The 46134-nt window shown below is 66.8% G+C and carries 45 protein-coding genes and 2 pseudogenes; 35 read left to right on the forward strand and 12 right to left on the reverse strand.

All coding sequences use genetic code 11. The annotated features are described in order from the left end of the window. Positions 1 to 15: 15 nt before the first annotated feature. Positions 16 to 78 carry a hypothetical protein gene (locus QZZ29_RS04360; RefSeq protein WP_291381742.1) on the forward strand — a complete coding sequence of 21 codons (63 nt, stop codon included), beginning with the start codon at positions 16 to 18 and terminating at the stop codon, positions 76 to 78. 642 nt (positions 79 to 720) lie between these two features. After that, positions 721 to 1545: pseudogene (locus tag QZZ29_RS04365) on the forward strand (transposase). A 145-nt stretch (positions 1546 to 1690) separates the two neighbouring features. On the opposite strand, the gene QZZ29_RS04370 reads toward QZZ29_RS04365, so the two are convergent. The 4 genes from QZZ29_RS04370 to QZZ29_RS04385 form a co-directional block, all read right to left on the reverse strand. Further along, complete coding sequence (locus tag QZZ29_RS04370; protein WP_291381689.1) at positions 1691 to 3454, reverse strand: cell wall-binding repeat-containing protein; 1764 nt, start codon at positions 3452 to 3454, stop codon at positions 1691 to 1693. After that, on the reverse strand, positions 3451 to 3681 hold the full coding sequence (locus tag QZZ29_RS04375; protein WP_291381691.1) for a hypothetical protein: 231 nt from the start codon (positions 3679 to 3681) through the stop codon (positions 3451 to 3453). Before QZZ29_RS04375 ends, QZZ29_RS04370 begins: the two co-directional genes overlap by 4 nt. A 421-nt stretch (positions 3682 to 4102) precedes the next feature. After that, positions 4103 to 4678, reverse strand: a complete 576-nt coding sequence (gene dcd / locus QZZ29_RS04380; RefSeq protein ID WP_291381693.1) for a dCTP deaminase — start codon at positions 4676 to 4678, stop codon at positions 4103 to 4105. 32 nt (positions 4679 to 4710) lie between these two features. Continuing rightward, the gene (locus QZZ29_RS04385) at positions 4711 to 5016 is read right to left on the reverse strand and encodes a PLD nuclease N-terminal domain-containing protein (RefSeq protein WP_291381694.1); all 306 of its coding nucleotides are present in this window, start codon (positions 5014 to 5016) and stop codon (positions 4711 to 4713) included. A gap of 137 nt (positions 5017 to 5153) precedes the next feature. Between QZZ29_RS04385 and QZZ29_RS04390 the strand changes: the two genes are divergently transcribed. Then, positions 5154 to 7661: a glycosyl transferase gene (locus tag QZZ29_RS04390; protein WP_291381695.1), complete on the forward strand. Its 2508-nt coding sequence runs from the start codon at positions 5154 to 5156 to the stop codon at positions 7659 to 7661. 221 nt (positions 7662 to 7882) lie between these two features. Further along, positions 7883 to 9295, forward strand: coding sequence for a Fic family protein (locus QZZ29_RS04395; RefSeq protein WP_291381696.1), 1413 nt, complete (start codon positions 7883 to 7885; stop codon positions 9293 to 9295). Between the two features lie 55 nt (positions 9296 to 9350). Here the strand turns inward: QZZ29_RS04395 and QZZ29_RS04400 are convergent, their stop codons facing one another. Further along, positions 9351 to 10280: a DUF4349 domain-containing protein gene (locus QZZ29_RS04400; RefSeq protein ID WP_291381698.1), complete on the reverse strand. Its 930-nt coding sequence runs from the start codon at positions 10278 to 10280 to the stop codon at positions 9351 to 9353. 94 nt (positions 10281 to 10374) lie between these two features. Between QZZ29_RS04400 and QZZ29_RS04405 the strand changes: the two genes are divergently transcribed. The 4 genes and pseudogenes from QZZ29_RS04405 to QZZ29_RS04420 all read left to right on the forward strand — a co-directional run bounded on the left by QZZ29_RS04405 (position 10375) and on the right by QZZ29_RS04420 (position 12997). Beyond that, on the forward strand, positions 10375 to 11007 hold the full coding sequence (locus tag QZZ29_RS04405; protein ID WP_291381700.1) for a phosphoribosyltransferase family protein: 633 nt from the start codon (positions 10375 to 10377) through the stop codon (positions 11005 to 11007). Positions 11008 to 11063: 56 nt separating this feature from the next. Continuing rightward, positions 11064 to 11705 (forward strand): FMN-binding negative transcriptional regulator, encoded by a 642-nt coding sequence (locus tag QZZ29_RS04410; RefSeq protein WP_291381701.1) that lies wholly within the window; start codon positions 11064 to 11066, stop codon positions 11703 to 11705. 44 nt (positions 11706 to 11749) lie between these two features. After that, a pseudogene (locus QZZ29_RS12750) lies at positions 11750 to 11929 on the forward strand (hypothetical protein); the annotation flags it as partial. Between the two features lie 294 nt (positions 11930 to 12223). Continuing rightward, positions 12224 to 12997: an ATP-binding protein gene (locus tag QZZ29_RS04420; protein ID WP_291381703.1), complete on the forward strand. Its 774-nt coding sequence runs from the start codon at positions 12224 to 12226 to the stop codon at positions 12995 to 12997. Between the two features lie 88 nt (positions 12998 to 13085). On the opposite strand, the gene QZZ29_RS04425 is transcribed toward QZZ29_RS04420, so the two are convergent. Then, positions 13086 to 13748: a TrkA family potassium uptake protein gene (locus QZZ29_RS04425; RefSeq protein ID WP_291381704.1), complete on the reverse strand. Its 663-nt coding sequence runs from the start codon at positions 13746 to 13748 to the stop codon at positions 13086 to 13088. Then, on the reverse strand, positions 13741 to 15114 hold the full coding sequence (locus QZZ29_RS04430; protein ID WP_291381705.1) for a potassium transporter TrkG: 1374 nt from the start codon (positions 15112 to 15114) through the stop codon (positions 13741 to 13743). The genes QZZ29_RS04425 and QZZ29_RS04430 overlap by 8 nt, the downstream gene beginning before the upstream one ends. A gap of 190 nt (positions 15115 to 15304) precedes the next feature. On the opposite strand from QZZ29_RS04430, the gene QZZ29_RS04435 reads away from it, so the two are divergent. Together QZZ29_RS04435 and QZZ29_RS04440 are read left to right on the forward strand one after the other, a co-directional pair. Next, positions 15305 to 15535 (forward strand): helix-turn-helix domain-containing protein, encoded by a 231-nt coding sequence (locus tag QZZ29_RS04435; RefSeq protein WP_291381706.1) that lies wholly within the window; start codon positions 15305 to 15307, stop codon positions 15533 to 15535. A gap of 65 nt (positions 15536 to 15600) precedes the next feature. Next, complete coding sequence (locus tag QZZ29_RS04440) at positions 15601 to 15699, forward strand: AURKAIP1/COX24 domain-containing protein (RefSeq protein ID WP_005504750.1); 99 nt, start codon at positions 15601 to 15603, stop codon at positions 15697 to 15699. A gap of 104 nt (positions 15700 to 15803) precedes the next feature. Here QZZ29_RS04440 and QZZ29_RS04445 read toward each other — a convergent pair whose 3' ends face one another. Next, positions 15804 to 16649 (reverse strand): HAD-IB family hydrolase, encoded by an 846-nt coding sequence (locus QZZ29_RS04445; protein ID WP_291381707.1) that lies wholly within the window; start codon positions 16647 to 16649, stop codon positions 15804 to 15806. 137 nt (positions 16650 to 16786) lie between these two features. Between QZZ29_RS04445 and QZZ29_RS04450 the strand changes: the two genes are divergently transcribed. Genes QZZ29_RS04450 through QZZ29_RS04485 form a run of 8 tightly spaced genes read left to right on the forward strand, consistent with a single transcriptional unit; the run spans position 16787 to position 23165 of the window. Beyond that, entirely contained in the window at positions 16787 to 17065 is a 279-nt protein-coding gene (locus QZZ29_RS04450; RefSeq protein ID WP_291381708.1) for a glutaredoxin family protein, read from the forward strand. Positions 17066 to 17069: 4 nt separating this feature from the next. Continuing rightward, positions 17070 to 17690: a histidine phosphatase family protein gene (locus QZZ29_RS04455; RefSeq protein WP_291381709.1), complete on the forward strand. Its 621-nt coding sequence runs from the start codon at positions 17070 to 17072 to the stop codon at positions 17688 to 17690. Next, positions 17687 to 18289, forward strand: coding sequence for a TlpA disulfide reductase family protein (locus tag QZZ29_RS04460; RefSeq protein WP_291381710.1), 603 nt, complete (start codon positions 17687 to 17689; stop codon positions 18287 to 18289). Before QZZ29_RS04455 ends, QZZ29_RS04460 begins: the two co-directional genes overlap by 4 nt. Then, positions 18286 to 19047: a cytochrome c biogenesis protein CcdA gene (locus QZZ29_RS04465; protein WP_366479034.1), complete on the forward strand. Its 762-nt coding sequence runs from the start codon at positions 18286 to 18288 to the stop codon at positions 19045 to 19047. Before QZZ29_RS04460 ends, QZZ29_RS04465 begins: the two co-directional genes overlap by 4 nt. After that, on the forward strand, positions 19044 to 20705 hold the full coding sequence (locus QZZ29_RS04470) for a cytochrome c biogenesis protein ResB (protein WP_291381711.1): 1662 nt from the start codon (positions 19044 to 19046) through the stop codon (positions 20703 to 20705). The genes QZZ29_RS04465 and QZZ29_RS04470 overlap by 4 nt, the downstream gene beginning before the upstream one ends. A gap of 2 nt (positions 20706 to 20707) precedes the next feature. Continuing rightward, entirely contained in the window at positions 20708 to 21718 is a 1011-nt protein-coding gene (gene ccsB / locus QZZ29_RS04475) for a c-type cytochrome biogenesis protein CcsB (RefSeq protein ID WP_291381712.1), read from the forward strand. A gap of 45 nt (positions 21719 to 21763) precedes the next feature. Continuing rightward, positions 21764 to 22903, forward strand: coding sequence for a glycosyltransferase family 4 protein (locus tag QZZ29_RS04480; RefSeq protein WP_291381713.1), 1140 nt, complete (start codon positions 21764 to 21766; stop codon positions 22901 to 22903). A gap of 10 nt (positions 22904 to 22913) precedes the next feature. Next, a complete protein-coding gene (locus QZZ29_RS04485) occupies positions 22914 to 23165 on the forward strand; it encodes a DUF4229 domain-containing protein (protein WP_291381714.1) in 252 nt (83 codons plus the stop codon). A gap of 28 nt (positions 23166 to 23193) precedes the next feature. On the opposite strand, the gene QZZ29_RS04490 is transcribed toward QZZ29_RS04485, so the two are convergent. Both QZZ29_RS04490 and QZZ29_RS04495 read right to left on the reverse strand, forming a co-directional pair. After that, entirely contained in the window at positions 23194 to 24066 is an 873-nt protein-coding gene (locus QZZ29_RS04490) for a 1,4-dihydroxy-2-naphthoate polyprenyltransferase (RefSeq protein WP_291381715.1), read from the reverse strand. After that, the gene (locus QZZ29_RS04495; protein ID WP_291381716.1) at positions 24063 to 25106 is read right to left on the reverse strand and encodes an AMP-binding protein; all 1044 of its coding nucleotides are present in this window, start codon (positions 25104 to 25106) and stop codon (positions 24063 to 24065) included. Before QZZ29_RS04495 ends, QZZ29_RS04490 begins: the two co-directional genes overlap by 4 nt. A gap of 33 nt (positions 25107 to 25139) precedes the next feature. On the opposite strand from QZZ29_RS04495, the gene QZZ29_RS04500 reads away from it, so the two are divergent. Next, a complete protein-coding gene (locus QZZ29_RS04500; RefSeq protein WP_291381717.1) occupies positions 25140 to 26207 on the forward strand; it encodes a DUF3048 domain-containing protein in 1068 nt (355 codons plus the stop codon). A 21-nt stretch (positions 26208 to 26228) separates the two neighbouring features. On the opposite strand, the gene QZZ29_RS04505 is transcribed toward QZZ29_RS04500, so the two are convergent. After that, positions 26229 to 27158, reverse strand: a complete 930-nt coding sequence (locus tag QZZ29_RS04505) for a 1,4-dihydroxy-2-naphthoyl-CoA synthase (RefSeq protein WP_291381718.1) — start codon at positions 27156 to 27158, stop codon at positions 26229 to 26231. Between the two features lie 327 nt (positions 27159 to 27485). Between QZZ29_RS04505 and QZZ29_RS04510 the strand changes: the two genes are divergently transcribed. From QZZ29_RS04510 to QZZ29_RS04520, 3 genes are all read left to right on the forward strand, one after another. Continuing rightward, the gene (locus QZZ29_RS04510; protein WP_291381719.1) at positions 27486 to 28397 is read left to right on the forward strand and encodes an o-succinylbenzoate synthase; all 912 of its coding nucleotides are present in this window, start codon (positions 27486 to 27488) and stop codon (positions 28395 to 28397) included. After that, a complete protein-coding gene (gene menD / locus QZZ29_RS04515) occupies positions 28394 to 30046 on the forward strand; it encodes a 2-succinyl-5-enolpyruvyl-6-hydroxy-3-cyclohexene-1-carboxylic-acid synthase (RefSeq protein WP_291381720.1) in 1653 nt (550 codons plus the stop codon). Before QZZ29_RS04510 ends, menD begins: the two co-directional genes overlap by 4 nt. Positions 30047 to 30178: 132 nt before the next feature. Further along, positions 30179 to 30994, forward strand: coding sequence for a PDZ domain-containing protein (locus QZZ29_RS04520; protein ID WP_291381721.1), 816 nt, complete (start codon positions 30179 to 30181; stop codon positions 30992 to 30994). A 22-nt stretch (positions 30995 to 31016) separates the two neighbouring features. On the opposite strand, the gene QZZ29_RS04525 is transcribed toward QZZ29_RS04520, so the two are convergent. Continuing rightward, on the reverse strand, positions 31017 to 32273 hold the full coding sequence (locus tag QZZ29_RS04525) for an isochorismate synthase (protein WP_291381723.1): 1257 nt from the start codon (positions 32271 to 32273) through the stop codon (positions 31017 to 31019). Positions 32274 to 32326: 53 nt separating this feature from the next. Here QZZ29_RS04525 and QZZ29_RS04530 point away from each other — a divergent pair, with 53 nt between their 5' ends. The 13 genes from QZZ29_RS04530 to nuoL all read left to right on the forward strand — a co-directional run. After that, the gene (locus QZZ29_RS04530; protein WP_291381724.1) at positions 32327 to 33601 is read left to right on the forward strand and encodes a geranylgeranyl reductase family protein; all 1275 of its coding nucleotides are present in this window, start codon (positions 32327 to 32329) and stop codon (positions 33599 to 33601) included. A gap of 16 nt (positions 33602 to 33617) precedes the next feature. After that, positions 33618 to 33980, forward strand: a complete 363-nt coding sequence (locus QZZ29_RS04535; RefSeq protein WP_366479043.1) for an NADH-quinone oxidoreductase subunit A — start codon at positions 33618 to 33620, stop codon at positions 33978 to 33980. A 7-nt stretch (positions 33981 to 33987) separates the two neighbouring features. Then, positions 33988 to 34539, forward strand: a complete 552-nt coding sequence (locus QZZ29_RS04540) for an NADH-quinone oxidoreductase subunit B (protein WP_291381727.1) — start codon at positions 33988 to 33990, stop codon at positions 34537 to 34539. Positions 34540 to 34568: 29 nt separating this feature from the next. Next, positions 34569 to 35237 (forward strand): NADH-quinone oxidoreductase subunit C, encoded by a 669-nt coding sequence (locus tag QZZ29_RS04545; RefSeq protein ID WP_291381744.1) that lies wholly within the window; start codon positions 34569 to 34571, stop codon positions 35235 to 35237. A 9-nt stretch (positions 35238 to 35246) separates the two neighbouring features. Beyond that, positions 35247 to 36599, forward strand: a complete 1353-nt coding sequence (locus QZZ29_RS04550; protein WP_291381729.1) for an NADH-quinone oxidoreductase subunit D — start codon at positions 35247 to 35249, stop codon at positions 36597 to 36599. Beyond that, on the forward strand, positions 36596 to 37252 hold the full coding sequence (gene nuoE / locus QZZ29_RS04555; RefSeq protein WP_366479040.1) for an NADH-quinone oxidoreductase subunit NuoE: 657 nt from the start codon (positions 36596 to 36598) through the stop codon (positions 37250 to 37252). Before QZZ29_RS04550 ends, nuoE begins: the two co-directional genes overlap by 4 nt. Next, a complete protein-coding gene (nuoF, locus tag QZZ29_RS04560) occupies positions 37249 to 38568 on the forward strand; it encodes an NADH-quinone oxidoreductase subunit NuoF (RefSeq protein ID WP_291381731.1) in 1320 nt (439 codons plus the stop codon). Before nuoE ends, nuoF begins: the two co-directional genes overlap by 4 nt. After that, on the forward strand, positions 38565 to 41081 hold the full coding sequence (locus QZZ29_RS04565) for an NADH-quinone oxidoreductase subunit G (RefSeq protein WP_291381733.1): 2517 nt from the start codon (positions 38565 to 38567) through the stop codon (positions 41079 to 41081). Before nuoF ends, QZZ29_RS04565 begins: the two co-directional genes overlap by 4 nt. Next, positions 41078 to 42490, forward strand: a complete 1413-nt coding sequence (gene nuoH, locus QZZ29_RS04570) for an NADH-quinone oxidoreductase subunit NuoH (RefSeq protein WP_291381735.1) — start codon at positions 41078 to 41080, stop codon at positions 42488 to 42490. The genes QZZ29_RS04565 and nuoH overlap by 4 nt, the downstream gene beginning before the upstream one ends. Positions 42491 to 42560: 70 nt before the next feature. Beyond that, the gene (gene nuoI, locus QZZ29_RS04575; RefSeq protein ID WP_291381745.1) at positions 42561 to 43220 is read left to right on the forward strand and encodes an NADH-quinone oxidoreductase subunit NuoI; all 660 of its coding nucleotides are present in this window, start codon (positions 42561 to 42563) and stop codon (positions 43218 to 43220) included. Continuing rightward, positions 43217 to 43966, forward strand: coding sequence for an NADH-quinone oxidoreductase subunit J (locus QZZ29_RS04580; RefSeq protein WP_291381736.1), 750 nt, complete (start codon positions 43217 to 43219; stop codon positions 43964 to 43966). The genes nuoI and QZZ29_RS04580 overlap by 4 nt, the downstream gene beginning before the upstream one ends. After that, entirely contained in the window at positions 43963 to 44262 is a 300-nt protein-coding gene (gene nuoK, locus QZZ29_RS04585; RefSeq protein WP_291381738.1) for an NADH-quinone oxidoreductase subunit NuoK, read from the forward strand. The genes QZZ29_RS04580 and nuoK overlap by 4 nt, the downstream gene beginning before the upstream one ends. A gap of 2 nt (positions 44263 to 44264) precedes the next feature. Next, positions 44265 to 46134, forward strand: a 1870-nt coding sequence (gene nuoL / locus QZZ29_RS04590; RefSeq protein ID WP_291381740.1) for an NADH-quinone oxidoreductase subunit L, incomplete at its 3' end; no start/stop codon positions are given.

Genomic DNA, 46134 nt, shown 5'->3' on the forward strand with positions numbered 1-46134 from the left:
GGTCTCATCGACCAGTTGGAGTTTGAGGGTTTCACGACTGCGCAGGCTACGTATGGCGTCGACCAAGTGGGCCTCTAAGTAGACGAGCGCAACCCCGGGTCCAACGTTGCAAAGCGTAGGTATTTCGTCGTCTTGCTGCCGCACAGATGACGGTCTCCATGACTCCACCAAGGCTACTGAGTCTGAGCATCGGGGACCGAAACGACTTGGTAGGACTGCGCTGCGGAGCGTGGCTGGCCGCATGGGCGCTCCGGCTAGCCACTTGGGGCCCTCTTCGGCACGACGGTAATGTGGGCACAGATATCTGGTGTGCCGTCGAAGTGGGGGAGTGAGATGGAAAACAACTGCAGCGGGCAAGGCTGATCCCAGTCGGCGGCACGGGCGCGGGCAACGAACGCAAGCAACGTGCGACGTCGGCGCTGTTGGCGGTGGTGTCGATAGTGCGGCCATTCTCCAACGCATTACTCGGACCACTTGGTGCTAGCAAGGCTGCGGCGGCTCATGTCGATGCGTTCATCGAACCGCCCTTCAAGAACGGCATCAAGACTGACGTGAGGCCCGACGGGCTGATCCGAGTCACCTATGGGCGCCAAACGCCGTTTACGGCGTTGGTCGAGGTCAAGACTGGTACCAACATTGGGCTGACCCCGTGATTTAGGTCCAGTTGTTGTGAGAGTCGTCTTGCAGCTCGCGGGTGCGGGTATGAAGACTGGTCTGATCATGACGAATAGAAGGAAGCGACACACGCCCGAGCAGGTCGTACGCAAGCTCAATCAGGCTGATCGGATGCTGGCTGACGGTGCCGAGGTCGCGGCGGTGTGCCGCGAGTTGGGTGTGTCCGAGCAGACGTACTACCGGTGGCGTAACCAGTACGGCGGGCTCAAGGCCGACGATGCGAAACGCCTCAAGGAGCTTGAGAAGCAGAACGGCACCCTCAAGCGCCTGCTGGCCGAAGCGGAGTTGGAGAAGGCGGCGCTGAAGGAGTTTGGCTCGAGGGAAACTTCTAGGCCCGAATCAGGCGCCGCGCCGCTGTCGCTCACTTGATGAGAGGACATTGCAGGTGAGTGAACGGATGGCGTGCCGTCTGGCCGGGCTGAGTAGATCTGCGTACCGTCGCACGCTCAAGGGCGACACCGTGGCCGATCCTGACCGAGCACTACGGGACTGGCTTTGCGCCTATGCGAAGAAGTGGGCTTGTCACACTTCCAGTTCGACGTCGACGAGCGGGGTCGGGCTATCAAGATCGCCTCCATCGTGGACGAGCACACCCGTGAGTGCATTGGTGGGCTCGTAGAACGCTCCATCACGGCTGACCGTCTCACCAACCACCTCGACGACCTCGTCGCCATCCACGGCGCACCAGCTGTCCTCAACATCAACAGCTTCTACTCGCTGTTACACGCCCAAGTCGTGATCAGTGACTGGAAGATCGAATACAACACCGTGCGACGCCACTCGGCCCTGGGCTACCTGACCCCCGCCGACTATGCTCGCCACTGCACCCACAAAATGGAAACCGACGACTCACACAACGACCGGACCTAACAACGGGGGCGGCCCAAGGCCTACGATCGGTGACCCTTCACCGTGAAGCGGTTCCCCCGCGTCCGTGACATTTCGTCAGCCTCGGAAAGCAGGGGCACGTGACCACTCGACTTCCAGTCGTGAAGCGCGGGCTACGCGCACACCACTATCTGCATAGTGCTGCGGTGGAGACGCTCATGGGGAGCACGCCGGTTCCCCCAAGAAGTGTCGCCTCAACCGGGCCGAAACGAGCGACGTCATCCGCGATGGAGGCCGGAACGCAGTCTCCGCGCACGATGTACAGAGGTGATCCCCCAATGCTGGCACGTACTGCGCCAGTGAGCGCGTCAGGGTAGTCGCCACCGTAGGCGAGATAGACACGACTCGCGGTGGGGAACGCATCGGTGTTGATAGCGGCGCTCGTGGCGTAGCGGTCGCTGCCTCCCAATCGCCGCACTTCGGTGACTCCCGGAATTGCTGCGAGAGCGGTCTGGATACCCTTGGAGACTGCGCCGGTACCCCCAGCGATCACGATGGTGGTCGCGCCGAGCTCTGTGATCAGGGCCGTGGTGTCCGCGTCGACACTTGTGGCCGTGCCATCAACGGAGATCACAGGAGCACCTTGAGTTCCGGCGGCAGCAGCCGCGCTGAGTGCGTCGGGAAAGTCCCGTCCGGAGGCGATGTAGACCACGCTCGCCGACCCTGCGTCCCAGTGGTCTCGCACGGCGAGCCGCGCGGTCTCGTAGCGGTCAAGGCCACCCAACCGAGTGATGCCGCCCGGCTCCGCATATGCGGTGAGGGCCTTATAGGTCGCCGTGTTGACCGCGCCGGTACCCCCAAGAACGACGATCCGTGTGGGGGCCAGGCGCTTGAGCTCGGCCGCGGTCTCCGGGGGGATAGCGTCGTGCCTCACGAGAACCAACGGCGCATTGGCGGACGCCGCAATAGGCGCAACTGCCAATGCATCGGGATAGTCCTGACCGGACGCCACATAGACGACAGCCGCTCCCGGCGCGAAGGTCTTGGTGAGTGCCGCGGCCGTCGCGTAGCGGTTGGCGCCCGAGATTCGCTCGCTTGTCGTCACATTGGTGAGCGCCCCGGTTGCGTGCGGATTGCCGAACCAGGTCCACCATAGGCTCCAGAAGTTGCGGTTTCCGTACGAAGAGCAGCCGTCATTCTGGCCACCATAAACGTTGCTGAGCGCGACGGCGTTCGGTTGGTAGGGCGTGTAATTGTAGAGCCCGGCCGTGGCCTGATTCCGAATAAGCACGTTAGTACCGCCGCAACTCGAACTTGGGTGGTAGCGAACGTAGTTGACCACCCCTGCGAGGTGATTGTACGAGGTGGGTTTGACGCGGTAAATCTGAAACTGCCTAACGCCGTAGTAAATCTGCTTCTGGAAGCCCGCATACGCTGGGTTGCATGGCCCGGTGTCTGGGCAGGCATAGCCGGTGGCCTTCTGGTACCGCCAGTCGCTAGGCCATGTGTGATTTACCAGTTCCATTTCCTTCTGCAACGTGATCAGAATGACCTTGGGACTCACCCCGCACCCCGCCGCTGCCTTTGCGATGATGGTCGAAGCCAGTTCGTTCGCGGCCCCCTTGTATCCGCCCGGGCAGTACGCATCCGGCGCAATGTCCGTCGTGGTCATCCGGTAGTCCTTGAGGCAAACGATAGGATCGTCGGGCCCATACGACTTCTCTGGCTCGCACCGTCCTGCACTTGTCTGGCTCAGTTGCACCTCAAGGAAACTCTGTATTTGGGACGCAGTCATGGACGCGGAGTCGTAAAACTGTTGGTCTGAGACGATGAATCCTGGGTCCCAGTCGGATCCTGAAACGGCCTCTGCGGGTCCGCTCGTGTCGACAACGATAGTTGCGCTCACGACGAGCACAAGCGCGGCCGAATACGCGGCCCTGACGCTCTTCATGTAATCTCCACGGTCATCGGGTCCGAACTCACAGAGCCCTTGCTATTCGCGTAGGTCAGGGTCACCGTGTAGGTGCCAGCTGGGGCCTGGGTAGCAGGCACCACGGTGGATCCGCACGAGGTGGTGCCATTATTGGCCACGCCAGTGGTGTGCGCGGTGATGTCGGCTCCTCCCTTGCGCCGTATGAGGTACGAACAGTCGCCATCGTCCTCCACCAAGCCCTCCACATAACCACCCACTAGGAGGCCCCCAGTGGCGGGATCGCGCGTGGCGAGCGACACCTGCGCAGACGCGCCCGCAATAGTCGGCTCCGCTGGCGGTGACGAGGTCTGCGGGCTGTCCCCCGGCTCGCCGGAGGGCGTAGCGCTCGGGCTGGGTGAGGGCGAAGGGCTTGCTGTGCCCGCGGTGGGCGAAGGAGGTGACGGCACCGCCGACTTTGAAACCGGTGCGGTCACCGTGGCGTCGGGCCGGGGGTCAGAACTCGAGCAACCAGAAGTAGCGAGCATCGCAACGATGCCCGCGCAAACTAGGGCCAGGCGCACAGGTCTCCACACTCCGAAAGGATAAGCAGACTGCACCCGGAATATGGGGACGTTGGGCGTCACTCACGCGTCGCATGTGACAAATGCGACATTTGGGCGATGCCCGCTAGACCGCACTCCGGTGAAAGTTCTGAAAGCTCTTGGACGCCGTCGGCCCCCGCTGACCCCGATACCGAGACCCGTACTTGCTCGACCCATAGGGATGCTCCGCCGGCGAGGACAACTGGAAGAAGCACAGCTGCCCGATCTTCATGCCAGGCCACAGGTTGATCGGCAACGTCGCCGTATTCGACAGCTCGAGCGTCACGTTCCCCTCAAACCCCGGGTCGATGAAGCCGGCTGTCGAGTGCGTCAGCAGCCCCAGCCGACCCAGAGAGGACTTGCCTTCGAGCCTCGCCGCAATGTCGTCGGGAAGCGTCACCGATTCGAAGGTCGACCCCAGCACAAACTCACCAGGGTGAAGAACGAACGGATTGTCCCCGTCGACCTCCACCAGCCTCGTCAGGTCGGGCTGCTCAATCGAGGGATCGATCGCCGCGTACTTGTGGTTGTCGAACACCCTGAAGAACTTGTCGAGCCGCACGTCAATTGACGACGGCTGGATCATCACGGGGTCGTACGGATCGAGGGCCACGCGGCCGGTGTCGATCTGGATACGGATGTCGCGGTCCGAAAGCAGCATGGGGCAAACCTAGTCCGCCGGGTCGCGGGTCGCTACTTGTCCTTGCCGTCGCGTCGGCGCTCGCGCCGTTCCTTCTCGCGAAGCCAGATGCGGAACTCCGGGTCGTCGTCGGGACCCTGCGGGTACCTGGGGCCACCCCGACCGGACCTGGGAGTCTGGCCTCCATTGAACTTCGCGATGAGCCACGCGGCGGCGCCCACGAAGGGCGCGAAGAGCGCGATGAGCACCCACAGCGTCTTGGGCAGGCGGTACGGCTCCTCGTCCGGGTGCTGGGCGATGTCGGCAATGACATAGGTCGCAAGACCGATGTACAGGATCGCCGGCAACAGGTATCGCATGCCATCACAGTAGGTGCCCGATGCGGGCGCGTCCAGCCCATGTCGTGGGGCTCACATGGCCCCTTGGCGCAAATCGAACCGGTCGCACGGAGAACTTCCGAGCCGGGCGCGACCCAGGGCCCGATGAGAGCGCGCTCATGGGACTACGCTTGGGTCTGCGACCGCCCCTCATCACCGGGCTCCTCATCACCCGGCCCCACCACTTCTTGAAAGGGCTCGACATGCAGTTCGGTCACTTCGACGACGAAGCCCGCGAGTACGTCATTGAGACGCCGCACACGCCCTACCCCTGGATCAACTACCTGGGATCTCAGGACTTCTTCGGACTCGTCTCACACACCGGCGGCGGCTACTGCTTCTACCGTGACGCCAAGATGCGGCGGCTGACGCGCTACCGCTACAACAACGTGCCCGTTGACGACGGCGGTCGCATCTTCTCGATCAACGACGGCGGCGACGTGTGGAGCCCCTCGTACCGGCCGTACAAGAAGGACCTCGACGCGTTCGAGACACGGCACGGCATGGGCTACACGCGCATCACCGGCGAGCGCGGCGGCCTGCGCGCGTCGGTTCTGCTGTTCGTGCCCGTGGACATCAACGCGGAGATTCACCAGGTGACGATCACCAACCTCACCGACGCCCCGAAGAGTTTCTCCCTGTTCTCATTCCTCGAGTTCAACCTGTGGAACGCAGAGGACGACCAAACCAACTACCAGCGCAACCTGAGCATCGGCGAGGTGGAGGTCGAGGACGGCGCGATCTACCACAAGACCGAATACCGTGAGCGTCGCAACCACTACGCGGTGTACGGCGTGAACGCGCCGATCGCGGGCTTCGACACCGACCGCGACACCTTCCTGGGCTACGGCAACGGCTTCCACGAGGCCGCCGTTCCCCACGCCGGCAAGTCCGGCGACTCGATCGCCTCGGGCTGGTACCCGTGCGCATCCCACCACCTTGAGGTGGAGCTGGCCCCCGGCGAGTCCACGTCCTCCACGTTCGTGCTTGGCTATCTCGAGAACGCCGAGGACGACAAGTGGGAGTCGCCCGGCGTCGTCAACAAGACGGGCGCCAAGGTGCTTCTTGAGCGCTTCGCCACCAACGATGCTACCGAAGCCGAGTTCGCCAAGCTCAACGCCTACTGGGACAACCTGCTGGGTTCGTACACGGTGCAATCCGGCGACGACAAGCTCAACCGGATGGTCAACGTCTGGAATCAGTACCAGTGCATGGTGACGTACAACATGTCCCGCTCCGCCTCGTACTTCGAGACCGGCATGGGACGCGGGATGGGCTTCAGGGACTCGAGCCAGGACCTGCTCGGCTTCGTGCACCTCGTTCCCGAACGCGCCCGCGAACGCATCATCGACATCGCGTCGACGCAGTTCGAGGACGGCAGCGCGTACCACCAGTACCAGCCGCTCACCAAGCGCGGCAATCATGCGCTGGGCTCCGGCTTCAACGACGACCCGCTGTGGCTCATCCTGGGCGTGGCCGCCTACATCAAGGAGACCGGCGACTTTGCGATCCTCGATGAGATGGTGCCGTTCGACAATGATGTATCTCTCGCGCAGCCGCTGATGGAGCACCTCAAGCGCTCCTTCAACCACCCGCTCGAGAAGGCCGGCCCGCACGGCCTGCCCCTCATCGGCCGCGCCGACTGGAACGACTGCCTCAACCTCAACTGCTTCTCATCGACCCCAGGGGAGTCCTTCCAGACCACGGAGAACCAGGCTGGCGGCGTGGCCGAGTCAATCTTGATCGCGGGCATGTTCGCCGCGATCGGCCCCGACTACGCGGCGCTCGCGCGCAGGCGCGGGGACGATGCCGAGGGCGACCGCGCCGAGCAGGCCATCGCCGACATGAAGCAGGCCGTGGTCGACCACGGCTGGGACGGCGAATGGTTCCTGCGCGCCTACGACTTCTACGGCAACAAGGTGGGCACGCACGAGACGGCCGAGGGCAAGATCTGGATCGAGCCCCAGGGCTTCTGCATCATGGGCGGCATCGGTATCGACGACGGCAAGGCCATCAAGGCCCTCGACTCGTGCCGCGAGCACCTCAGCACTCCGCACGGCATGGTGCTCCAGAGCCCCGCGTACACGAGCTACCAGATCCAATTGGGCGAGGTGTCGACGTACCCGCCCGGCTACAAGGAGAACGGTGGCACCTTCTGCCACAACAACCCGTGGGTCATCATCGCCGAGACCGTGGTGGGGCGCGCCGAGTACGCCTGGCAGTACTACAAGCAGATCACCCCCGCATACCGCGAGGAGATCTCCGAGGTGCACCGCCTTGAGCCGTACGTCTACGCGCAGATGATCGCAGGCAAGGAGGCGTCGCGTCACGGCGAGGCGAAGAACTCGTGGCTCACCGGCACGGCGTCGTGGAACTTCGTGACCGTCTCGCAGTACCTGCTGGGCGTACGCGCGGACTACGACGGACTCGTGGTCGACCCCTGCATCGGCGCCGAGGTGGGCGAGTACACGGTGCGCCGCCAGATCCGCGGCGCGACGTACGTCATCACCGTGAAGAACACGGGCGCCAAGGGCGCCACGCTCACCGTCGACGGCGTGGCCATCGAGGGGAACCGCGTTCCCTACGCGGCGGCCGGCGCGACGGTGGAGGTCGTGGCTGCTCTGTAGTCACACTCCGTCGCGCTACTGCGCGTGACAATGCCCTTGCGGGTGCGGCAGCGAACTTCTGCAAAAACACTTGCAGGCTGTGCACTAACATGCAACTATGGACCTAGGTGATTGTTAGTGCAAGGATCAGTAGGTCACTGTGCTCTCCGAGTGCACAGTTCGAGTTCGAAGTGTGCAGTAACGCGCAACTGTGGTGAGTCAGTGCTGGGGAGGGGTTGTGAATGGGCTTCTTTGAGATCGTCACAGATGAGGCGGTCGACCATGGGCGCCCGTATCGCGCGTACATCCCCTCGCGGCTGCAGGCCATCCCGTTGTCTTTGTCGCCAGTGGTCGCTCGCAAGGTCGACCGGGCGTCGCGCCAGATCGCTCAGATCGATACTCGCCTCGGAGGCTCCCCTTCCTTGCCTGCACTAGCAGCACTCGTCAAGTCGGAGGCGATTGCGTCGTCCTACATTGAGGGGCACCGCATTTCGGCTGACGACCTGGCACGCCAGGCAACTGACCCGCGCACAGCGTCGGCTGACGTCCGAGCGGTCATGGGGAACATTGAGGCCACGCACCGCGCGGTGCGCTTTCTGTCAGATCCATCTCGACCGATATCGATCGAAGACATCGTGCGCATTCAATCCGACCTGATGGAGACACATCCGCGCGGCGGCTCGCGCTCACCGTTCATCGGGCTGCGCACATCTCAGGCAGTGCTCATCCCCCCGGGGGCTGTACGAGGTGAGTCCGCATCAATGTCGGAGGCGACCCACATCCCGCCACCAGCGTCCCGGGTCGGGGGCGCGATGGCCGATCTCATTGACTACATCAATAGCGCGCCAACGGACGCACCGCCGCTAGTGCGCGCCGCGCTGGCGCACGCACAGTTCGAGACGATCCACCCATTCCCTGATGGCAATGGGCGCACCGGCCGTGCGCTGATTCAGGCCATGCTGCGCCGCGACGGAGCGGTCAAGCACATCACGCTGCCCTTGTCGCCGTACCTGGCGATGAACCCGCGCTCGTACGTTGACGGCCTCAATGCGGTGCGTTTTGACGGTGACGAGCCAGACCAGCACGCACTTGGTCAGTGGTTTGAGAACTTCGCTGACTGCGCCTACAGCGCTGCGGCAAACGCCAAGGACGTTGCCGACCACATTGATGACATTGGCGCGGACTGGACGGACCGGCTACGTCACGATGGCGCGCGTACCGGAGCTACCGCATATGGCGCGGTCAACTACCTGCTGGGGGCGGTGGCTACGACCGCCCGCGACCTGGCGTTTCGCCTTAACGTGGGGGAGGGTGCCGCACGCACAGCACTCCACCGGCTGGAGAGGATCGGAGCACTGAGCGCTTCGAAGAGCGCCGACGGCTCCGTGGTGTTCGTTGCCGACTCTGTCGCTGATGTCATTGGTCGATCCCAACGGGACATCGAGGTGATCTCCGCGCCGAGGTTCGACGCCGCACCGATTGCCGATGCCATGTCGACGAGGCGGAGGCCTTCGCTTGACGACAGCGGGGCGGGTGCGCGAGCAAACCCACGGAAGGTCTGTGGGGCGTGGATGCCTCGCTCTCGTGCACACTGCAACCTCCCAGAAGGACACGCTGGATGGCCTCAGGGTGGGCACCGGCACCTGCGTCGTTAGCTGGGGATCCCAGGATCGCGAGCGGGGAATAGAGACAGGTGACCGTCTCCGCGCCCTACGCGCCGGCCGATGTCGCTTCGGTTGTGTCCGATCTTGCCGTTCGGCGGGCGATGCGAGACTTCCTCGCGCGGACCACCGCGGTCACCGAGAGGAAGATGAGCCCGCCCAGGGCGGCCCAGGGAAGGATCACACCGAGAATGACCAGAGCGCCCGAGAGGAACGCCACGAGTCCGTCCCAACCGGACACCAGGCCGTCCCAGAAGGTCTCGGGCGAATCGTCCACGACCACGACGGGCTCCGTGGTGAGCGACAGATCGATCGTGGACATAGATACCTGGTCGTCGAGGCCACGCTGGCGCGCCTCGAGGCTCTGGAGCTCGGCCTGGCGTCGGGCAAGCTCGTTCTCGAGCGTGATGATGTCCGAGATGTCTTCCGCCTCAATCAAGAGCGCTTGAATGCGGTCGGTGGAGGCGCGCAGCGTCGAAATCTGCGCCTCCAGGTCCGCCACCTCGGTCGTGACGTCGTAGGAGTCGGTGCTGAACTGGTCCACCGTCCCCAACTTGCGCAGGTCGTCGACCACCGCGTCGAGGCGGTTCGAGGGGATCCGCATCGTCAGCGAAGCCGAACCTCCGTAGTGCTCGTCGGGAGCGGTCTCGCTGCGCGCGTCGATGCGCCCGCCCGCGTTTTGAACGATGCCCGTTGCCCGGTCTGCGGACGCGATCGGGTCGTCGACGGTCATGTACATCGCGCCCGTGATGATGATGGAACGGTCGGTGGCCGGTTCCCCGCCACCGGACTCGTTCGCGGCGGCGCCGTCGGCCGCTGGCGCTCCCTGCTGAGCGTCACCGCCGTAGCCGGCATCAGCAGCGCTGGACGAGTCGGAAGACGACGAACAGCCTGAAAGCGCTGCTACAGCGACGATCAGTCCGGCGATGACCCCGATGCGTCGCGCGCGGCGCATCGTCCCCTCTCCGGTGTCATTCATAGTGCTCATGCTAGTGAGACGCGTGGGGGCCCGACAACGTTGGGTGCCCGGAATCAAACGGGACCCCTTCGAGTACCCGTCCTAGACTTGCCGCATGGAGGTCCTTGAGGGCCGGGTAGATGCCGGGCGACGCCTCGCGGCTCTGCTGGAGCACGTGCGCCTGGACCGGCCGACTGTGCTCGGCATCCCTCGCGGGGGAGTCCCAGTAGCCGCCCAGATCGCCAGCGCCCTCCACGCCCCCCTTGACGTGCTGGTGGTGCGGAAGCTCGGTGTTCCCGGCCATGCGGAGTTCGGGTTCGGGGCGATCGGCGAGGGTGGGGCTCGCGTGCTCGACGGCGACGTGGTGGCCCGTCTGTCCCTCGACCCCGCGACTATCGAGCAGGTGGCGGAAAGGGAACGCGCAGAACTTGAGCGCCGCGTGGCGCTGTACCGCCCAGACCAACCCGCGCTTGATCTATCGGGGCGCACGGCGGTTATCGTCGACGACGGCGTCGCCATGGGAGGCACGATGCTCGCGGCGATCGATGTGGCTCGGGCGCTGGGCGCCCCACGCATCGTGGTCGCGGTCGGCGTGGCCCCGCACGATGCCGCGGACCGGTTGCGAGCCGCGGCGGACGAGGTCCTCGTGGCACTCAGCCCCCACGAATTCTCATCCGTCGGCCAGTGGTATCGCGACTTCTCGCAGGTCCCGGATGACGAGGTGGTGCGCCTGCTTGTGGGAGCCTGAACCTAGGCGCGTCATCGACAAAACGGTAGAGGCGTCCTTCAACGCAAGGAGCATCGGTGAGACCGAACCCCGACTACGCCATGACGGACCTCGCGGACGTCGCCGCCCTGCTCCATGACCACCCGTGGTGCACCATCGTCTCCCACGCTCCCGGCCGCGGCATCGTCGCCTCGCACTACCCGGTCTTGGTGGACGACGATGCGGACGGGTTTAGCGTGTTCAGTCACGTGGGCAAGCCGGATGAGCGCCTTCACGAGTTGGGGGAGCACGAACTCACGATCATCGTCGAGGGACCCCAGGGCTACATCTCGCCGGGTTGGTACGGGGTCTCGCCAGCGGTGCCCACCTGGAATTTTGTGGTGGCCCACCTGACGGGCACACCCGAGGTGGTGTCGCTCGAGGAGAACCTCCGGCTCATGGACCGGCTCGTCGACTTCTTTGAGGATCAGGCCGAGACCCCCACCGGGCTTCACGCCAGCGCGGCCAACACCGCCTACGCCAAGCGCATCGTCCACGGCACCGTGGCGTTCCGCATGACGGTCGATCGCTTCGAGGCGAAGTGCAAGATGAGTCAAGACAAGCCCGACGCGGTGGTCGCTGGCATTCTGGAAGGGCTGTCACGCCCCGGGCCGTTCCGCAACCCGCCGCTGGAGCGCTACATGAGGGCTTTGCGCGATCGAGGGGCCGCAGGGGACTGAGGGGGTAGCGTAGGCGATCCGGGGTCCACCTAGTAGTCGTCGGAATCTCAGAGGGCAGGGTTCAAGGCGTCGATGCCGAGCCCCAACGCGTTAATGCGATCCGGCAGTCTTCCATCGATTTCATCCGTCCCCCGGTTCCCTTGAAGGTCGAACTTCTCGAATGTAGGACTAGCACAGGTCAATCCGACCACGTGATCGTGATCTCCGTTCAGCCGAGTGAAGTCGTGCATGAAACTGCGGATGGTCAGTGCTACTTGCGAGTTGGCGATGAGACACGCAAACTTACTTTCGCCCACCGACAGGAACTTGAGTTTGATCGGGAACATGCCAAGTACGAAGCGCAGCGACTCGCAGGGCGAACGTTAGCGGACCTTGACGGAGGCCTCGTCGTCTCGTACAAGAAGGCTGCGGGAGCTTCTGCACCCACGGAGCAGTTCTTGGCGAGTCGTGGGTTGCTAACCCAGCAACTCGAGGTGACCAACGGGGCATACCTCCTCTTCGCTCGTCACCCGCAAGACATGTTTCCCAACGCGCATGTCCGCGTGCTCAAGTTCCTGGGAACGACGAGGGGTACCGGCGCTCGTCTTGCGCTCGACGAGGATGCGGACTTTCGGGTAGAGGGTCCGATTCCCGCGGTGATTTCCCGAGCGGCGAGCATCGTCGAAGATCTGATGCCTGTACGGAGAGCGCTCGGACACGAGGGGCTCTTCGTGGGCGAGCCGATCGTGCCACGCGAAGCATGGCTGGAGGGGCTCGTCAACGCTGTTGTGCATCGGTCCTACAGCATCGCTGGCGACAGTATTCGGGTCGAGATCTATGAAGACCGCATCGAGATCGTGAGCCCGGGACGATTCCCCGGACTCGCCGACTTGACCAAGCCTCTCGACGTGGTTCGGTACGCTCGCAACCCAAGAATCGCGCGTGTATGCGCCGACCTGAGGATCACACAGGAACTCGGCGAGGGCATCCATCGGATCTTTGACGAGATGAGATCTCGTGGCCTAGAGGACCCTCTCTACGAACAGGGAAGTTCCCATGTGCGGCTGACATTGTCATCACGCCAGCGTCTGAACGACCAGGTTGCGGGGAACCTCGCTGTAGCGGCGCGAGAGATGCTGAGGGATATCCGTCGCGCAGCTCGTCCGGTGACGACTGGTGATGTTGTGGAGATTACCGGGCGTTCGCGGCCAACGGTGTTGAAGCACTTGAATGTGTTGCGCGAGGTAGGACTGATCAAGTGGGTCGGTACGAACTCGAACGATCCGACTGCAACATGGGAGCCGACGGACTAACGAACTCTAAAGGTCTTTGTATAAGTAACCCTTTAGGGTGGTTCGTCGGCCACGCACCCAGCGACTCGTGCTGACACCCTTGCCAGGGCTAGGGCCGCTGGGAGAAACGCTCCAGCAGTTCGCCGTCGCCGGCGACCACCAACAGGTCGTCCGGACGGATCGTGGTGTCACGGCCCGCGTACTCGAAGTCCTCGCCCGGCGTCTTCACACCAATGACCTGGATCCCGTACTTGTTGCGCAGGTCCAGCTCGCTCAACGTGAAGTTGTGGGTCTCCTTGGGCGGCCGCATCTTCACGATGGTGAAGCCGTCTTCGACCTCGATGTAGTCGAGCATCTTGCCGCCCACGGAGTGCGCGACCCGGGCACCAGCGTCGGCCTCTGGCAGCACGACGTGGTGTGCACCGATGCGCTCCAAGATGCGTTGGTGCTCCGTCGTGGTGGCCTTCGCCCAGATCTCCTTGATGCCGATGTCGACGAGGTTGCCGGTGATGAGCACCGAGGCCTCGAGCGACGTGCCGACCCCCACGACGGCCGCACCGAAGTCCTTCGCGCCGATCTGTTCGAGCGCGCGGGGGTCCGTGGCGTCGGCCTCAACCACGGGAAGGCGGGCGGACCACCGTTCCACAAGGTCCGGGTCACGCTCCACCGCGAGCACTTCCACGTCCATCAAGTCGAGCGTGTCCGCCAGCGCCGAGCCGAAGCGGCCCAGCCCGATGACGAGGACGCCTTGGTCTTGAGTCTCGTTAGCCAATGAGGGGCCTCTCCTTCGGATAGCGGATGACGCGCCGCCGCTTGTTCAACGCTAGCGCTGCCACCACGGTCAGCGAGCCGACACGGCCCACATACATCATGACGATCAGGGTGGCCTTGGCGTCCGAGTCAATCGAACCGGTGATGCCGGTGCTGAGCCCGCACGTCGCGTAGGCGGACACGACCTCGTACAGGGCACGGTCGAGCGGTATGTCCGTCTGCCAGAGGAACACGGTGGTTCCGAGGATCACCATGAACATGCTCACCAAGGTGACAGACACGGCCAGGCGCAGAATCTCGGTGCCGATGCGCTTGCCAAACGCCTCGATATCGCGCCGACCTCGCGCCTCCGCCCAGATGGCCAGCACCAGAACCGCCAGCGTGGTGACCCTTATTCCGCCAGCGGTTGATCCCGAACCGCCACCGATGAACATCAGCACCACTTCGAGCAGCCACGTGTGCTCCCGTGCCTGCCCGATATCGAACGAGTTGAAACCGCCGGAACGCTGGTTGATCGACTGGAAGAAGATGTTGCCGACCGTCTCGGCGCTGCTGGCGGTGCCCAGGGTATTGGGGTTGCTCCACTCGAACAGGGCAAGGAACGTGGCGGACACCAAGGCGAGCGAGGCGATGGTGACGAGCGTGAGCTTGGTGTGCAACGTCCATCGGCGCGGGTGCCGCCACTGCCGCAGGATGTTCAGGTAGACCGGAAAGCCGAGCGCTCCCACAAAGACGCCCAGGCCAATCGGTAGGAGCATCCACAGATCCGCCGAATACGGGGTCAGTCCCAGCGGGTCCGGGGAGAAGCCGGCGTTGTTGAACGCGGAGATCGCATAGAAGACGGAGTAACCAGCGGACTTGCCCAGCCCGTAGTCCAAGGTAAGGAAGCGCGGGAATAGTACGAGCGCGATGGTCGCCTCGGCGGCGGTGGAGACGATCACAATGGTCTTCAGGAGCGAACTGAGGTCGCCAAGGCCGGTGGCGCGTGCCTCGCCTGCGGCCAGGATGCGCTGCGTGAGCCCGATGCGCCGGCTCACGGCGATGCCAACGATGGACGCGAGCGTCATGATGCCGAGGCCACCAGCCTTGATCGCCACGGCAATGATTGTCAGACCTACCGGCGACCAATAGGAGCCGGTGTCGACTGTGACAAGCCCGGTCACGCAGACGGCGCTGGTGGCGGTGAACAGCGCGTCGATGAACGGCGCCCGATGGCCGGAGACGGTAGCCACGGGAAGTGATAGCAAGCCGGTGACCAGGAGGATGACCGAACCGAAGGCACCCAACGCAATGCGTGCGGGGTGTTGCAGAGCGAGTCTGTCGATCTGATCGTCGACCTTTTGGCGCATCGTTCGCTGGTGAGCCATCCCACTCCTCTCCGTCTGTTCTGTACTCCGTGGGCACCCTCGGGCTCAACGCACCTACTCTGGCACGCGCACGGGCTTGCCCTGATTGTCATCGGCACTTTTGTCGTTCTTCACAACAGTCCAGGCAGCCTCTACAGTGGGAAGGTCATTCGGCCGATAGAACCGGCGAGTGCATCAAAGGAGACTTGGGTTGTCAGAGAACACGTCCCCGCGATTCCTGACCGTCGCGGAGGTAGCCGATATGTGCCGGGTGTCGCGCATGACCGTGTACCGGTGGGTGCACAATGGCGACCTGCCCGCTGTGCGGTTCGGCAAGTCCTTCCGGGTGCCTGAGCAGGCCGCTGCGGAGTTCGTGCAACGCGCCGCCCTGACGTCCGATGTGGACGAGGATGGCGGTACGGGCGTCACCGCTGTAGGCTAAGGCACCGTGTCACGCGCCCGTCGCGTGCCTCCGCCCGTCGCAAGCATTCGATCAAGGTAGGTTCCGTGGGTTCCGTCATCAAGAAGCGTCGCAAGCGCATGTCGAAGAAGAAGCACCGCAAGTTGCTTCGCAAGACTCGCCACCAGCGTCGCAATAAGAAGTAGACGCCAACAACGCTCTGCACGTCAACAACGCTGAGCCCGTGCCCGTCAGGGGTGCGGGCTTTGTCGTGTCCGGGCCCGCCAGCCCTTGCGATGGCCCGGCTTGACTAGGATGCGTCGGGTCGCGGCGATTGCCGCCTCCGCTTGAGCGCCCGCAGAGGGGCGAGCAGGGTGTGTCCGACGCCGCGCAGGATTGTCATGACCATCCACACACACCCCGTCAGGCTTGCTCGCACAATCGAGCGTCGCCCCTGCGGGTTGCGGCCCCTGAAGTCTTGGACGGGCCAGCCGTGGCGCTTAGCGTGGCGGCGCAACCGCGAGTCGGGGTTGATCGCGCAACCGTGACCCACGGCGCCTAGCATCGGGGCGTCGTTCATGGAGTCGCCGTACGCAAAGCACCGGGAAAGGTCCAAGTCCCTGCGCGCGGCAAGCTCACGCACTGCGACCGCCTTCGCCTCACCGTGCATGAGGTCGCCGACGAGATTCCCGGTGTAGAAGCCGCCCTTGTGCTCCGCAATGGTGCCGAGTGCTCCGGTCGCCTTGAGGCGCCGCGCGATGAGGCGCCCTATCTCAAGGGGCGACGCGGTGACCAGCCACACCTCATGTCCCTGGGCGCAGTGCTCGTCAATCAGCGCCTTGGTGCCGGGGAAGATGCGCATCGCGAGGATCTCGTCGTACACCTCTTCGCCGATCGCGGCCATCTCGGCCACCGACCAGCCCTTGATGATCGACAGCGCCTCGTTGCGCACCGTTGAGATCTGCTGTTGAGACTCGCCAAACACGAGGTACTTGAGCTGCTCCCAACCGAATCGGATCAGCTCGCGGTTGCGAAAGTACCCCCGCTGCTTGAGGCCGCGCGCGATGTGGAAAGCACTGGCGCCGCGAATGATCGTGTTGTCCACATCGAAGAACGCGGCGACAGGGGTCGGCGCGACCGGCTCCTGGCGCGTCATGAGGCAAGCCTAACGGCGCTCGGCGGTGCCGTGAGCCTCGGTCCTTGCGCCAATGGCCGCGCCTGCGGTCATCGCGAGGAGGGCCCCCTGGCAGCGGCCATGTTTCACGTGGCGCGAAGTCGGCCTAGGGTTGCGGTGTGAATGAGCGCGTTGTGCTGTACACCCGCAAGGATTGCCATCTGTGTGACAACGCCCGTGATCTGGTGCGCGGGGTCTGCGCCGACGAGGGCGTCGCGTGGCGAGAGGTGGACGTCGACTCGGACCCGGCGGTGCGTGCTCGCCTGAGCGACCTCACGCCCGTGGTCGAGGTGGACGGCGTGCAGGTGGGTTACTGGCGTATTCGCCCGGAACTGGTGCGTCTCGCGCTTGACACGGGCCCCGGTGTGGAAGGGGACCGCGCGGTGGGGGGACAATAGTCCCATGCCGACCGTCCACCTGGTGCGTCACGGGCATGTCCACAACCCGGATGCCGTGCTCTACGGGCGCCTGCCCAATTTTCACCTGTCCGACACGGGGCGCAAGATGGCCGATGCCGTCGCCGAATACCTCGTCGACACGGGCCTTCCGGTTGCCCGAGTGATCGCCTCGCCGTTGCAGCGGGCGCAAGAGACGGCGACGCCGATAGCCCGCGCCTTCGGTCTGCCGATCGAGACTGAGCCCCGGATCATCGAGGCCGGCAACATCTACGAGGGCGAGACGCTGCCCACCAGTTTCAAGGACTTTGTTCACCCGCGCCATTGGTGGCGGCTGCGCAACCCGTGGAGGCCCTCATGGGGAGAGCCGTTCAAGGAGCAGGCCGAACGCGTGTGGTCGGCCATCCGCGATGCCGCCGCGGCCACGCCCGACGGCGACACCGTCATGGTGAGTCACCAGTTGCCCATCTGGGTGGCGCGGTTGTCGTTCGAGAAGCGGGGCTTTCTGCACGACCCTCGCAAGCGGGAGTGCGGCCTCGCGTCGATCACGTCGTTCCGCTTCGAAGACGGCGAACCCGTTCAGATGACCTACGCCACCCCCGCCGCCCACATCAAGGCGCCCACGTGACCAGGCGCGCTCGCCTGGCAGTGCTGCTCGCGGTGGTCACTGCGACGGTGCTATGGCTGGCCGCATGCGCTCCGCCCGACGCCAACACCTCGCCCGGCTACGTCTCCGGCGACGGCGCCGTGACGGAGTGGGCTGCAGGGGAGCGGCCAGGACCGGTCGAACTGACGGGCACCGGCATCGACGGCGCTTCCCTCGATCTCGCGGACTACCGCGGCCAGGTGGTCGTCGTGACCACGTGGTACGCGGCGTGCCCGCCGTGCCGGGCCGAGGCCCCCGACCTGGTCGCGCTCGACGCGGTCGACGGAGTCAGCGTGGTGGGCGTCAACGTGCGCGACGACGCCGATACCGCCAAGGCCTTCGAGCGCACCTTTGGGGTCGAGTACCCGTCGCTGGACGGGACGGACGGCACCGCGGTGGCCCAACTCCAGGGCCTCGTGGCGGTGCGGGCCGTGCCGACCGCTCTGATTCTGGACCCTGACGGGTACGTGGCGGCGCGTTCGGTGGGCCGCATCGAGCCCTCGACCCTGCGCGCGCTCGTGGAGGCGGCGTCGAACGGCACCGTGACCTCAACCATGCTCGACGCAGGAGTGGGCGAGTGATCTCCAGCATCGGCGGCACCTTTGCCGACACGGTGCTGTCGGGCTCCCTGCTTGCCGCGTTGCCGGTGGCGCTCCTGGCCGGGCTGGTGAGTTTCGTCAGCCCCTGCGTCGTCCCCTTGGTGCCCGGCTACCTGGGCTACCTGTCCTCGATGGCGGGTACCACCACACCGGGACGCGCGTCGCGACCCAAGCTGGTGTGGGGCGTGTTCCTGTTTGTGCTGGGATTCGCCTCCGTGTTTGTGGTGCTCGGTGTGGCATTTGCGTCTGTGGGCAGCCAGGTCGAGCAGCAGCTCGACATCATCACCAGGATTCTCGGCGTGCTGGTGGTGGTGATGGGGTTCGTCTTTCTGGGCTCCGTGCCATTCCTGCAGCGCGAACGGCGCATCCACCTGTCACCCAAGGCCGGCCTGTGGGGCGCGCCCCTGCTCGGGATCGTGTTCGGGCTGGGCTGGACGCCGTGCATCGGCCCCACCTTGGCCGCCGTCCTGACCCTGTCGCTCAGCGACGCGACCATCACCAGGGGAGTGATCCTCGCGGTCGTGTATTCGCTGGGCCTGGGGCTGCCGTTCGTCGCGCTGGCGGTGTGGATGGAACGCTCGCGGCCCGTGCTCGCGTGGCTGCGACGTCACCGCGTGGCCCTCATGCGCGTTGGCGGCGGCCTCCTGATCGTGCTGGGCCTGTTGCTGGTGACCGGCCTGTGGGCCCAGATCACCAACGCGTTGCAGGGCTGGATCGATGGGTTCTGGGTGGCCGTGTGAGCGCACCCGATTCCCCGGGGGCGCCCGCGGAGCGGCCCAAGCGCTTCTCCGTCGACAACTACGCGTATCCGCAGGCCCCGCGCCTCGGAGTGCGCGGCTGGCTGCGCTGGGGCTGGCGGCAGGTCACGTCGATGCGCCTGGCCTTGGTGCTGCTGCTGCTGTTGGGCGTCGCGGCGATCCCCGGATCGCTGTTGCCGCAGTGGCCGCAGGACGCCGCCAAGACCCAGTCGTTCGTGGACAACAACCCCACGTGGGGGCCCATCCTCGATCGGGTCGGCCTGCTGGACGTGTTCGGCTCCGCGTGGTTCACGTCCATCTACGTGCTGCTGTTCCTGTCGCTCGTCGGCTGCATCGTGCCCCGCGCCGTGGCGCACGGCAAGGCGGCCCGCGTCCCGGTGGCGGCGGCCCCCCGCTCGCTCGCGCGTTACGACGGGAGGCTTGAGGGCTCCTCGCCGCTGACGCCGGCCGAGGCCACCAACGCCCTGGTGTCCTGGGGACGCGGAAGCGGACTGGCACGGCTGGTGGGCTATCGCAGTCGGGTCGACGAGCGCACGTCCCGCGACGGCACGCGTCAGGTGGCCGTGGCGCTCGAGCAGGGATCGCTGCGGGAGTGGGGAAACCTGCTGTTCCACTCGGCGCTCGTGGCCCTGCTGTTCGCCATGGCCTTTGGGTCCGCCTACACCTACCGCGGCCAGGCTGTGCTGGTCGAGGGGCAGACCTTCACCAATGCCGCCGTCGCCTACGACAGTTTCGAGGCCGGCCGCCTGTTCGACCCGGCGTGGCTGGATCCGTTCCGGCTGCGGCTCGTCCACTTCGATTCCGAGTTCACTGCGTCCGGGTTGCCCGTGTCGTTCCAAGCCAACGTGACCTTCACCGAACCGGGCGGGCAGCCCGAGGCGGACACCATCCGCGTCAACCACCCGCTCGAGGTGGACGGCGGCAAGATCTACCTGCAGGGAAATGGTTACGCGCCGTCCTTCACGGTGAGAGACGCCGACGGCAATATCGCGTTCTCCGGCGCCGTCCCCTTCTTGCCCCAGGACGGCGTGTACACCTCCACCGGCGTCATCAAGGTTCCCGACGTGACGCGCGGCGATCAGCTCGGATTTCGGGCCACGCTGTACCCCTCTGCGGTCCCCACCGTCGACGGCAGCATCGTCTCCGTGAATCCGCAGGCGAACAACCCCGTGATCCTGCTCACCGCCTACACGGGCGACCTGGGGCTCGATGCCGGCATCCCGCAGAACGTGTACCAGTTGGACGAGAGCCAGCTGAGTCCCGTCCGCGGCGACGACAACCTCCCACTCGTGGTGGACCTGCGCCCTGGCGACACGATCACCCTTCCCGACGGCCTGGGCACCGTGACGTGGGATTCGCTGCCGCGGTTCGTGGCGCTCGACCTGCGCGCCGACCCGTCGTTGCCGTGGATTCTTGGAACGTCGCTTGCGTCCCTGCTCGGCATCGGCATCTCTCTGTTTGCCCCGCGCCGACGGTTGTGGCTGATTCTCACCCCCGGCGATCGGGAACGTACACTCGTGGAGGCCGCGGCGCTTGCACCCCCGCATGACGAGGCGGCCACCCGCGCACTCGCGAGTGCCCTGGCAATTGCCGCCGGGGAACCCGCGCCCCGTCCCCGTGCGCGCCAGGAGGACCTGTGAATGTGACCGACCTCAGCGTGATGGCGCTGTGGACCGCTGCCACCCTGTACGCGATCGCCATGGTGGCGTACTCCGTGCGCCTCGCCCGCGTGGCCGAGGCCAGACTGGCCGAGCGTCAGGCCGCACCGGTGGCCGAGCCAGCGCTGGTCCCCGCCGGAGCACCGGCCGAGGCCGCATCAGCCGACGCCCCTGCCGCCTCGGCCGCGCCCCGCCCGGGCGCCCGGGCTCTCGGCATCGGCCGCGCCGCCATGCTCGTGGGCTTGGCGCTTCACCTTGTGGGCGTGGTGACCCGCGGCGTCGACGCCGGACACCCGCCATGGTCCAGCATGTATGAGTTCACCATCACGGGTTCGATGATGGCCGTGGGCGTATTCATGCTGGTGCAGCGCAGGCGCGACGTCACCTACATCGCCCCCGCCGTGGCCGGCTTTGCCGCGTTCGCTGTGGTGAGCGGGCTGCGCGTGTTCTACCGCGACGCCGTGGGCCTCCAGCCCGCGCTCGACAGCTACTGGCTGGTCATTCACGTGCCCATCGCGACCATCGCGTCCGGCATCTTCGCGGTGAGCGGTTCCGTCTCCGCGCTGCAGTTGATGCGCTACTCCAGGGCGCGCGATCTCACGGTGCGCCGCCGCGGCTTCGGCTGGCTGAACCTGCCGCACCGCGCTGTCAAGAGTTGGCGCTGGATCGAGGCGACACCCAAGACCGGCGCGCTGGAGTCGCTCGCCTTCCGCCTGAACGCCATCGGCTTTGTGCTGTGGACGTTCACGGTCATGTCCGGTGCCATGTGGGCCGAACACGCGTGGGGCCGGTACTGGGGCTGGGACCCCAAGGAGGTCTGGTCCTTCGTGATCTGGATTCTCTACGCCGCCTACCTGCACGCCCGCACCACGCAGGGCTGGGCTGGCCGCCGGGCGGCTTGGCTGGCGGTCTCCGGCTTGATCGCGATCATCCTGAACTTCACGGTGGTCAACCTGTATGTCCAGGGGTTGCACTCGTACTCGGGGCTCAAGTAGGCGCGCCGGTCTCGTTGGGGCGCGGGCCCGGATAGGCTCGCTGGCGTGAAGATCGCCCTGGTCATCGACGATGCGCTTGCGCGTCCCGACGGGGTCCAGGAGTACGTGCGGACCATCGGCCGCGCGATGGGCGATCTCGGTCACGAGGTTCACGTGCTGTGTTCGGGTGAGGGGGGCGATCCTCCTGCAGGTATCGCCGCAGTGTACGGCCTGACGTCGAACGTGGGCGTGACCTTCAACGGCAACGGTCTGCGCACCCCGCGACCCGCATCTCGCCACCGCCTGCGCGAGCACCTCGCCGCCGAGCAGTATGACGTCATTCACGTCCAGACCCCGCACTCGCCGTTCTTCGCCGCGCGCGTCGTGCGGTCGGCGCGGAGGGTTCAGGGCGACGCCGTGCACATCGTCGCGACCTTCCACATCCTTCCCGACGGCGCGGTCAGCGAGTGGGGCACGCGTGCCTTGGGGCTCACGCTGCGCCGCAACCTGCGGGTGTTCGACGCCTTCGCGGCCGTGTCGGCGCCCGCGGCCGCGTTCGCGTTGAGGGCCTTCAACATCGGCGCCACCGTGATTCCCAACGCAGTGCGGGTGGACGAGATTGCCGCTCAGGCCTCCGCCCAGCCCTGGCCCGCCGACGCGCGGGGCCGGGTGGTGGTGGCGTTCCTGGGCCGTCTTGTGGAACGCAAGGGCGCCGTCGAACTGGTTCAGGCCGTCGCCGCCTTGCCCGCCGATGTGCGGGACGGCGTGGCGCTGCGCATCGGCGGCAAGGGGCCGCTGCGGGGCCACATCGAGGAACTGGTGGCGCGGCATCGTTTGGGCGACACCGTCAGCCTCGAGGGCTTTGTTGCCGACGAGGCCAAGCCGGGATTCCTGGCCGCGGCGGACCTGGCCGTCTTTCCCGCGACGGGGGGCGAGAGCTTCGGCATCGTCCTCACGGAGGCGATGGCCGCGGGCGCGGGCGCCGTGCTGGGCGGCGACAACCCCGGCTACTCCTGGACGCTGGACAACCCGGCCGCGGTGATCGACCCGCGTGACACGGCGGCCTTCGCAGCTCGACTCGCGACGCTGATCGCGGACCCCGATGCACGGGCCGCGATTCACACCCAGCAGGCTGCGCGGGTGCGTGACTTTGACATGTCCGTGGTGACGGAGCGGGTGCTCTCGCTGTATCAGCGCCGCGGGTAGCGTGGAGGTCATGCAGGTTCTCACCTATTGGCTCATGCGAACCGCCATGTTCGTTGCCATGTATGCGGTGCTGTGGGCGCTCGGCTGGTTCGACATCTGGGCTGTGGTGCTCGCGTTCATCGTGGGATGGGCCGTCAGCTATGCGGCGTTCCCGGCGATGCGGCTGCGGGCCGCCGCGCAGATGGACGGGTGGATCAACCGTTCGCGACGCGGCATCGAGTCCGACGAGGCAGTCGAGGACTCAGAAGGCCGGGACACGTAGCGGCCCTCGCCCCTGAGCCTTGCGCCGTCTAGCCCAGCGCAATGCCGATGGTGAGCAAGATCCCATAGGCCATGCCCATGGCGCTCAGCCCCAAGAACACCGGCTTGAGCGCCACCCCGCTGGCCCCCACCCACACGGTCACCGCGACAATCAGGCTCGGCAAGGCCAACAGCGCCCCCAGCATCGCCCACGGCATGGCCAGGCCCACGAGGATGGCCCCAGCCACGGGCGCGAGCACCACGAACGCAAAGAGACGGCGGACGCGGTGGTCTCCCAGCCGCACCGCAAGCGTGCGCTTGCCCGCGAGCGCATCGCCTTCGATGTCCCGAATGTTGTTGACCATCAGCAACGCCACGGCGTAGAGGCCCACCGACGCGCTCGCAACCACGGCCCACCACGTGATGGTCCCGGCCTGCGTGAACATCGTGCCCAGCAGGGCCACCGGGCCAAAGAAGATCCAGACGACGGCCTCGCCCCACCCCCGGTACCCATACGGGTTCGACGTGGCGGTGTAGGCCCACGCCGCCGGAATAGCCAGACCGCCCACTACTATCAGCCACCACTGCCCGCTCACGGCGCACAGGGCGAGGCCAGCCAACGCTCCGATGCCCGATGCGATGTAGGCGGCACGCTTGACCACGCTGGGTCGCGCTCGCCCCGACGCCACCAGGCGCGACGGCCCCACCCGATTGACGTCCGTGCCGCGCACGCCGTCGGCATAGTCGTTCGCGTAGTTCGACGCGATCTGCAAGGCAAGGCCCACCACCAGGGCCAGCAGGGCCGGCAGCGGACGGAACGCGCCGAGCGCCCCGGCCGCGGCGGAGCCGACGGCCACGGGCGACACCGAGGTCCACAGGGTGCGCGGGCGTGCGCCGTCGATCCAGTCTTGGGCAGTCGTCATGGGGTATCCCGTTCAACGTTGGCGGCGATCGAGCGTAGCGTCCGGTAGTCCACCTTGCCGGTGGGAAGGCGCGGCAGGGACTCGACCACCACCAGCTCGCGTGGCAACTCATGGCGCGCCATGACCGGCTCAAGGGCGCGGCGAAGGTCACTGAGGCGCTCCTTGTCCTTGAGCGACGTCGCCACGACGAACGCCACCACGATCTCGCCCCACTCGGGGTGGGGGACGCCCACGACGGCGGACTCCTTGACCCACGGCTGGGCGTCGACGGCCCGCTCCACCGCGCGCGGGTTGACCTTGAAGCCCCCCGTGGTGATCACGTCGTCGATGCGGCCCAGAACGGTGAGCCGCCCGTCCGCGGCCCATTGACCCAGGTCGGACGTGACGAGCCACCGGCGGCCATCGGCGGTCTCCCACGCGCCGTCCCGCTCGGGGCGATACGCGTCGGCGAGCGACGATCCGGCGATCAGGATTCGCCCGTCTGGCCGCAGGCGGATGGCCGTGTCGCCGATCGGCGCGCCGTCGTAGACGCAGCCCCCGGCGGTCTCGGTGAGGCCATAGGTGCGCACGATGTTGGAGGTGGCATCGAAGCCGAGCGCCGCGCCCCCTACCAACACCGCAGTGAAGGAGGCAAGGGCGTCGGCGGCGTCAGGCGCGTCCAGGACCCGGCTGAGCTGGGTAGGCACCAAAGACGTGAAGCGCGGCCCGTCGTGGGGAAGTCGCTCCGCGGCGGCGGTGAAGGCCTCGGCCGTAAACGACCCGACGCCGACGCCTGTCAGGGCGGTGCCGGCTAGCCGGGACCTGACCACCACCATGGCCCCGGCGATGCGGTCCGTCGGCAGTGCCAGCAGCCAATGGCCATCGCCGCCGAGCGCCTCGGAGGTGGCGCGAGCCGATGCCCGCAGCGCGTCCGCGGATACCAGGACCTCGGACGGTTCGCCCGTCGACCCAGAGGTGGCCGCGGCGACGCCCCTCACCTTGCCGGCCAAAGCGTCGGCGATAGCGTCGGCCGCACCGTCGGTGAGCCGCGCGTACTCCATGGGGCAAGCCTAAGCCGCGCTTACACTTCCACTATGCGCAGACGTATGGGGGCGATCGCGGCGGTCGCCGTCGCACTGGCCGTGACCGCGTGCGCCCCGGAGGAGATCACTCCTGCTTCCGTGACGTTCACCCCGGACCCCGTGGTGACGCGGCAGCCGGTGGCGGACCCTCCCGAAGACCCGATTCCCGCCGTCGCGTGGCCCCTCACCGGCATGGGCGCCGGCGAGGCGGACCCCGCGTTGCTCGCGCGGCCGTCGATCGCCATCAAGATCCCGAACGATGGTTCGCACTCGCGGCCCCAGAAGAATCTGGAGTACGCGGACATGGTGTTCGAGCAGTACGTCGAGGCGGGCATCCCGCGGCTTGTGGCCGTCTTCCACTCGAATCAGCCGGAGGAGGTGGGGCCGGTCCGTTCGATGCGCGAGATGGACCCCAATATTGTCGGCTCCTTCGGAGGTCCGCTCGTGTTTTCCGGTGCCAATCCGAACGTCATGAACTACGCGCGCAGCACCGGCCAGCTGCTCATCGCGCAGGATCTTGGCGACCGCGGCTTCTTCCGTACCAACGATCGCGCCGCGCCCTACAACCTGCACGTGACCCTCGCCACCGCGCTGGAGCAGGCGGGCGACTCTCCGCCGCCGCCGCAGCAGTTCAACTACGCATATCCCGCATCTCTCGCGACCGCGGCGCTCGAAGGAACGGCCGCATCCCACATTGACCTGCGCCTGTCGCGGTACGGCGAGCCGGGGTGGGATTGGCGGGCGGACAAGGGCATCTGGACCCGCACCGAGTTTGGTGAGCCCGACATGACGGTGGACAAGCACCAGATCTCCGCCACCAACGTGGTGGTGCTGCTGGTGAAGATCCACGACCACTGGGCGTTGCCGGTGACGGAGATGATCGTCAAGGACCGCCCCGGTTATGTGGCCACGGGGGGCAAGTACATCCCGATCACGTGGAGCAAGGCCGAACGCACCGGCAAGTACGTGCTCACCACGGAGGACGGTCGGCCCGTCAGTTTGGCTGCCGGTCAGACGTGGGTGGAGCTGATCCCGAACGAGGGCGTGGGTGCGTCGGGCGCTCACGCCACGTTCAGGTAGCGTTGGGCCCCGCCGGAGCGGCTAAAACGCGTAGGGGAACTGCTCCCAGTCGGGGTCCCTGCGCTCCAAGAACGCGTCGCGACCCTCCTGGGCCTCGTCCGTCATATACGCCATGCGGGTCGCCTCACCCGCAAACACCTGCTGCCCCGCGAGGCCGTCGTCCGCGAGGTTGAAGGCGAACTTCAGCATGCGGATCGCCTGCGGAGACTTGGTGGCGACGATGCGCGCATAGTCGAGGGCGCGGTCCTCCAGCTCGGCGTGCGGAACGGCCTCGTTGACGGCTCCCCACCGCTCGGCATCGTCCGCCGAGTATTCGCGGGCCAGGAAGAAGATCTCGCGTGCCCGCTTGTCGCCCACCTGGCGCGCCAGCAGCGCCGAGCCGTAGCCTGCGTCAAACGAGCCGACGTTGGCGTCGGTCTGCTTGAAGCGCGCGTGCTCGCGGCTCGCGATCGAGAGGTCCGCCACCACGTGGAGGCTGTGCCCGCCCCCCGCCGCCCACCCGTTGACGGCGGCCACGATCACCTTGGGGCTGGTGCGCATGAGTCGCTGCACCTCGAGGATGTGGAGGCGCCCGCCGTGAGCAGGGGCGTGGGCCGCGGTGCCCTCGTACAGGTAGCCGTCGCGTCCGCGGATGCGCTGATCGCCGCCGGAGCAGAACGCGTGTACGCCGTCCGGCGCCGGGCCATTTCCGGTGAGGATGACCGTGCCGACGGCGGCCGTCATGCGGGCGTGGTCGAGCGCACGGTACAGCTGGTCGACGGTTTGCGGCCGGAAGGCGTTGCGCACCTCGGGCCGGTTGAAGGCGATCCGCACGGCGGGCAGGTCACGTTCCATGGTGCCGTCGCGCTCCACCCAGCGGTGGTACGTGACGTCCTCATCTGCGAAGCCGTCGATCGATCGCCACTGGGTGGGGTCCATGAGGTCCGAGACCTGGGCGGGGATATCGCTCATGGTCGCCAGCGTAGCCGGGCCAGACCGATGCGACTCGGACCCGGGGTGCGCCTTGGACAGTTCTGACCGCGAGGGCCACGGCGCGAACCGGAAGCCGCGCCGACACGCCAGCTGTGTGCCGGTCCAGGACGCACGCTACGGTGCGGCGCGCACGCGGAGGTCCGTAGCGTCGTCATGAGGGAAGGCGGGAAGCACAACGGCGTAGCTGCCGGCGACATGCGTGGTGCGCGGGCGGGCATCGGCGAGTCGAGATGCCTCGCGGTCAGAAGTGTTCGTGGTCAGGGGCTCGCTGGCCTCGCCATCGCAATTGCCGCTTACTCTGTCCCCATGGAGTTCCGGCCATTCAGCGTGACGCTCAACAGGCGTTTCCGCGGGCTGACCGAGCGCACGGGCGTGCTGATCCGCGACACCGGTCCCGACGGCGCCGACGCGTGGGGAGAGTTCTCCCCGTTCGCGGACTACATCCCGGAGCAGCGCAATCGGTGGTGGGCCGCGGCGGTGGAGGCGGCCACGGGTCAGTTGCCCGCGCCGATACGCGACTTCGTCGAGTCTGCCGCGATCATCCCCGAGATGGGGCCGGACGACGCCGCCGCCTTGGTGCGTGAGTTCGGGTGTCGCACCGCCAAGGTCAAAGTCGGTGGACCGAGGTGGGCGGACCCCGACCCCGCCGCGACACTGCGCGCCGACATCGAGCGTGTCGAGGCGGTCGCTGCCGCGTTGGGCACGGGCGGGCGGCTGCGCGTGGACGCCAACGGCACCTGGACCCTCGCCGCGGCGGGCTCGGCGGTCAAGGCGCTTGAGACGGCCGCGAGGGCGGGCGGGCTCGAGGGTCTCGAGTACGTCGAGCAGCCCTGTGCGACCATCGGCGAGTTGGCGGCCCTGCGCCGCCTTGTGGAGGTGCCGATCGCGGCCGACGAGTCCATCCGTCTCACCGGCGACGTGGACGCGGTGCTGCGCGCCGAGGCGGCGGACATCCTGGTGCTCAAGCCGTCTCCCATGGGAGGAGCTCGCGCCTGCGTTGCGATCGCCGAAAGGGCGGGGCTGCCCGTCATCATCTCCTCCGCCATGGAATCCAGCGTCGGCCTGGCGTCGGCGTTGGCGGCTGCGCTGGCGTTGCCGGACTCGCGATTCGCGCACGGACTCGGCACCGGCACCTTGCTCGCGACGGACACCGTGGATGACACGCTGGTTCCCGTGCGCGGACGGCTGACACCCAGGACCCTGAGAGTGACCGCATGACTCACCCGGCGGCCGCCTTTGCGCGCGAACTGATCGCCGCACTGGCCGCGCAGGGCGTGACCGATTACGTGCTGTGCCCCGGATCCCGCTCCGGCCCGCTGGCCCACGCGCTGGCGGAGGCCGGATCGGACGCCCCACCGTTGGGCGCCCCCCATGTCAACCTTCACGTGCGGATCGACGAGCGCTCCGCCGCGTTCCTCGCGATCGGCATTGCCCGCGGTCGCGCCCTCACCGGGCCGCCGCGACCCGTTGCGGTGGTCACCACGTCGGGCACCGCCGTCGGCAACCTGATGCCTGCGGTCATGGAGGCCCACCACGCGGGTATTCCGCTGCTCCTGCTCACCGCGGACAGGCCCAGCGAGTTGCGGGGCGTCGGGGCCAACCAAACCACGGATCAGGAGGGCATCTTCGGCGCGTTCGTGCGGTGGGAGGCGAACTCGTCCGCCCCGGAACACGCGGAGCGCGGCGGCCGCGCGACACTGCTCGCGGCGCGTGCCATGCAATGGGCGATGGGAGACACGGAGCGGGACGACCTCGCCGCCGCTCCCGGACCCGTGCACCTCAACCTGGAGTTCCGTGACCCGCTGGGGCCCGACGGCGGCGCCTGGCCCCACGTCGCGCAGGAGAAGCCGACCCTGATGGACCGCACCCGCACCCGCCTGCGCAACCTGTCCGCGCCCGCCTGCCAGTTGGCCGACGACGCGTACGGCGTGGTCATCGCGGGCGACGGCGCAGGGGACGACGCCAGGCGCGTCGCCGAGGCGCGTGGCTGGCCGCTGCTGGCGGAGCCGACGTCGGGCGCCCGCTCGGGGGACCATGCCCTGTCCCACTACGTGACCATGCTGGCGAGCGACACCGGACAAGAGCTCGCGTCCCGCGTCCACCGCGTGGTCGTGATCGGCCGGCCCACGCTGTCCAGGCCGGTGCAGCGACTGGTCGACTCCGCGCCGTCGCTCCTGGTGGCGTCGCACGGCGCACGCTGGCGCGAAGCGCCGCGCCACGCCGAACGGGTGCTGCCCGCCGTCCCCGAAGAGTGGTTCGAACCGGGCACGTCCGACGCGGCCTGGCTGGCCGAGTGGCGGCGTGCATGCGCGGCGGTGGCGGCGCCGTCGGAACGTTGGGATGCGCGTGCGGTAGCCCGCGTGTTCATCTCGTCTCTCACGGCCGACGACGTGGCGCTGCTGGGATCCTCCGGACCCATCCGCATGGTCGACGGGGTCGCGCCCATCTGGGCCGTGGGTCACGCCCCCACGCTGCTCGCCAATCGCGGACTGGCCGGCATCGATGGCACCGTCTCGACCGCCGTGGGTCTCGCGCTCGCGCTCGGCCGGCCCACGGCCGCGCTCATGGGTGACATCACGTTCCTGCATGACGTGGGGGGACTGTTGGTCGGCACCGAGGAGCGCACTCCTGACCTGCGCATCGTGGTGGTCAATGACGGTGGCGGCACCATCTTCGGCAGTCTCGAACACGCGGCGGCGCCCGCACAAAACGTCCGTCGCGTCTTCACGACGCCCCACCGGGCGGACCTCTCGGCGTTGGCGGCAGCGTACGGGGCCACGCACACGCCGGTCACGTCCGTCAGCGGGCTGGCAACGGCGCTCGCGAAGCCGCCGGTCGGCGCGCACATCGTGGAGGCGGTCCTGTAGCTGACGCGCCGCTGCGCCGCCACGCCGCCACGCCGCCACGGCGCCCGAAGTCTCAGCACTTTCCCAGGTTCCGTCCAGGTTCAACGCAGGTGGCCTTGGTGTGATCGATACACACGATCTACCGAGGAGGACATGATGTTCCGTTCACGACTTACCCGAGGCCTTGCATGGGGAACGGGCGCGCTCGCGTCCGGCGCCTTGGTGCTGGCCCTTGCATCCTCCGCCACCGCTGCGGACAGCGCCGACGATTCGGCGCCGCCACGCCACGGCGCGCTGCTGGACCGGCCGTACTTCGGGGCCCGCATCGCCCCGACCCCAGACGGCGCCACCGTCGTGCATGTGGTCGACGGCGGCCCGGCGGACACCGCTGGCCTTGAAGTAGGAGACGTGGTGGTCAGCATCGACGACGTCACGTTGGACGAGCGCGGTGCTCTCCGTGAGGCGCTCCAGGGCGCCGAGGAGGGCGACAAGCTTGAGATCGTCTACACCCACGACGGAACCGAGAAGACCGCATCGGTGACGGTGGGCAGCGCCGAAGATCGCCCCGAGCCGCCCGCTCCCGAGGAGGTGCCCTGGGTGGGCGTACAGCCGGTCCGCTACGAGACGGTCGACGGCGTGCTGGTGCGCTACGTTGTCCCCGACGGCCCGGCGGCCGACGCCGGAATCGAGGCGGGCGACATTGTCACCGCGATCGACGGCCAAGAGATCACCGACTGGTGGCAGGCGCGCGAGATCCTGCGCGAGTTCGCGCCGGGTGACGCGGTGACGGTGACCGTTGCTGACGACTCCGGTGACACGACCGTCACGGTGACTCTCGGTTCGGCCGACGAGGCCCTCGCAAGGCTCCCAATTGGCGACCGTCTGGCTGGCGGCGGTGGCTTCGGGCTGCGCGATGGAGGACCGGGCATGCGCGGCGGCGCGGCAGGGGCCAACACCGAAAACACGTAGGCCGCGCAGTGGGCGGGGCGCCCTAAGCGCGAAGCGCCGCCCGCATCGGCTCCAGTTTGGCCTCCGACTCCGCCCATTCTGAGGCGGGGTCGGAGGCCGCCACGATTCCGCACCCCGCAAACAGGCGCAGGCGGGCGGGATCGTTGCGGTCGATTTCCGCACACCGCAAGGCGATGCACCACTCGCCATCACCCGCGGCGTCGATCCATCCGACAGGCCCCGCGTAGCGTCCCCGGTCGAGGCCCTCAAGGCGGTCGATCACGCGGGCGGCCGCCAACGTGGGCGTGCCGCACACGGCGGCGGAGGGATGCAGCTCGCGGACCACGTCGAGGGCGCCCACGGGCTGCGACAGGGCGCCAGTAATGTCCGTCGCGAGGTGCATCACGTTGGGAAGGTGCAGCACGCTGGGCTCGTCGGGAACGTTGACGGATGTGCAGTGGGCGGCCAGCACCTGCGTGACCGAGCCCACCGCGTAGGAGTGTTCCTCGCGATCCTTGGACGAGCGCGCCAGCGCGGCGGCGCGGGCCAGGTCGCCCATCTCGTCGCCCGTCATGCGAATGGTTCCCGCCAGTACGCGCGACGTCACCAGGCCGTGGTCGACGCGGGCCAGCAACTCCGGAGTGGCCCCCACCATGCCGTCGACGTGGAATGTCCAGCACATGGGGTACTCGTCTGCCAGGCGGGCCAGCACCGAGCGGACGTCGAGCGGGCCGTGGGCGTGCGCCTGAACGGCGCGGGCCAGCACCACCTTGTTGACCTCTCCCGTGCCGATCGCCTCCACGGCCGAAGACACAGCGGTGCGCCACCCCGCCTCGTCGCCATCCGAGACGTCGACCACCGGCATGGGCGTGACGGGAACAGCGTCGGCGAGGGCTTCGTCGAGCGACACCTGATCTGCGTCGCCCGCGCCGATCACGGTGAAGAAGCAGCGGCCTTCCTGGCGTCCCACCACGTACCGCGGCACGATCAGTGCGCCGCCAGCGGCGGCGTCGTCGGCGAAGGCGAAGGAACCGAAGGCGACCAAGCCGGTGCCCCGCGCGCGAACGTCGTCCCGCACGGTGGCGTGGCGGGTGGTGCGCCGCCACCACAGCAGCGCCTCATCGATCCGGCCCGGACCTGCAGTCTCGCGCCGTGCGACCTCGCCCCAGGCCACCATGCCGTCGCCGCGCCTCACCCAGGAGATGCCGGCGGCGGGAAGCACCGTGACGAGGTCTCCGGGGTCCGGGATCTCGACGGTGCGCGCGGTCAGGGGGCCGGGCGCGGTCGCATCGATGCTCACCGGGCAAGCCTAGGCGAGCCGGACCATCGTCTCGTACGCCTTAGGGTGGGGGTGTGAAGACCGAGGCCGACGTCATCGTGATCGGCGCGGGCCCAGGCGGTGCCGCGACCGCGCGTTATCTGGCTGCCGAGGGCTTTGATGTGATCGCGCTGGAGAAGGCGCACTTTCCGCGCGAGAAGGTCTGCGGAGACGGCCTCACGCCGCGCGCCGTCAAGGAGCTGCAGCTGATCGGTTTGCCCACCCCACGCGAGGAGGGGTGGATCCCCAACGAGGGTTTGCGCATGGTGGGCGGAGGTCATCGCCTCGAGTTTCCTTGGCACGATCTGGAGTCCTTCCCGAAGTACGGTCTGTCCTTGCCGCGCGCCCAGTTCGACCACCGACTCGCCGAGCACGCCCGCGCGGCCGGCGCCGACGTGCGCGAGGGCTGGCATGTCGACGCCGCTGTCACGGACGACGACGGCCGGGTGGTGGGCGTCACGGCGCGCGCCACCGACGAAACCGGTCGCAAGGTAGGCGAGCCCACCGAGTATCGGGCTCCGCTCGTCATCGCGGCCGACGGGGTGAGCGCCCGCATCGCCCTGGGGCTGGGGATCGAGCGCAAGAAGAACCGCCCGATGGGCATCGCCGTGCGCACCTACTTCGAGACCCCGCGTCACGACGAGGAGTGGATGGAGGGGCACCTCGAGATTTGGGATGGCGAGCGCGGCAACTCCAAGCTGTTGCCGGGATACGGTTGGATCTTTCCGCTGGGCGACGGCACGGCGAACGTCGGCCTGGGCACGCTCAGCGCCACGGGAACTCCCCCCAAGCTCGACCACAAGGCGCTGCTGCTGGACTGGCTGGAGCACTCGGCCAAAGACTGGGAGTTTGGCGCCCAGGTGGGCGTCATCAAGGGAGCGGCCATCCCGATGGCGTTCAGCCGTCAGCCCCACTATGTGCCGGGCATGATGCTGGTGGGCGACAGCGGCGGAATGGTCAATCCCTTCAACGGCGAGGGCATCGCGTACGCGATGCAGGCGGCCCGCCGAGCCACCGAGGCGGCCGTTGCGTGGCGGGAGGCGACGGACGATGTGGCGCGTGAACGAGCCCTCGCCTCGTATGCTCGCATGATGAAGGATGACCTGGGTGGGTACTACTCGTTGGGGCGCGTCTTTGCCGCTCTCATCGAGAAGCCCGCCATCATGAAGGTGTGCACGCGTCATGGACTGCCACGTCCGCTGATCATGGAATTTGTCTCTAGACTACTTGCGGACGTCTATGAACCGCGAGGCGGCAATTGGGCTGACAAACTGCTCGTAGCGATGACCAAGGTCGCGCCGGCGGCATGATGACGGGAAGGACGCAATCGTGAACCCTTACGTACCGATCGTTGTGATGAGCGTGATCGCGGGACTGCTCGCCGTGGCGGGCCTCGTGGCGAGCGCGTACATCGGCCCCAAGCGATACAACTCGGCGAAACTTGATCGCTACGAGTCTGGCCTCATGCCCACGCCTGGCGCCGCCGGCGGGGGGCACATTCCCATCAAGTACTACTTGGTGGCCATGACCTTCATCATCTTCGATATCGAAGTGGTATTCCTGTACCCCTGGGCGGTCGCCTACGAGCAGCTCGCGCTGTTTGGCCTGATCGCCATCATGACCTTCCTCGCGCTCATCACGATTCCCTTCGTGTACGAATGGCGGCGCGGCGGATTCGAGTGGGAGTGAGGTCCGCATGAGCGAACACACCGATGCCCCTCCATTCATCATCGGCAAACTCGAAGACTTTGCCGGCTGGGCCCGTGCCGGGTCGATGTGGCCGGCGACGTTCGGTTTGGCGTGTTGCGCCATCGAGATGATGGGAACGGGTACACCCCGTTTCGACATCGCTCGCTTTGGCATGGAGGTGTTCCGCGGTTCTCCGCGACAGGCCGACATCATGATCGTCGCGGGGCGCGTCTCCCAGAAGATGGCGCCCATCGTGCGCCAGGTCTACGACCAGATGGCGGAGCCCAAGTGGGTGCTCGCCATGGGTGTGTGCGCCTCGTCGGGTGGGATGTTCAACAACTACGCGATCGTCCAGGGCGTGGACCATGTGGTTCCGGTGGACATCTACCTGCCGGGCTGCCCCCCACGCCCCGAGATGCTGATCAACGCGCTCCTCAAGGTCCAGGATCTGGCTAAGGAGAAGCCGATGCTTCGCCACCGCAAGGACATCGCCGCGGCCGCCGAGGCCGCCGCTCTCGCGGCCACCCCCACCTCTCAGATGAAGGGGCTGCTGCGGTGAGCGACGTCGAGAACACTCAGGGCGGCGAACTGTCCCCCGTAGTCCCGGAGGGTCGCACCCTCATCAACGTGCGCCAAGGGTCGTTTGGCGGGGCTGGCGACACGTCCGGTTACGGCGGCCTGACGCGTTTCGTGTACATGCCCGACGCCGCCCAGCGGCCGTACGGCTCGTGGTTCGACCAGGTGGTCGACGTGCTTGAGGAACTCCTTGGTGGCGACGCCGAGGCGGCGATCGAGGCCGTCGTGGTGGACCGCGACGAACTCACGCTCCACATTGCACGCGAGCACCTCCTGGACGTCTGCCGCCACCTGCGCGACGACCAGGATCTGCGCTTCGAGATGTGCCTGGGAGTCAACGGCGTCCACTACCCGGCCGACGCCGGACGCGAGCTGCACGCCGTGTATCCGATGCAGTCGGTGACGCACAACCGACGCCTGCGCATCGAGGTCAGCGCGCCGGACGAGGACCCGCACATCCCGTCGATCACCGCGATCTACCCGATGAACAATTGGCACGAGCGCGAGACGTGGGACTTCTTTGGCATCGTGTTCGATGGCCACCCGTCGCTGGCACGCATCGAGATGCCGGACGACTGGGTGGGTCACCCGCAACGCAAGGATTACCCGCTTGGCGGCATCCCGGTGGAGTACAAGGGCGCGGAGATTCCGTCGCCCGACGAGCGCAGGCAGTACCGGTAGGAGGGCGAGATGACGACGGAATCGACGAGCCCCCACGCCACGGCAGGCCTGGGCGAGGACGACGGCAGCGCACCCGAGTTCACCGTATTTGGCGGAGACTGGTCCGACGCGGCCGAGGAGGCGGCTCGCCTGGGCGAACAGCGGCTCGTGTTCAACATGGGCCCGCAGCACCCGTCCACGCATGGCGTGCTGCGCATCATGCTTGAGGTCGAGGGCGAGACGGTCACGGAGTGCCGCGCGGGCATCGGCTACCTGCACACCGGCATCGAGAAGAACATGGAGTTCCGGACGTGGACGCAGGGCGTCACATTCTGCACTCGCATGGATTACGTCGCGTCGATGGCGAACGAGGCCGTGTACTGCTTGGGCGTCGAGAAGCTGCTGGGCATCACGGACGACATTCCGGACCGCGCCAACGTGTTGCGCGTGCTCATGCAGGAGCTCACCCGCATCGGCTCCCACCTGGTCGCGATCGGCACCGGCGGCAACGAGCTGGGCGCCACCACCGTGATGACCACCGCGTTCATCGGCCGCGAGGAGACCTTCAAGGTCATCGAGCACATCACGGGCCTGCGCACCAACAATGCCTACATCCGTCCCGGCGGCGTCGCGATCGACACGCCTGACGACTCGGTCGCTATGATCCGGGCCATGATCCCCAAGGTCAAGCAACGCCTGGACGAACTCGCGCTGCTGCAGCTCGAGAACCCGATCTTCAAGGGACGCCTCAAGGGCGTCGCCAAGTTGGACCTCGCGGCCTGCATGGCGCTCGGCGTCACCGGTCCCATCCTGCGATCGGCCGGTCTGCCGTACGACCTGCGCAAGACCGAACCGTACTCGGGCTATGAGACCTACGACTTTCAGGTGCCCACCTCGACCGATGCCGATGCCTACAGCCGCGTGGTGTTGCGCCTTGAGGAGTGCTACGAATCGCTCAAGATCGTGGCTCAGTGTGCCGACCGGCTCGAGGCCAGCGTGGGCGAGCCCGTGATGGTGGCCGACAAGAAGATCGCCTGGCCCGCCCAGTTGTCCGTGGGCTCCGACGGTCAGGGCAACTCGGCGGAGCACATCCGCCACATCATGGGCGAGTCCATGGAGGCGCTCATCCACCATTTCAAGCTGGTGACGGAAGGCTTCCCGGTTCCGGCCGGTCAGGCTTACGCGGCCGTCGAGAACCCCAAGGGACTGCTCGGCTGTCACGTGGTCAGCGACGGCGGCACCAAGCCGTGGCGTGCTCACTTCCGCGACCCTGGTTTCAACAATCTGCAGGCGTTGTCGATGCTCACCCAAGGCGGCCAGGTCGCCGACGTTGTGGTCGCCATCGCCACCATCGACATGGTCTTGGGAGGCGTCGACCGATGACCTACGACGAGTCCACCGCGAAGCAGCTGGCCAAGGATGCCGCCGACATCGTCGGCCGCTACCCCGTCAAGCGATCCGCGCTGCTGCCGTTGCTGCATCTGGTTCAGTCCGTCGATGGCTACGTGAGCCCCGACGGCATCCAGTTCTGCGCGGAACTGCTTGATCTGACGTCCGCCGAGGTCAGCGCGGTCGCCACCTTCTATACCCAGTACAAGCGCCGCCCCAACGGCACGTACCAGGTGGGCGTGTGCACCAACACGCTGTGTGCCGTGATGGGCGGCGATGAGATCTGGCGCCGGGTGTCCGAGCGGGTGGGCGTGGGTCACGACGAATCCACGGCCGACGGGAAGATCTCGCTCGAGCGCCTCGAATGCAACGCCGCCTGTGACTACGCGCCGGTGATGATGGTCAACTGGGAGTTCTTCGACAACATGACTCCCGAGACGGCGCTCCAGCTGGTGGATGACATCCTGGCGGGCAAGGACATCGTGCCCACGCGCGGCGCGGACAAGGTGGTCTCATTCAAGGAGACCTCCCGTGTGCTTGCAGGGTTCGACGACGGCAGGGCCGACGAGGGCATCTCGGCCGGCGCCTCGTCGCTGGTGGGCATCGAGACCGCCAAGCAGCAGGGCTGGAAGGGGCAGGACAAGTGACGGATCTGACGCCCGTTCTCAGCAAAACCTGGGGACTCGACCACTCGTGGAACCTCGATACCTACGTGGCCAACGGCGGCTACGAGGGCGCCACCAAGGCGCTCACGATGGATCCGGCCGACATCATCCAGGCCGTCAAGGACTCCGGCCTGCGCGGCCGTGGCGGCGCGGGCTTTCCCACGGGCATGAAGTGGGGTTTCCTGCCAGCACCAGACGGCGGGCCGCGCTACCTGGTGGTCAATGCGGACGAGTCGGAGCCGGGGGCGTGCAAGGATGTCCCCACCATGATGGCGACCCCGCACGCGGTGATCGAGGGCATTGTCATCACCTCGTTTGCGATCGGCTGCAATCACGCCTTCATCTATGTGCGCGGCGAAGTCGTTCACGCCCACCGTCGGCTCATGAAGGCCGTCGCGGAGGCTCGCGACAACGGCTGGCTGGGCACCAACATCAAGGGCACGGGCTTCAACCTCGAGATCACGGTCCACGCGGGTGCAGGCGCGTACATCTGCGGGGAAGAGACGGCGCTGCTCGACTCGCTTGAGGGCCGACGCGGCCAGCCCCGGCTGAAGCCACCGTTCCCGGCCGTCGCCGGTCTGTATGCCCGCCCCACCGTCGTCAACAGCGTCGAGTCGATTTCCTCCGTGCCGCCGATTATCGCCAAGGGCGTTGACTGGTTCGCCTCGATGGGAACCGAGAGGTCGAAGGGAATGGGGTTCTTCTCGCTGTCGGGGCACGTCAAGCGCCCAGGTCAGTACGAGGCGCCGCTCGGCATCACCGCGCGCGAACTGCTTGAGATGGCTGGCGGCATGCGCGAGGGTCACCAGCTGAAGTTTTGGACGCCAGGCGGTTCCTCCACCCCGATCTTCACGGAAGAGCACCTTGACACCCCCCTCGACTACGAGTCGGTGGGGGCCGCTGGGTCGATGCTGGGAACCCGTTCCCTGCAGATGTTCGATGACACTACGTGTGTGGTGAGGGCCGTGGAACGGTGGACAGAGTTCTACAAGCACGAATCCTGCGGTAAGTGCACCCCGTGCCGCGAGGGCACGTATTGGCTCGAACTGATCATGCGCAGGCTTGAGGCCGGCCAGGGCACTATGGCCGACATTCAGCAGCTGCTTGACACGTGTGACTCGATCGCTGGACGCGCCTTCTGTGCTCTGGGAGACGCCGCGACCTCGTCGGTCATCAGTTCCGTGAACCTGTTCCGCGAGGAGTACGAGCGTCACGTGACGGAGGGTGGATGCCCGTTCGACCACGCGGCCTCGGCCCTGTTTGACTACGACTCGGCAGCTGAGGAGGCCAACGCATGAGCGAGATCGCGGACAAGGCTCCCGCCACCACCGATGTGGTGACGGTCACGATCGACGGCATCGAGGCGCAAGTCGAGAAGGGCACCCTGATCATCCGTGCGGCCGAACAGGTCGGCATCGAGATCCCGCGCTTCTGCGACCACCCTGCGCTGAAGCCGGTCGCCGCGTGCCGCCAGTGCCTCGTGGACGTGGCCAGCCCGGGTCCGGACGGCAACCTGCGCGCCTTCCCTAAGCCCCAGCCATCGTGCTCCATGCCGGTCACCGAGGGCATGGTCGTCAACACGCAGTTGACGTCGGAAGAGGCCGACCGCGCCCAGAAGGGCGTGATGGAGTTGCTGCTCATCAACCACCCGCTCGACTGCCCGGTGTGTGACAAGGGCGGCGAGTGCCCCCTCCAGAACCAGGCCATGAGCCACGGCCGGCCCGAGAGCCGCTTCGTGGACGTCAAGCGTGTGTTTGAAAAGCCGCTCGCGCTCAGCAGCGAGATCCTGCTGGACCGGGAGCGCTGCGTGCTGTGCCAGCGGTGCACCCGCTTCTCGCAGGAGATCGCCGGCGACACTTTCATCGACCTGCAGAACCGCGGCGCCATGCAGCAGATCGGCACGTTCAACGAGGATGTGCTCGGCTTCGACGGGTACGGCCCCGTGGGCGCCGCCGCTGAGGACGAATCGGGCAAGGCCTTCAGCTCGTACTACTCCGGCAACACGATTCAGATTTGCCCCGTGGGGGCCCTGACAAGCGCGGCGTACCGGTTCCGCTCGCGGCCGTTCGACCTGGTGTCCAGTCCCGGAATCTCGGAGCACGACAGCTCCGGCAGCGCGATCCGCACCGATCACCGCCGCGGCAAGATTCTGCGCCGACTGGCTGACAACGACCCGGTGGTCAACGAGGACTGGATCACCGACAAGGACCGCTTCGCATTCACCTGGCAGAACCAGGCCGACCGCATCGCCCAGCCGATGGTCCGCAAAGACGGGGAACTGGTCGAGGCGTCGTGGCCGGAAGCGCTCGCCGCCGCCGCCGCGGGTCTCGCGGCCGCAGCGGGAAAGACCGGCACCGCGGCCGACAAGAAGGCCAAGGGCGTGGGCGTTCTGCCTGGCGGCCGCATCACCATGGAGGACGCCTACGCCTACGGCAAGTTCGCGCGCCTGGTGCTCGACACCAACGACGTGGACGCGCGCACGCGGATCTCCTCCGATGAGGAGCAGTCCTTCCTGGGCGCCAGCGTCGCCGGAACCGGCCTGGGAGTCACGTTCGCCGACCTTGAGAAGGCGCCCACGGTGCTGTTGGTGGGCTTTGAGCCCGAGGACGAGGGCGGCGTGGTGTTCTTGCGGCTCAAGAAGGCTGCGGGACGTCGGAAGGTCATCACGGTCGCTTCGCACCTCAGCCGCGGCGCGGAGAAGCTGGGCGCGACCCTGTTGCCGACGGTGCCGGGTCATGAGGCCGCCACGTTGGCTGCACTCAAGGGCACTGCACCCGAGTTCAAGGACCTCCGCGAGCCGGGCGCGATCATCATCGTCGGTGAACGCGCGGCCGGTTCCGTCGGCACCCTCACCGCCGTGGAGGCGCTCGCCAAGCGCTCCAAGGCAAGGGTCGCGTGGATCCCCCGCCGCGCGGGCGAGCGCGGAGCCGTCGAAGCGGGCGCCCTTCCGGGCCTGCTTCCCGGGGGGCGCGATGTGGTCACCACCTCGGGTCGGAACGCCGTGGCCACGGCGTGGGGTGCGTCATCCTTGCCACGCACCAAGGGCCGCGAGGCCTACGCGATCATCGCCGCCGCGGGCGCCAAGGCGCTGGATGGCCTGGTGATCGGCGGTGTCGACGACAGCGACCTCACGGAGGACCTGCTGAAGGCCATCGCGACCGCCACGTTCACGGTGAGCCTCGAAGTGCGTCGCACGGCAGTGGCCGATGCCGCAGACGTGGTCTTGCCCGTCGCGCCGCCGAGCGAGAAGTCGGGAACGTTCGTCAACTGGGAGGGCCGTCCGCGCGCCTTCGGGACCGCGATTCGCACAGACGCGATGTCCGACCACCGCGTGCTTGACCTTCTCGCACGCCAGATGGGAGTCGACCTCGGCACCGGCACCGTTGACGCCGTGAACGCCGAACTGGCGTCGATGGGCGCCGCGGCGGCCAAGGATCGGCCCGCAGCTCCCGCGGAGCGCGCGCCTGCGGCGCCGCAGCCGGCGTCGAGAGTCGACGGCGAACTGGTGCTCGCGACCTGGCACCAACTGGTCGACGAAGGCGCGTTGCAGGACGGCGAGCCCTATCTCGCGGGCACGGGCCGGATGGCCGTCGCACGCGTCTCTGAGGCAACCGCACGGCGCCTTGGCCTTCACGGCGTCGTCACCATCACGGGCAAGCGTCGCGGCTCGATCGAAGTGCCGCTCGCCGTCACCCCAGGCATGGTGGACGACGTGGTGTGGGTGCCTACCAAGTCCCCCGGCTCGTGGGTTGCTCAGCAGTTGGGCACTCAGCCTGGCGAGACCGTCCTGGTGAAGGGAGTCGACGCATGATCGCGTTGCCCATGGCCATCGACTTGACGCCGGGTCAGGAGCGGTGCGGAGTCGCCGATCCCGCCGCGATCACCGACATCCAGCGCCAGTGCATCACCGCCTTCGAGGACTCCCTGGCGGGTGACTCGATCTGGATCTCCATCATCAAGGCCGTGCTGGTGTTGGTGTTCTTGCTGACCTCGGTGCTGTTTGCCGTGTGGTTCGAGCGCCGCGTCATCGGCCGCCTTCAGGAACGCCCCGGCCCCAACCGCCACGGCCCGTTCGGCCTGCTGCAGTCCGTCATGGACGCCACGAAGCTGTTCATGAAGGAGGACATCACCGTCCGCGCGTCGGAGAAGGTCCTGTATATCGCCGCGCCCATGATCTCCGTCTTCGCCGCGTTGCTGATCTTCGCGGTGATTCCCTTTGGCCCGGCCACCCGCATCCCCTTCACGCAGGAGGTCACGCCGCTTCAGCTGACCGACTTCCCCGTGGCAGTGCTGTACATCCTCGCCGCCGCGGCTTTGGGCGTATACGGCATCGTGCTCGGTGGGTGGGCGTCCGGCTCGACGTATCCGCTGATGGGCGCCGTGCGCTCCACGGCCCAAATCATCTCCTACGAACTGGCCATGGGCCTGTCGCTCGTGACGGTGTTCATGTTCTCGGGCGCCATGAGCACCCAACAGATCGTGAATGCTCAGGAAAACGTGTGGTGGGCGTTGCCGTTGCTGCCCGCCTTCGTGATCTACCTGATCTCGATGGTGGGGGAGACCAACCGCCTGCCCTTCGACCTTCCCGAGGCCGAGGGAGAGCTGGTGGCGGGCTTCATGACCGAGTACTCGTCGATGAAGTTCGCGTGGTTCTTCTTGGCCGAGTACATGAACATGATCAATGTCTCGGCCGTCGCGTCCACCCTCTTCCTGGGCGGCTGGCGCCCCCTGTGGTGGCATGACTGGCCCGGGTACGAGACCCTGAGCAGCGGCATCTTCCCGCCACTGTGGCTCATCCTCAAGATCTGGCTGCTGATGTTCGTCTTTGTCTGGATCCGTGGCTCCGTATTGCGCTTCCGGTATGAGCAGTTCATGCGGTTCGGCTGGAAGGTCCTCATCCCGGTGGGGCTCGGCTGGGTGGTGCTCATGGGCGCCGGCATGGTGTTGCTGCCCGAGTTCAACCGCAACACCAACTACTTTGTGATGTTCGCGCCCATCATCGCCTTGCTGCTTGCGTGGGTCGTGTTCTCGACGGTGGTCGATTCCAAGAGCATCAAGCGGGAAGAGGCGGAGGCCGAGCGCAAGAAGAAGCTCGAGTCGGAGGACTTCGACGCCTTCGCAGGCGGCTATCCCGTCCCACCACTTCCCGGTCAACAGTTGCCGCCGTCCCCGCGGTCAGGCCGCACCGTCGAAGCAGTGAAGGAGGCACAGGGTGACTGATCACACCGAAGAACCCCGCGAGGCCTTTACGTCCAACCTTCCCCAACCGGGTGGCATCGCCGGGGCGCTCATGCCCGTCGCGGGCTTTGGGGTGACGTTACGGAGCTTCTTCCGTCCCACCGTCACCGAGCAGTACCCCACCACGCCGGCGAACATCCAGCCGCGCTACCACGGCAGGCACCAGCTCAACCGGTATGCGGACGGCCTGGAGAAGTGCATCGGCTGCGAACTGTGCGCGTGGGCGTGCCCCGCGGACGCGATCTACGTCGAGGCCGACTCGAACACGCCCGACCACCAGATGAGCCCCGGCGAGCGTTACGGCAGGGTCTACCAGATCAACTATCTGAGGTGCATCTTCTGCGGCCTGTGTATTGAGGCCTGCCCCACTCGAGCGCTGACCATGACCAACGAGATTGAGTTGGCCGGCCCCACCCGTGAGGGCCTCATCTATGAGAAGCACGACCTCCTGGCGCCGATGGAGGAGGGCATGCTCGCCGCGCCCCATCCGATGGTCGAGGGAACCACGGACACCGAGTACTACAAGGGCGACGTGATCAAGGCGACTCAGGAGCAGCGGGCGTGGGTGCGGGCGCACCGTCCGGACGACGAAACACTTGGCCAGGACCGTCCCAAGCCCAGTGAGTTCACTCCCGATGTCGATGCGGACGCGCCCGAGCCGGTCGGCCTCGAGATCTTTGCCAAGCACACCGACCAAGGGGGCAACCCATGATCTCCCCGGTCCTGTTCTGGTTCGTTGCGTTCATCACCGTCATCCCCGCGCTGTCGCTGATGTTCGCACGCAAGCCAGTGCACATCGCCATGGCCGTCGTCATGGTGATGGTGGGTCTCGCCGTGTCCTATATCGCGCTCAAGGCGCCATTCCTGGGCGTGGTGCAGATCGTCGTCTATACCGGCGCCGTGATGATGCTCTTCCTGTTCGTGCTCATGCTGGTGGGCGTCGACAAGCGCGAGACCCTCAAGGAGACCATCACGGGTCAACGGTGGATCGCGTTGGCACTTGCGGCGGGGCTGGGCGCTCTGCTGATCAGCGTGGTCAGCGAGGTCACGTTCTCGGTGAGCGACAACCCCACCGTTGGCGAGCCGGTCGAGGTGGCCGGCTGGCTGTTCGGAGACTACGTGCTGGTGGTTGAGGTGCTGGGATTCCTGCTCATCACCTCCGCGGTGGGTGCCCTGGTGCTCACTCACGTGCCGCGCCTGTTCCCCAAGCGCACCCAGTCGGAGGTTCAGGCGGCGCGTGTCGCGGCCGGGGCCGACCCCGTCAACAAGGCCTTCCCCGGCTACTACGCCCGTCATAACGCGCTCGACGCGCCGGCTCTCGACCCGGAAGGAAACCCCATCGAGGATTCCGTCTCGCGCGTGCTGAAGGTGCGCAACCAGACCATCGACGGCTCCGAGTTCAAGGGCGAAAACAAGGCTCGCAGGCGCGAGCTGGGAGCCAAGGAGGACGACGCGTGAGTCCCGTCAACTTTGTCTACCTGGCGTCGGTGCTGTTCGCCATCGGTGCCGCGACCGTGCTGCTGCGCCGCAACGCCATCATCGCGTTCATGGGCGTGGAGCTGATGCTGAACGCGGCCAACCTCACGCTCGTGTCCTTCTCCCGCATGATTGGCGAGATCAATGGTCAGATCATGGCGTTCTTTGTGATGGTCGTCGCCGCCGCCGAGGTGGTGGTGGGGTTGGCCATCATCATCGCCGTGTTCCGTGCCCGCCAGAGCATTTCGCTTGATGAACCGTCTGAGCTGAAGGGTTAACGATGCTGTCCGTCACCTGGCTGCTCATTGCGGTCCCGCTTGCGAGTTTCTTTGTCTTGATGCTTGCCGGTCGCCGCGCCGACGCGTGGGGCCACTGGCTCGGCGTCGCCGCGTCGTCAGCCGCCGCCGTCATCGGCATCGGCGCGTTCTTCCAGATGCTGGGTCGCGACGCCGAGTCGCGCACCGAGTCCGTTCACCTGTTCACCTGGCTGTCCGGCAGCGACCTGCATGTCGACGCCGGCCTGCTGGTGGACCAGCTGTCGCTGACATTCGTGATGCTGATCACCGTCGTCGGCACGCTCATTCACGTGTACTCGGTGGCGTACATGCAGAACGACCCGAATCGCCGGATGTTCTTCGCGTACCTCAACCTCTTCATTGCGGCCATGCTGCTGCTGGTGCTCGCCGACTCCTACCTGCTGCTGTTCGTGGGCTGGGAGGGCGTGGGCCTGGCGTCGTACCTGCTGATCGGCTTCTGGAATCAGAAACCGGAGTATGCGACAGCCGCCAACAAGGCCTTTGTGGTGAACCGCATCGGCGACGTTGGCCTGATCATTGCGATGGCCCTCATGTTCGCCCACTTCGGCTCGGTCAGCTTTGCCGACGTGCTGGGTGGCGTGGACGGCGCCTCGACGGCCGTGCTCACCGCCATCGGCCTCATGCTGCTGGTGGCCGCCACCGGAAAGTCCGCGCAGTTCCCGCTGCAGTCCTGGCTGGGCGACGCGATGGCGGGCCCCACGCCCGTGTCCGCGCTGATCCACGCCGCCACCATGGTGACGGCGGGCGTGTACCTGGTGGTCCGCTCCGGAGCGATCTACGAGGCGGCGGACGACGCTCGCGTGGTGGTAGCCATCGTCGGCGCCGTCACGCTGATTCTCGGGGCCATCATCGGTAGCGCGAAGGACGACATCAAGAAGGCGCTCGCGGCCTCGACGATGTCGCAGATCGGCTACATGATGCTGGCCGCGGGGCTTGGGCCGATCGGCTACGTCTTCGCGATCTTCCACCTCGTCACGCACGGATTCTTCAAGGCTGGCATGTTCCTGGGCGCCGGATCCGTCATGCACGGCATGGCCGACCAGACGGACATGCGCCGCTTTGGCGCGCTGCGCACCGCCATGGTCACCACGTGGATCACGTTCGGCCTGGGCTGGCTCGCCATCTTGGGCGTCCCGCCGTTCTCCGGCTTCTGGTCAAAGGACAAGATCATCGAGGCCGCCTTCGTGGGCGAGGGCTGGCAGCCGTGGGTGTTCGGCCTCACCGCGCTGATCGGCGCCGGCATCACCGCCTTCTACATGTCGCGCCTGTTCTTCATGACGTTCCACGGCAAGGCCCGCTGGACCGACGATCAGCACCCGCACGAGTCGCCGCTCATGATGACGATACCCATGATGATCCTTGCGGCGGGCTCGGCGTTCCTGGGCCTCTTCCTGGCCGTCGGGAACCGCTTCCAGCACTGGCTCGAGCCGGTGACGGGCGCGCACGGCGAGCAGGAGCCGGTCCTGGCCGTTCCCGTCCTGACCACGCTGACGCTGCTGCTGGTGGCCGCCGGTGTGGCGCTGGCCTACTGGATGTACTGGCGAGGCGACGTCCCCGAGGAGGCCCCGCCGCCGTCCCTGGTGGCGTTGGCCGCGCGCAACGACATGTTCCAAGACTCCGTCAACCGGGCCGTGTTCCAGATCCCTGGAACCCACCTGACGCGCACCCTCGTGTACGCCGATGCCGCCCTGGTCGACGGTGCCGTCAACAAGCAGGCGACCGGCGTTGCGGCCCTTGGCGAGGCAAGCCGCCGATTCCAGTCCGGCAAGGTGCGCTCGTACGCGATGCTCATGCTGCTCGGATTCCTGGTGCTCGCCAGCATCATCGTGGTGG

The sequence above is a fragment of the Demequina sp. genome (genome assembly GCF_016278765.1).
Classification (GTDB): Bacteria; Actinomycetota; Actinomycetes; order Actinomycetales; family Demequinaceae; genus Demequina.

Excerpts from the sequence above, each read along its gene's own strand:
- QZZ29_RS04430 (WP_291381705.1), bottom strand. The coding sequence starts at position 15,114 with ATGGCTCACCAGCGAACGATGCGCCAAAAGGTCGACGATCAGATCGAC.
- QZZ29_RS04495 (WP_291381716.1), bottom strand. The coding sequence starts at position 25,106 with ATGGAGTACGCGCGGCTCACCGACGGTGCGGCCGACGCTATCGCCGAC.
- QZZ29_RS04505 (WP_291381718.1), bottom strand. The coding sequence starts at position 27,158 with ATGAGCGATATCCCCGCCCAGGTCTCGGACCTCATGGACCCCACCCAG.
- QZZ29_RS04510 (WP_291381719.1), top strand. The coding sequence starts at position 27,486 with ATGGAGTTCCGGCCATTCAGCGTGACGCTCAACAGGCGTTTCCGCGGG.
- QZZ29_RS04485 (WP_291381714.1), top strand. The coding sequence starts at position 22,914 with ATGCAGGTTCTCACCTATTGGCTCATGCGAACCGCCATGTTCGTTGCC.
- menD (WP_291381720.1), top strand. The coding sequence starts at position 28,394 with ATGACTCACCCGGCGGCCGCCTTTGCGCGCGAACTGATCGCCGCACTG.
- QZZ29_RS04490 (WP_291381715.1), bottom strand. The coding sequence starts at position 24,066 with ATGACGACTGCCCAAGACTGGATCGACGGCGCACGCCCGCGCACCCTG.
- QZZ29_RS04500 (WP_291381717.1), top strand. The coding sequence starts at position 25,140 with ATGCGCAGACGTATGGGGGCGATCGCGGCGGTCGCCGTCGCACTGGCC.
- QZZ29_RS04405 (WP_291381700.1), top strand. The coding sequence starts at position 10,375 with ATGGAGGTCCTTGAGGGCCGGGTAGATGCCGGGCGACGCCTCGCGGCT.
- nuoI (WP_291381745.1), top strand. The coding sequence starts at position 42,561 with ATGCCCGTCGCGGGCTTTGGGGTGACGTTACGGAGCTTCTTCCGTCCC.
- nuoE (WP_366479040.1), top strand. The coding sequence starts at position 36,596 with ATGACCTACGACGAGTCCACCGCGAAGCAGCTGGCCAAGGATGCCGCC.
- QZZ29_RS04445 (WP_291381707.1), bottom strand. The coding sequence starts at position 16,649 with ATGACGCGCCAGGAGCCGGTCGCGCCGACCCCTGTCGCCGCGTTCTTC.
- QZZ29_RS04370 (WP_291381689.1), bottom strand. The coding sequence starts at position 3,454 with ATGAAGAGCGTCAGGGCCGCGTATTCGGCCGCGCTTGTGCTCGTCGTG.
- QZZ29_RS04540 (WP_291381727.1), top strand. The coding sequence starts at position 33,988 with ATGAGCGAACACACCGATGCCCCTCCATTCATCATCGGCAAACTCGAA.
- dcd (WP_291381693.1), bottom strand. The coding sequence starts at position 4,678 with ATGCTGCTTTCGGACCGCGACATCCGTATCCAGATCGACACCGGCCGC.
- QZZ29_RS04395 (WP_291381696.1), top strand. The coding sequence starts at position 7,883 with ATGGGCTTCTTTGAGATCGTCACAGATGAGGCGGTCGACCATGGGCGC.
- QZZ29_RS04455 (WP_291381709.1), top strand. The coding sequence starts at position 17,070 with ATGCCGACCGTCCACCTGGTGCGTCACGGGCATGTCCACAACCCGGAT.
- nuoH (WP_291381735.1), top strand. The coding sequence starts at position 41,078 with ATGATCGCGTTGCCCATGGCCATCGACTTGACGCCGGGTCAGGAGCGG.
- QZZ29_RS04420 (WP_291381703.1), top strand. The coding sequence starts at position 12,224 with ATGTTTCCCAACGCGCATGTCCGCGTGCTCAAGTTCCTGGGAACGACG.
- QZZ29_RS04550 (WP_291381729.1), top strand. The coding sequence starts at position 35,247 with ATGACGACGGAATCGACGAGCCCCCACGCCACGGCAGGCCTGGGCGAG.
- QZZ29_RS04390 (WP_291381695.1), top strand. The coding sequence starts at position 5,154 with ATGGGACTACGCTTGGGTCTGCGACCGCCCCTCATCACCGGGCTCCTC.
- QZZ29_RS04565 (WP_291381733.1), top strand. The coding sequence starts at position 38,565 with ATGAGCGAGATCGCGGACAAGGCTCCCGCCACCACCGATGTGGTGACG.
- QZZ29_RS04385 (WP_291381694.1), bottom strand. The coding sequence starts at position 5,016 with ATGCGATACCTGTTGCCGGCGATCCTGTACATCGGTCTTGCGACCTAT.
- QZZ29_RS04520 (WP_291381721.1), top strand. The coding sequence starts at position 30,179 with ATGATGTTCCGTTCACGACTTACCCGAGGCCTTGCATGGGGAACGGGC.
- QZZ29_RS04400 (WP_291381698.1), bottom strand. The coding sequence starts at position 10,280 with ATGAATGACACCGGAGAGGGGACGATGCGCCGCGCGCGACGCATCGGG.
- QZZ29_RS04580 (WP_291381736.1), top strand. The coding sequence starts at position 43,217 with ATGATCTCCCCGGTCCTGTTCTGGTTCGTTGCGTTCATCACCGTCATC.